Source organism: Sinorhizobium chiapasense (genome assembly GCF_036488675.1).
Lineage (GTDB): Bacteria > Pseudomonadota > Alphaproteobacteria > Rhizobiales > Rhizobiaceae > Sinorhizobium > Sinorhizobium chiapasense.
On record NZ_CP133148.1, the window covers coordinates 2,378,111 to 2,434,435 of the forward strand.

Here is a 56,325-nt window from a genome sequence, read left to right on the forward strand (position 1 = left end):
TCTTGGCGCGAAAGGCGGACAGGGCCGGCATCAACTCGGCGAAGAACTCCGGGCGTTCCTCGACTTCAAGGCCGAGCGCATTGATCGCAACATTGTTGTCCGGATTGGCGAGGAGTTCCACGATCTCGCCGCCCGTGGGCGGTACCAGATTGCTGCCCACGGTCACGGTACCTTCGAGGCCCTCATAATCGCCTTCCGCATCGAAAACGCAGAACTGTGAGCGCCGCTCCTGCAACCGCTCCGAAAGCGCCGTCACCAGCATCGACTTGCCGCTGCCGGAGCTTCCGGCAATCAGCAGCACGTCGCGCGGCCCGATTTCGACCGACCCGTCGGCGTCCTCGCCGATCGGAACCCGGTGCCGCTCGTTGATGCAAAGCGCGTGGTCGCGCTCGATGATCTCGGCGATCAGTTCTTCGACGCCTTCGCCGCGCGCGCCAACGAGCACCAGATCGGCCGTGTCCTTCAGCGCCGGCAGGGCGTTTGCGACCGCGGCACCGCAACCGACCGTCCTCAGCAGCGCGTGATCGTTCTCGGCGTCGCCGACAGCCACGACGTTCAGCAAGGAAAGCTGCATCTCCTCGAGTGCCGACTTGAGCCCGGTCGCCTTGTTGACGCCGGTCGGAAGCACCATCACCGCACCCTTGTTGAAAATGATCTCGAGTTCGAGACCCAGTTCTTTGATTGTTTCGAGCGCGGCAGCTTGATGTGGCTCCCAGGTGGCGACGATGCAGCGCCCGACCGATATGTCGTCGACGCCCTTCCGCCGTAGTAGTTCGACGAAAGCCGGTGGCGGTGCCGGCGCGACCGGCTTTTCTTCTTCGCCGTCGGGCGAATAAAGCAAGGCGCCGTTCTCGACGACGATCTTGTCGAACAGGTCCGTGTGAGGAAAGACACGCTTCAAATCCGGCAGCTCACGCCCGGTGACGAGCAGCAGCCTGCGGCCGGTCTCCTTCAGTCTCTTCAGGGCTTCCAGCGTTTCCTCCCGAACGACGCCGTCCTCCGCCAGCGTGCCGTCGTAATCTGTCGCAAGGGCCATGAGATACATTGGGCGCCGCCTCCGTTGCTGGCGGTGTGCTGGGTTCCTCCGCCGCCGCCATTGTCGTGCTGCTGAGAGGAACGTGCAGGCCCGGCGCTGGTTCCCCGGCCTTATGTCCGATTTGTGGGGAAAACAGGTTGCCTCGGAGCGATCGAACGCTCAGCGTGCCAAGCGGCGGAGTCGGCCGGCCACCGGCCCGCCAGATCGCGTGGCAATCCGCCGCTCACACGTTCCAGCTCGGCCGGCTCCTGACCCGCTCGTTCCAGCGCCTCACATTCCCAAGCGAATCCGGGATTTCCATGCCGAAGACCTCACCTAGCCAGCCGCAGACGCCGGCCGTGATGTCGGCGATCGAGAAGTTGTCGCCGGCGAGGAACGGCCGGCCGTCGGCAAGCTCGCGGTCGAGCCACGCCCATTTCTTCGGAACCGCCAGCCGCTCGGTCTCCGCGAAGGCGGGAAACTGCGTGAGGCGATCCTTGAAGAGCTCATCGGAATGGAGTGGGACATTGCCGATCGTCGCGAAGATCACCAGTTCCGCCCGCCGGTTCCACATCTCGACCTTGGCGCGGCTGACGGCGTCGGTGCCGAAGAGCGGCGGCTCGGGATGCGTCTCCTCGATATACCGGCAGATCGCCACGCTTTCGGTGATGATCGTGCCATCGTCAAGCTCCAGCACCGGGATCTGCCCGAGCGAATTGAGCTTGAGGAAGTCCGGCGCCTTGTGCTCGGCCGTCATCAAGTCGATCTCCTGCATCGGCACATCAATCCCCTTCTCCTTGAGGAAGATGCGGACGCGATAGGAGTTCGGCCCCATGCCCTGGTAGAGCTTCATTGTTTCCTCCTGTGTTTGGCAATGGCTTCCGCCGCCAGTGGCAGGAGTATGCCACACTGATTGCTTTTTTCAACCAGTTTTATTTTTAATCCAGTATGCAGCGAGTGCTGATACCCCCTCTGCCCGGCAGGGCAGAGGGGGGTGCCACGTCCTATAGCCGCCAGCCGGCGCTGATGACGAAGGGGACGAGCGCGCCCTCGCTCAAGGCGACGCTGCTGAAGGCCTTGAGGCGCTGGCCGTCGCCAAGCGAAAGGTCGAGCGCGAAACGCTCGCCTTCGAAGACGCATGCCATGACCCGCATGAGAATACCATCGGTGCCGCGGTGGACGTGTTCCGGCCGCACGAGCACATCGGCAAGGCGCGCGCCGGCCGAGCCAATCGCATCGCGCGACCCGAGCGCCTCGCGCAGCACAGGCCAGCCGAGTTGCCGCTCACCGTTCTCCGCCACCGGCAGCCGCAAGATGCTGCCGCGGCCGATCAGGCCGCCGACGACGCGGCCCTCCGGTTTGGCGTAAATCTCCGCCGGCGGCGCCACCTGCAGGAGCCGGCCCTCCGACATCACCGCGACGTCGGTCGCCAGCGCCATCGCCTCGGCCTGGTCGTGGGTGACGTAGACCATGGTGGCGCCGGAGCGCTCGTGGAAGGCACGAAAGGTCTCCTCCATCGCCTTCCTCAGATGCTGGTCGAGATTGGCGAGCGGTTCGTCGAGCAGCACCACATCCGGCTGGGTGACGAGGCAGCGGGCGAGCGCCACGCGCTGGCGCTGGCCGCCGGACAGTGCCGACGGCCGCCGCTCGGCAAGCTCGGTGAGTTTGACCAGTGCCAGCGCCTCGCCCACGAGCTTCTGCCATGGAACACCGGAAATGCCCCTCACCTTCAAGGGATAGCCGACATTTTCCGCGACCGTCATGTGCGGCCAGAGCGCATAGGACTGGAACACCATCGCCATGTTGCGCTTTTCCGGCGGCAGCGCGCGCTCGGCATCCGAAAGGCGCCGATCGCCGTAAAAGATCGAGCCGTCCGTCGGCTGCTCGAAGCCGGCGATCATCCGGAGCACCGTCGTCTTGCCGCAGCCGGACGGGCCGAGGAGCGCGAGGAAGGCCTGGCGGCGCAGCGCCAGCGAGACGTCGGCCACCGCCGGCCGGCCATTCCCGAAAGACTTGGCGGCTCCAAAATCCTTGGTGAGATGGTTGAGGATCAGTTGCGCCACGGCAGCACGCCCTCCGGCAGGTACTTTGCGAAAAATTCGAGCGCCGCCATCAGCGCGATCACCAGGAGGACGACGAGCACCGAGAGCGCCGAAGCGAGATCGGACGAGCCGCTGTCGTCGAGATTGAAGATCGCAACACCCAGCGTCTGCGTGCCCGCCGACCAGAGCAGCGCCGAGACCGTCAGCTCGTTCGCCGCGATCAGGAAGACGAGGATGACGGAGGCCCCGGCGGCGGGCGCGATCAGCGGCAGGAGCACATCGCGCATGCGGCGCGAGAAGCCGGCGCCGGCAAGCCGCGCCGCCTCCTCGAGCGAGGGGTCCATCTGCATGAATGCGCTCATTACCGGCTTGAGGCTGACGGCGAGGAAGGAGGAGAAATAGGCGGCGAGGATGATCCAGATCGTGCCGTAGAGCGAGACACCGATGAACGGCAGCGGCGCGACGAAGGTGAGGATGAAGGCGACGGCGAGCACGATGCCGGGCAGCGCATAGGGGATCTCGATCAGGATGGCGATGAGGTTGGCGAGCGCGCCCTTCCGCCGCGTCATCAGATAGGCGGCCGGCACGGTGACGGCGAGCAGACCCAGCGCCGCGGTGGAGGCGAGGAACAACGAATTTTTCAGCGCCGTCAGCGTGATCGACTGGCGGAACAGGATCTCGCCATAGGCGCTGAGCGACATGGTCTTGAAATTGAGCGGCACGCCATAGGCCGGCACCAGCGAGCTTGCGATAAGCGCGAGGAGCGGTGCGACCAGCACCAGCGCCAGCACCGCCGAAAGCAGCGTCTCGACAGCGATGCGCCAACGCCCGAGCGAAAAGGCGGCGCGTGCGCCGGAATGGCCGATCAGGCGATAGTCGCGGCCGGAAAGCGCGCGCTGCTGCACAAGAAGCCCGCCGGCGGAGATCACCGCGATCAGCGTCGAGATCAGCGCAATCTCGCCGAAGGTGGCGGCGCCGAAACTTGCCAGCCGGCTGAAGATCAGCGTCGGCAAGGTCTCGATGCCGGCGGGAATGCCGAGGATCCCCGGAATGCCGAAATTGCCGATGCCGGAGACGAAGGCGATCGCCCCGCCGGCGATCAGCCCCGGAGTTGCCAGCGGCAACACGATATCGCGAAAGACCCTGAACGGGCCGGCGCCCGCAAGCCGCGCCGCCTCGATGCCGTCGCGCGGGCTCGCCGCAAGCCCGGCTTTCAGCGCCAGGAAGACGAGCGGCGCATGCTGCACGCCGAGGAGCAACGCGATGCCGGAAAGCGAATAGAGCGGCTGCGGACTGCCGAGCGGCGGCGCAAGCCCGAGCGTCTTTAAAAGCGGGCTCGCCGGCCCCGACATCTCGACCCAGGCAAGCGCCGTCACCTGCGGCGGGATCATCATCGGCAGCATGAAGGCAAAGCTTAAAATCAGCTTGCCGCGAACGTCGGTGAGCGCCACAGCGAAGGCGAAGAGCGAGCCGAGGAGAAGCGAGACGACCATGCCGCCGGTGGCGGTAACAAGCGTGTTGCGAAGCGCGGCAAAGGTTGCCGGCTCGAAAATGAGCCGCGCCGCCTCACCGACGACAAGCCCGCTCAAGCCCGCCCCGGCCAGACGGGCGAGCGGCAGCACGGAAAGCAGCAGCACGGCACCGAGCACGAAGGGCAGAAGCCAGGCCGGCTCGCCAGACGCTGATCGCCGCCTCAGCGAGCGGAGGGCGCGCCCTGCCCGGCCATCGCTTGGCAAGCTGTCCTTAAGGGAACCATCTTCCGTAACGTGAGGCATCGCCGGCAACTCGACGCCGCTCAACGCCCGCGCCAGTACGTTCGGCAGTTTTGCGGAAGCGGTTTGGGGAGGCCGGCTTTCCGCCGCCTCCCCGCCACCGAATAGAAACCGCAATGGGCCGAAACCCGCCCTGGACAAAAAGCGTCGAGGCGACTCCGGGAATCCGGAGCCGCCTTCCGCGTCAGATTCCGCCGGAGCGCTTCGGCGCCGGCTGCGGGCGATCTCGTCCGCTCGCGTCATCAGCCGATCAGTTCGTCTCGAAAATGCCGGAGAAGGTTTTGAGGTCCGCTTCGGAGTTCTTGACCGCCGCGGCGGCATCGACCGGCAGTACCTTGATCGTTTCGCGGGCCGGATAGCCTTCCGGCAGCGCCACGCCGTTGCGGGCCGGGATATAACCCATCTTCACCGCGACCTTCTGGCCTTCCTCGGAGAGGAGGAAGTCGACGAATTTCTTCGCAGCGTCGACGTTCTTCGCGGTCTGCAAAATGCCGACCGGCTCGGTGACGGCGGAAACCCCCTCGGCCGGGAAGACGAATTCCACCGGCGCGCCCTTGGCCTTCTCGCGGATCGCCATGAAATCGACGAGCATGCCATAGGCCTTCTCGCCGGTCGCGACCGCCTTCAACACGCCGCCATTGCCGCCGGCGGCCGTCGCGCCGTTTTCGGCGAGCGCCTTGTAAAAATCCCAGCCGAGGCCGGGAATGGCGGCGAGCGTCTCGGCATGGATCAGCGCCGCGCCGGAGGTAAGCGGGCTCGGCATGGTGACGAGGCCCTTGGCCTCGGGCTTCACAAGATCCTGCCAGCCTTCCGGCTTCATCTCAGCAGAGGTGTTGTAGACGATGCCGGTGGTGATCATCTTGGTCGAGTAATAGGCGCCGTCCGCATCATAGAGCGCGGCATCATAGCCCGCCGCTTCCGGCGACTTGTAAGAGAGCAGATGCCCGCCCTCCTTCAGCCGCTGCATCGTCACCGTATCGGCGATCAAGAGCACGTCCGCCACCGGATTGCCCGCCTCGATCTCGGCCATCAGCTTGGCCATGATCTTCGTCGTCCCCTCGCGCACCCACTCGACCTCGACGCCGGGGTTCGCCGCCTTGAACGCATCCACCGTCGCCTGCGCATCCTCGTTCGGCTGGCTGGTATAAAGCACCAGGCTTTCGGCATAAGCCGCTGTGGAAAGAAGACCGGCGACGAGCGCGGCGGCAACGGCGGAGAGAAGCGTTTTCATGGGATTGCCCTCGGTGGGAGAAAGATGGGGCCGAGGGATAGAGCGGGTGTTTTACAGGGGTGTGACAGGGGGGATGGAGGGGGATTGTTTCACCGTTACTCCAAGGGCGATCGGATTAAAGTCGGGGATAGGCGTTTCACGGAGTTGCTGATCCTTCCACCACATGTACAGGTTGTGTTTTCCGTCCCTTGCTGGTGAAGAAAATGAACCCCGCCGATCCGCCGATTTTGTTTAGCTGTGATGACCGTCTCGGACGGGCGAGTTTTGCGAAGAGTTTGGCCCGTAAGATCGATCGCCTCACCGATTTGGACAGCGGTTTTGTTATTGGGCTCGACGGTGAATGGGGTTCAGGCAAAACCAGCGTGATAAACATGGTCGTCCAAGCTCTACGCCATCTAGAGATGGAGGAAAGCAGCCCTCGGAAACTGCAACATGGTGAGGCGCCGCTGGCTTTATCTCATGACGAACTGGACGCTCTGGCCCCCGTCTATTTTAAAGTTGCGCCGGAATTCGATCATTCAAACAGCGATTTCTCTTACTTGTCGCTAGACCAGTTTAATAGGAGCGTAGCACGGAGGCTGGCAACACCGCCGATACCACCCGAAGCTCTTTATAGATATTTCCGGTTGGATCTAGCGAGGAAAAGAGCTCCACGAAATCTCGTTGTTAATTTCTCGCCTTGGTTAATCCCCAGCGCATCATCGCTCGCGGCAACTTTTATTTCGGATTTGGCGCGAGCAGTCGACGGAATTTTGGGTGAAGATGTTGCAAGCGCTTTCAAAGCCTATGCCGCGCGGATTTCGGAGTTAGCTCCTATAGCAGGTGCTTTCGCCGATTTTGGATCGTCTGGCGTAGGAAACATATTCAGGGTGGGCGGCAGCTGGCTAAAGAACTACGCCGATGAATCAAAGTCCCTAGATGACCTCAAGGGGGCGCTGGAACAGCGGCTGAAAACGATAGCTCCAAGCAAAATCGTTGTCGTGGTGGACGACCTCGATAGGTTAACGCCCAGCGAAGCCGCACAAATGATTTCTTTGGTGAAGGGATTGGGACGCTTACCCAACGTCGTTTATCTCCTAGGCTATCATCTCGACGTGCTCGCCCAACACCTCGAAAAGGTCTACCAGGGAAAATCGGGCGACGGGTCACTCTACCTTGAAAAAATAGTTCAGTATCAGCGTCGCTTACCCATGCTTGCGGTGAACAGTCTGGTAAACTTGCTTGAGCCTCTTATTGAGGACTCATTGACGAATGCCGACGAGAATACACGCAAGAGATTCGGAGATGCTTGGAGGAATTTTGCCGCACATCATATAAAAACGCCGCGCGACGTAGTGCGGATAGGGAATGCATTCAAGATCGCACATAGTGATGTGGGAGAATTCACGGACCCCGCAGATCTGTTTATTCTTGAGGTTTTACTAGCAAAAGACGTTTCTCTCTACAGTTGGATCAGGCAAAATCTTTCAAGCCTTTGCGGTGAAGATTTTGAATTTGCCGGCGCTGATGGTCGTCGTAGGCTGCGAGAGGTTATCGAAAAACAAGGCTACGAGAAAGACGATTTGAGTACGCGCGCTCTGGCATTGCTCTTCCCTCGTGTGGCGGAGGCATTTCAAACATACGGCTCAACCAATGAAGACTCTAGGTCGCGTGCTCAAAAGCGTCTTCATCTCCTCGAGTTTTCCCGGGCGTATTTCGACATAGCACCACCGCTGGGAGCGTGGGAAAAGAGCTTCATGTCCCAGATTATCGCATCTGATAGCCCTGATGAGGCGATTGCAACCATCCTCACACGCGCGGCGGCCACCGGACAATTTCAAGCATCTTTGCGCGCTCAATTCCTAGAAGAACTTGTTTCTGAGTTTGGAGATGGCCGTCCTATTCCTCTGTCATGGTTTCAAGCCCTTATCCGATGCAGCAAAACATTGGCTCAGTTTAAGGATGAGGAGCGCTCCTTCATCAGCCGGCGAGACAACTATCAGCGCATCACGAATGCCATTTTTCGCGGGCTGGACGCTACCGATGAACAGCATCGGGCCAATCTTATTCTCAGCACTCTCAAAGAGGCCGAAGATATCAGTATTCTCTGCCGTATTGTTAGGACAGCCATTGGCGATCAAAATTCGGATCAAGGAAATCGACAACGCTTGAGCTTTGCTGGGCACGAAGATCTGGTCCGCAATCGATTGATCGAAGTCATAAAGCGTCTCGCTGACACAGGGGCCATTTGGGAACAAGTTAGTCCTTCGGACCTCATCTGGTTTTGGAGGGGGGCCTCCCAAGAAGAAGCTGTAACTCAGTACCTGAATGACGAAGCCCGAAATGACGATTCCTTTCCGCACATCGTCGATCTTCTGGTGGGTACAGTTACCTCGTCTGCGGAAGGAGAATATGAACATGTTCCGGAATGGACAGACAAACTAATGGATGTCGCGGCCTTCACAAAGGAGGCTGAGAGACACGCTTCGGACGCAAGCGACCGGCATTTCACACAGGCTAAGCGGTTTCTTGCCGCTTATGAACGCGGCAAAAGCGATCGTTTCGACTAATGAGAAGCATTGCCAACGCAGTTCATGTCGCCTCGCATCCGACGCGTGGCAACGCGCCAGCGGAATAAACGCTACTCAACTACACTTCACTCGTCAGTGGCGTAGAATGCCTGGCGCTAGCTTCTCGCTACCACCCCTTTTTTTGTCTGGCCTCGTCGCAATCACAGGCTCTATTACAACCGACTCCTGCCCACCAACCACGTGGCCTCTAGTTGATAGAAGCGCATTTGGCCTCACTTGCTTTCAACCCTATTGTGCCATCCTCAATCCGGCGCGCAGCAAGGTGAGCAACCTTGACCACAATCCGCATCGCCGCCGCCTTGCTGCTCCGCCCCGACGGCCAAACGCTGCTCGTGCGCAAGCGCGGGGCGAGCGCCTTCATGCAGCCGGGCGGGAAGATCGGCCCCGGTGAAACGCCGGATGCGGCCTTGGCGCGGGAGCTCAGGGAAGAGATCGACCTTGACGTCGAGCCCACGTCCTTCGAGGCCCTGGGTGAGTTCCATGCCGAGGCATCCAATGAACCGGGGCACCGCGTCCATGCGGATGTCTTCCTCGTCAGGACGGAGCAGGTTCACTTCCATCCCGCGGCCGAAATCGAGGAAGTGAAATGGGTTTCGCCCTTTGATACCGGCGGCGTGGCGCTCGCGCCGCTTACCGCAGACTACATCTTTCCGCATTACCGGGAGAAATTCTTCAAAATAATATGACTGTTTCAATGCCGCTTCCGGTTCGTATTTCCGCGCCCGCAAAATCCGCGTCCGCGATTAAATTCCGCCCGTCCATTGCATATTCGGCAATAGGGTCTATATAACAGCCGTCGAACATTGCTTGTGACCTTTGCCTCAGCGCCGACGCGCTCGACAGATTTCCTCTCAAATATCGATCAAATCGGATGAATATTCGTCCGGAAACTCCAGCGATTGAAAGGAAATCGTTATGAATTCAGGTACCGTAAAGTGGTTCAACAGCACCAAGGGTTTTGGTTTCATCCAGCCCGACGATGGCACGACGGATGTGTTCGTGCATATCTCCGCCGTTGAACGCGCCGGCATGCGCTCGCTCGTCGAAGGCCAGAAGGTCAGCTACGACATCGTGCGCGACAACAGGTCCGGCAAGAGCTCGGCCGACAATCTGCGCGCCGCGTAATTTGTCATTCGCCGCCGCTGACCACGGATGTACTGGCAGCGGCTTGTGCGGATGACAGGAAGAGGTCGGGGTAATGCCCGGCCTTTTTGTTTTGCCTCGGGAAGCTCCCGACACCGGAAGTTTCCGCAAAGGAGATGGCGATGAGCCGGAACAGCTACAGGATTGGCGATACCGTGGTCCTCAAGCCCGACCTCACCCGGACGGCGAGCGCCGACAGAAAATGCCGCATCGTCGGGACCCTGCCGGCGGCCGAATACGGCGAGCCGCAGTATCGCGTTCGCTTTGGAACCGAGAACTTCGACCGGCGCATCTTCGAAGGCGATATCGATGCCTCCGAAACGGACTTGCCGGTTCGGCAGGACGACGCGGCGGCGATGATCAGTGGCAAGCCATGGCTCAAACCGTTGAGCACCAAGACGACCAAGTGAAGCTGTCGCCGTCGGCGACGCGAAGCGGTTCGCCGGCCGTAATCTGAAGCCGGGAGTCCCCGCTTCAAATCAAGACGAAAACCGCTTTCGACCAACGCGTAAACACGGAACCAGCCGTTGAAAGGAAGGATAGACTTTGCAAGTACTCGTCAGGGATAACAATATCGAGCAGGCCCTTCGCGTTCTGAAGAAGAAGATGCAGCGCGAGGGCATTTTCCGCGAAATGAAGGCGCGCAGCGCCTACGAAAAGCCGTCCGAAAAGCGTGCGCGCGAAAAGGCGGAAGCCGTTCGCCGCACCCGCAAGCTCGCCCGCAAGAAGCTCCAGCGCGAAGGCCTGCTGCCCGGACCGAAGAAGGTCGCCCGCTCCCGCTAGCGGAAAACCGGTGCCGGCGAAAGGATCTTCATCCTTGCGCCGGACATGCCCGAATTGATGCAGAAATTCACTGATGGAATGAGCGCTGCGCGCGTCAGTACAGCGCCCGCGCGTATTATTAGACGCCACACTACACGACAGCAGCGTAATTGGGTCTGGCGGTTGCTTTTTTCGCCGTCATCCCTGTGCTCGTCACAGGGATCCAGCAGCGTCGCGTCTGCGGCGCGGAAGAGTCTTTTCAGCCCAAGGACTTGGGCTGACTGGATTCCTGTGACAAGCACAGGAATGTGGGGGCGGATGAGGTGCCTTACGATACCGCAGCCTACTGTCTGTAGTGTGATCAGACTGTAGTGTAATCAGACGTCCAAAGGCGGCTTTCGCACTTTGACTTGCTATGCCGCATCCCGCGACAATTGAAAGCTCGCCTTGCCGACGGCACGCGCCGGGCATCTTCCCGTCGCCTCACCCCCGCTGTACACTCCGCTTGCCGCCTGATCCTGTCCTCGCCCGGACTTGACGATCGTGCGGCCATGCCAGCCGTCGCGGGGGCAAACGGCGGCAGGCGGTCCTCGCCCCTACAGCGCCGCGCGTCTTATCAGACGCGCAAAGACGTTGGCTTTGAATCGGCTACGATTTAAGGAAACATGCAGTAGGGGGAGCCACCATGGATGATGTTCAAACTCCGGTGAAAACGGAGGCCGGTGCAAGCAGTCCGGCCAGCCCGCCGTCGATCGAGCCGCGCGTCACCGAGTTCCTGCGGCTCGGCGTGCTGGCGCTTTTCGCCTATTGGTCGCTGACCCTTGTCGCCCCCTTCGCGATCATCGCCATCTGGGCGGGCATCCTCGCCGTCGCGCTCTATCCGGCATTCAAGGCGCTCACTGCCCTCCTCGGCGGTCGGCCCCGGCTTGCGGCGGCGACGATCACGCTCCTTGCGCTGGCCGTCATCGCCGGCCCGCTGGCGGCAATCGCGCTGAGCTTTGCCGAAGCGGTGCAGGCGCTGCTTGGAAAACTGGCGGCCGGCACGTTCGCCGTGCCGGCGCCGCCGGATGCCGTGCGCGACTGGCCACTGATCGGCGACTGGCTGCATACCGCCTGGACCCAGGCCTCCGGCAATCTCGAAGCGACGCTGCAGCGCCTCGCGCCGTCGCTCCTGCAGGCGGGCGGCACCGTGCTCGGCAAGATCGCCGGCATCGGCCTCGACCTCATCGGCTTCATCGTTTCGGTCATCATCGCCGGCTTCCTCTTCCGTCCCGGCCCGCGGCTTGGCGAGGGCCTGAAGCTCTTCGCCCGCCGGGTCGCCGGCGAGCGCGGCGCCGGCTTCGTCGATCTCGCCGCCGCGACGATCCGCAATGTCGCCCGCGGCGTGATCGGCGTGGCACTCCTGCAGGCGCTGCTTGCCGGGCTCGCCTTCTCGCTTTTCGCCATTCCCGCGGCAAGCGTGCTCGCCTTCGCCGTGCTGATCTTCTGCATCGTTCAGATCGGTCCGGCCCCGGTGCTGCTGCCGGTCGCCATCTGGGCGTGGATGTCCATGGAGACCCGCGCCGCCCTCGGCCTGACGCTGATCCTGGTTTTCATCGGCCTGATCGACAACGTGCTGAAGCCGATGCTGGTCGCCCGCGGGCTGAAGACACCGATGCTCGTCATCCTCGCCGGCGTGATCGGCGGCACGCTCTCCTATGGGCTGATCGGCCTCTTCCTCGGGCCGATCGTGCTCGGCGTCTTCTATGATCTCGTCGTCGCCTGGATGGGCTCGACGCGGCGGGAGGACGAGGCGTAGCCGGTCTGAAGCTATCCGAGGAGGCTCGGCACCCTAACTTCCGCCCTGCACAACTAAAGCGCCGTGCGGATACCACGGTATAAGACAGCAGCCTACTGCTGCCTCGTCGGTTGCGATGCAGCAAGGCTTCTTCTCCGCCCTCATTCCTGTGCTCGTCACAGGAATCCAGTCAGCCCAAGTCCTTGGGCTGAAAAGACTCTTCCGCGCCGCAGACGCGGCGCTGCTGGATCCCTGTGACGAGCACAGGGATGAGGGCGAAAAAAGCTTCCGCCAACCCACTACGCTACTTTCATGCCCTGTGGTTTCCGACGCACGACGCTATAGCACCTTGATTTGCTGCATGTTTTCACCCTCAAATCGGTTTCGGTTTAAGAGAGATGCAACTATCTTGTCGATAATCGATCAATCTCCAGTTGCGTGACTTGCAACAGTGGAAGTGCTCTGATTTCAATACTCCAGCGGAGATAAGGGCCGCCTCAAGCTGTTTCGTTCATAGGGAGGACGTTGCATGCGTGGTTCGAGGATCCTGGCTGCCGCCCTTTTATCGGGCTTGCTCGTCGCAATTCCATCGCAAACGGCCCTCGCCCAGCAGGCACCGGCGCCCGGCGTGATCGTGGCGCCGGCCGCGATCATGGATCTGCGCGAAAGCGCCGATTTCACCGGCAAGGTCGTGGCGATCCAGAAGGTCGGCATTCGCGCCCGCGTCTCCGGCTTCCTGGAGGCGGTGAATTTCAAGGAGGGCGACAAGGTCCCGGCCGGCGCGCTCCTCTATCAGGTGGAAGATGGCGCCTATCGCGCCGCGGTGCAGGAGATCGAGGGACAAATCAAGGCGGCCGAAGCTGCGCGTCAGCTTGCCGTACTCGAGCGCGACCGCGCGCAGCAGCTGATCTCCAGCAACACGATCTCGCAGGCGAGAGTCGACACCGCGAATGCGGAGCTCGCCAAGGCCGAGGCCGAGATCGTGCGCCTCAACGGCAGCAAGCAGGGCGCCGATCTCAACCTCTCCTATACGAAGATCATCGCACCCTTCGAGGGCATAACCGGCCTCACGAGCGTCGACGTCGGCGCCCTTGTCGGACCGGACTCGGACGCGCTGGTGACGCTGACGCGGCTCGACCCGATCTATGTCGAGTTCCCGGTCGCCACTGCCATTTTCCTCGAATATCGCCAGCGGGCGCTGAGGGGCGAAGTCGGCCGCGACGCCAATGTCGAGCTTCTGCTGCCGGACGGCACCACCTATCCGAAGAAAGGCACCATCAACTTCGTCTCCAGCAATGTTGCGCAGGGAACCGATACCGTCACCGTCCGGGCCGAGTTCGAGAACCCCGACTACCTCCTGCTCGACGGCACGCTGGTGAGGGTCACGCTCGAGGCAACCGACAAGCAGGAGGTGCTCGCGGTTCCCCAGCAGGCGATCCAGCGCGACCAGCAGGGCGCCTTCGTGATGGTGGTCGGGGCGGGTGAGAAAGTCGAGCTTCGCCGCGTCGACGTCCAACGCACCGCCCGCGGCCAGGCGGTCATCGCCAAGGGCCTCAAGGAGGGCGAGCGGGTGATCACCGACGGTGTCGGCAAGGTCAGGCCGGGCATCGTCGTCGATGCGGCACTGGCAACGGGCGGCTGAGCCATGATCTCCGAGATCTTCATCGATCGTCCCCGCTTCGCCGCGGTCATCTCCATCGTCTTGACCCTCGCGGGCCTGATTGCGCTGACCGCGCTGCCGGTCGCGCAGTTCCCCGATATCGTGCCGCCGCAGGTGAGCGTGACCGCCAGCTATCCGGGCGCCGGCGCCGAGGTGGTCGAGTCGACCGTGGCGCAACCGATCGAAAGCCAGATCGTCGGCGTCGACGACATGCTCTACATGAAGTCGACGAGCGGCGCCGACGGCTCCTACACGCTGACGGTGACCTTTGCTGTCGGCACCGATCCGGACATCGCCACCGTCAACGTGCAGAACCGCGTCTCACTCGCCGAGGCGAGGCTGCCGTCCGAAGTCAAGCAGACCGGCGTCAGCGTGCGCAAGAAATCCTCCGCGCTGATGCAGGTGATCGCGATCTATGGCGAGGGCGAGGACAACAGCTTCGACAACCTGTTCCTGTCGAACTACGCCACCATCAACGTGATGGACACGATCAAGCGCGTGCCGGGCGTCGGCGACGCCTCGCTCTTCGGCGCGCAGGATTATTCGATGCGGGTCGTGCTCGACATCGACCGGCTGACGAGCCTCGGCATGACGCCGACGGACGTGATCAATGCTCTGAAGGCCCAGAACATCCAGGCGGCGATCGGCCGCATCGGCGCCCAGCCGATGACCAACGATCCGCTCTTCCAGCTGAATCTCCAGACCCAGGGGCGGCTCACCGATCCGGCGCAGTTCGAGAACGTCGTGCTGCGCGCGGAAGCCGACGGCTCGTTCGTGCGCGTCCGCGACGTCGCCAGGGTGGAGCTCGGCGCGGCGAGTTCGGATTCGAGCTCCCGCTTCAACGGCAAGCCGGTCGCGATGATCGGCACCTATCTAGCGCCGGGCGCGAACGCGCTCCAGGCCGCAGACGGCGTCAGGGCCGCGATGGAGCGCCTGTCGCAAGCCTTCCCGGAGGGACTCACCTACAAAGTTTCCTATGACACCTCCGAATTCGTCGAGGCGAGCGTCGAGAATGTCGTGGAAACGCTGATCGAGGCCTTCGTGCTGGTGATCATCGTCGTCTTCCTCTTCCTCGGCAATTGGCGCGCAACGCTGGTTCCGCTCGTCGCCGTGCCCGTGGCCCTCGTCGGCACTTTCGCGGTGATCCTCGCCATGGGCTTCTCGCTCAACACCGTGTCGCTGCTGGCGCTGGTGCTCGCGATCGGCATCGTCGTCGACGACGCGATCGTCGTCGTCGAAAACATCGAACGTGTGATGGAGGAAAACCCCGGCATGCAGGCGCCGGAGGCCGCGCGCCTTGCGATGGGCGAAATCACCGGCGCGATCGTCGCCATCACCCTCGTGCTCTTATCGGTCTTCGTGCCGGTTGCCTTCATCCCGGGCCTGAGCGGCCAGCTCTTCCAGCAGTTCGCGGTCGCCGTCTCGGTGTCGATGGTGATCTCCGCCATCAACGCGCTGACCTTGAGCCCCGCGCTCTGCTCGATCCTGCTGAAGCCGCATCACGGCGAGAAGCGCGGCATTCTCGGCTGGCTGTCGCGCCGCATCGACAATGGCCGCGACGGCTATGTCTATGTCGCCGAAAAGATCGCGCGGCGCGCCGTCATCGGCCTCGTTCTGATCGCCGTCGCAATCGGCGCCACGGGCTGGCTGTTCCGCATCGTGCCAACCGGCTTCCTGCCGAGCGAAGACCAGGGCATGTTCTTCACCGAAGTGCGCCTCCCCGAAGGCGCCTCCTACAACCGCACCAATGTCGCGTTGCGCCAGGTCGAAACCTTCCTCCGCGGCATCGAAGGCGTGCAGGACGTGACGAGCGTCTCCGGCTACAGCTTCCTCGACGGTATTTCGAAGTCGAACAGCGCCTTCGCGGTCGTCACTATGAAGCCCTTCGCCGAGCGCGAGGCGGCGTCGGCTTCGGTCAACAGCGCGGTCGCCACCGCCATGGCCAAGGGCGTGACGATCCGCGAGGCACAGGTCTTCGCCTTCAACCTGCCGCCGATCCTCGGGCTCGGCACCGGCTCCGGCTTCGAATTCCAGTTGCTCGACCTGCAGGGCCGCTCGGCGGCCGACCTTTCCGCCACTGCCGGCGGGCTGATTATCGCCGCCAACCAGAACCCGAAGCTCGGGCCGACCTACACCACCTATTCGGCAAGCGCGCCGCAGCTCTATCTCGATATCGATCGCGACCGCGTGCAGGCGCTCGGCGTCTCGATCAGCGATCTTTTCGCGACGCTGCAAGGCACGCTCGGCTCCTACTATGTAAACGACTTCAACCTTTTCGGCCGAAGCTGGAAGGTGAACCTGCAGGCGTCCGAGGCCGACCGCGATTCCGTCAACGATATCCAGCGTCTGCATGTGCGCAATGCGTCGGGCGGCATGGTGCCGGTCGCGGCGGTCGCGCGCGTCGACTATATCGTCGGCCCGCAGACGATGGTGCGCTACAACAACAACCGCTCGATCACGCTGAACGGCCAGCCCGCCCCCGGCGTCTCCTCGGGCGAGGCGCTTGAGGCAATGGCCGCGCTTTCCGCCACTACGCTGCCGCCCGGCTACAGCTACGCCTGGACCGGCACCGCGTTGCAGGAGCTCGAGGCTGCCGGCCAGACCACGGTGATCCTGGCGCTCGCCGTGCTGTTTGCCTATCTCTTCCTGGTCGCGCTCTATGAGAGCTGGACGATCCCGGTTCCGGTGCTGTTGTCGGTGACCTTTGGCGTCGCGGGCGCCCTGGTCTCGGTGCTGATCGCCGGCCTCTCCTTCGACATCTACGCCCAGATCGGCCTCGTCGTCCTGATCGCGCTCGCCTCGAAGAACGCGATCCTGATCGTCGAATTCGCCAAGTTCCAGCGCGAGAAAGGCGCGGGCATCGTCGAAGCGGCGGTCGAAGGCGCGCGCACCCGCTTCCGCGCGGTGATGATGACGAGCTTCGCCTTCATCGTCGGGCTGATCCCGCTGGTGACGGCTGAAGGCGCCGGCATGCTCAGCCGCCGGGCCGTCGGCACCGGTGTCGCCGGCGGCATGCTCGCCGCCTCCCTCCTCGGCATCTTCGTCATCCCCGCCCTCTACGTCGCCTTCCAGTGGCTCCGCGAACGCGGCCACAAGCTCGCCGGGCTGAGAGAGCACGGGACACACGCACCACCGGCGCCAGCCGAAGCGACCGAGACGCGGGAAGAGCGTGGGGAGACTGGCGAGACAGAGCGTGCCCCTGCGTCGGTTGGACAGGATTGAGGCGGCGAGTACTCCTCGCACCTGCCCGGAGCGGACCTAACCGTCTTTTCGCTCAGCCTTTGCGGCGCGCAACAGGTCCGGCATCCCATCGTGCGGACCCAGGTCATGCGTCGGATGACCGTCCCACCAATCGGGGTGCAGCGTTTTCCGGTCCGGATGGAGCGGATAGAAGACACGATTCTCGCGCTTCGTCCGTTCGCCCACCACCAACAAGCAGACCTCGGCCTCCGTGTTGTTGAGGAAGCAATGCGCGATCCCGGTGCCGGCCTCAAATCCGACGGCATCGCCCGGCCTCAATCGATAGAGGTGCCCGTCAAGCCAAACATCAGGTTCGCCTTCGAGGACATAAACGAACTCTTCGTCCGCGCTTTCGGCGTGCGGGAAAGAGGTGCGCCGGCCGGGCGGCAATCTCTCGTGGTGGATGCCCAGCTTCGTCAGGCCGAAATGCCTGCCGAACGGCGCGCCGACGCTCATCAGTTCGTCATCTTCGTCATAGTGGACGTCGTCTGGCTGCTCGATCTCGCTCCAATGGGCGATGAAGGACGGGCGCTCTGGCGTTGCCATGGGGATCCTCCGGTGTGGACGTGCAGATTACCGAAGAGAGGGTCCGCTTTCCATCCACTGCGGACACTATGCCTATCGACGCGGGGCTCTGCTCAACCAAAATCCCCTGACCCCAAACATTCTCCCTATTCCCTTCACCCGCCCTTAACGCGAGTCCGCTTACTCTCGGCCGTTCGATCGGATGCATCAGGCATCGTTCCGTCCGCATCATGCGGGGTCGAAGAAAAATCCTTGCCGCCGTTTTTCCGATCCGAGGTTTCCGCTTCATGCGTTCCCTCCCCGTCCCGCATCAGACGCTTTTCCTGAAAGGTGCCGCACCATGGCTGTCGTGAGCCCTTCCCCGAAACATATTGCGCAGCAGATCCGCCGGGACCTCTATTACAATGCCTTCGCCACGCTGGAGCGGCTGCAGATCGATGCCTCGCCGGTCAATTACGAGCTGATGTGCGAAATCATCAGCGGCAACAATCCGGAACTGCGCGAGAGATTCGCCCGCCTCGGCCGCGACGTGACCGAGGAGGATCTGGATGTGCTGGCGCGTATGTACCTGCCGCACCATTTCGGCCAGTCGAAGGTCGAGGAGTCCGCCACCCGCATCCAGAGCGAACTCTCGACCTTGAAGGAGTCGCTTCAATCGGGCCAGCATTCGCTTTCGAGTTATTCGACCATGCTTGGCCAGGCGAGCGGCAATTTCTCCTCGATCGATCCGGGCGACACTCAGAGGATCCAGTCCGAGCTGCAGGCGATCCGGGCGGCGACCGACGTCCAGCGCTCGAAGAGCGATGAAATGCTGGAAAGCGTTTCGACCCATATCTCCGCGGTCACTGCGATCACCGGCGATCTCGACGAATTCGAGCGGGCGAAATTCACCCATGCCGCCACCAATCTCGCCAACCGGCGCGGCTTCAACCGCAAGCTCGCCGAACTTTACGGCGGCGATCGCTATCCGGACGGCGCAGCACTCATTCTGTGCAACCTGCTGGCGCTCGAACCCTTCGAGAAAAAAGAGCTGATCAAGCTCAAGGAAGCGATCCTGCAGCGGCTCGGTTCGGTCATCTCGCAGACCATTCACGCCAGCGATTTCGCCGCCTGGCTCGACCGGCCGCAAATCGGCATTCTCGTGGCGACCACCAGCGAAGCGGAAATCCAGCGGGTCGCCGAGCACATCCGCATGAGCTGCCTGCGCGCCTTCAGCGGCCAGCGGCCGGGCATGCCCGCCGTCGCAGCGCATTTCGGATGCAGCACGACCTATGACGCCGATACGGCGGCGAGCCTTTTCGTCCATGCCGAAACGGCGCTCGAAACCGCCACCGAACAGGCCGGCGAAGCCGTCGTCTTCTTCTCCGACAGCAAAGCCGGCAGCCAGCGCAAGGACTGGTCGCTCTACAAGCGGTGACTTTCCAGCCGAGACGTTCGCCGCTCTCGTACTACTGCCTTCCTTTTTGATTGCACCTTCCCTGATCGGATCGGTTCAGGGAGCGCGCACTCATTTTCACGGCCACGGCCGTTCTCTCCGCACTGCTTCGTCGTTTCCGATCGATCGCAATTGCTAATTCACCAGTCGTTAATGGACGGTCGCTTACTCTAGGTTGTTCGACCGGACGCAGTCGCGTCAATCAGGCCGCATGAATGGCGGAGTCGGACGCGATACCCTTCGCTGCTGCATATCGATACGAGGCCCGGCCTCACGCGTACCTGTCCGACCATCGTCCCAGGTGCATTTGCCTGTGACGCCTCTGTGTGAAAGGCGCTGCTCCATGGCGACTGCGAATGCATACCCGAAACAGCTTGCGGAGCAGAACCGCAAGGAACTCTGCTACACCGTCTTTGCCACGCTGAACCGGCTGGAGATCCATGCCTCGCCGGTCAATTACGAGCTCATGTACGAGATCATCAGCGGCAGCAATCCGGAGCTGCGGGAGAAGTTTGCCCGCCTCGCCAAGCCGATCGCGGAGGAAGAGATCGACGCACTCGCACGCGCCTATCTGCCGCATCATTTCGGTAAATCGCTCGTCGACGAATCCACCAACCGGATCCAGAGCGAGCTTTCGACCCTGAAGGAATCGCTGCAATCGGGCCAAAATTCCCTCTCGAGCTATTCAAGCCTGCTCGGCCAGGCGACCGGCAAGATCTCCTCGATGGACCCGAGGGACACGAAGTCGATCCAGTCCCACCTGCAGGCAATCCGGCAGCTGACGGAGGTCCAGCAGTCGAAGAGCACGCAGATGCTCGAAAGCGTTTCAACGCAAATCACGGCCGTCGCGGCCATTGCGAGCGACGTCGAGGAGTTCGAGCGCACGAAATTCACCCACCTCGCTACCAACCTCGCCAACCGCCGGGGCTTCAACAAGAAACTCGCCGAACTCTATGGCGGCGAGCGTTACCCCGAAGGCGCATCGCTCATCCTCTGCAATCTGCTGGCGCTCGAACCCTTCGAGGCCAAGGAACTCGTCAAGCTCAAGGAAGCGATTTTGGAGCGGCTCGGCCTAGTCGTGTCGCAGATCGTGCAGACGACCGACTTCGCCGCATGGCTTGACCGGCCGCAGATCGGCATCCTCGTCTGGACGAGCGCCGAAGCGGAAATCCAGAAGGTGGCGGACCAGTTGAAGAAAAGTTGCCAGAGCGCATTCGACAGCCGACAGCGCCGGATGCCGGTGGTTCTCGCCCGCTTCGGATGCAGCACGACCTTCGATGCCGGCACCGCCTCCGAACTGGTCGGCCACGCGGAAAAGGCCCTGCAAACCGCCACCGAAACCGCGAGCGACAGGGTCGTCTTCTTCGCCGGCAGCGAAGCCGGCGGCACGCGCAAGGACTGGATGCTCTATCGGAAGTAACGCGTGCGGCAGTCTCGTGAACCAAGCGGCGGCACCAATCTGGATCCTCGGGTTAAGCCGCGTGACCTACAGCGCCGCGCGTCCAATCGGACGCGCAAAGGACGCTGTAGCACTTTGAATTGCTGCATGTCTTTGTCCTTAAATCGGCTACGATTTAAGGAAGCATGCAGTAGCGTGACCCGAGGATCCAAATACGAACAGAAAAAGCCGGTTGCTCGAGTGAATCCGTAGGAGACCATCACAACCCGCTGATCCAAAACCCTAACTACGCGCTACCCCCATCACCGCTGACCCCGCACATAACTGATATAGCCGCGAACATCCGCTGCCGGCTCGCTATAGGCGCTGCCGAGCGCGTTCTCCATCGACGCCATATAGGCCTTCGCCCAGTCCGGCAGCGGATAGTCGATCACCGCGAGGAACTCCAGCGTCGCGGCTAGCCTGATGTCAGCGATCGAGGGCTTCGCGCCGCCGATGAAGGACCTTTGGCCGATAAAGAACTTGTGGAACACCTCGAGCGGTTCGGCCAGCGCCTCGGTCGCGGCCATGCGCGCATGCTCCTTCGTCACCGGGTCGGCATCGCTGTAGCCGACCTCGCCCGGATATTGCGGGAAATTGAGCGCCGGATAGGTGGCGCGAGCGAGATAGGGATAGAAAGTGCCGATCAGATAGAACATGGCGCTGTCGATCATCGCGCGCGCCTCGGGGTCTTTCGGATAGAGGTCATCGAGGCCGTTTTTGTTGCACAGATACTGCATGATCGCGCAACTTTCCCAGAGCGCCCCCTGCGGCAGGTCGCCCATTTCGATCATCGGCGTCAGGTGCGACGGCGCCTTCGCCAGATATTCGGGCGTGCGCGTCCGGCCGAAGACGTCGTTCTCGTCGAAATCGAGGCCGGCCGCACGCATGAAGACACGCGCCGTCATGTTGTTGACGCTAGGCTTGATCACGTTGAGCTTGATTTCAGGCATGGTTGGTCCTCCCTTTTATTCCCACTCTTAATAGGGGTTCTTCGGCGTCCGGTCGTCCGACAGCGACCCCCGCGTCCGTTCGATCAGCGCCTCGATCGCATCGGCAAGGTGCACTTCGGCGATGTTGTAGTCGCCGCGCGCCACCCGCACTTTGTGCGCCTCCATGAGCACCTCGGCATGGGTGTGGCCGGCCGGCGGCTCGAAGCGATAGGAGGCGAGCTCGACGAGCAGCCCGAGCGGATCCTCGAAATAGATCGAATCCATGAAGCCGCGGTCCTTGACCCCGCTGTGCCGTATTTCCCGCTCGTTCAGGCGCTCGACAGCCTGCTGGAACGTCGCGCGCGAGACGGCGAAGGCGATATGGTGCACGCAGCCGATGTCGGTCGAGGTCCGCTTCGGATCGGGCTTGCGGTTCTCGTCGGTGAAGACTGTGATCAGCCGGCCGTCGCCCGGATCGAAATAGAGATGGCTTTCCGTCGCCCGGTCGAGGTTCGGCTGCTCGAAGATGAAGGGCATGCCGAGCAGGCCTTCCCAGAAATCAATCGATGTCTGCCGGTCCGCGCCGACCAGCGTGATGTGATGGACCCCTTGCGCTTGCAACTTTCGCATCGTCGTCCTCCCCTTTTTGTCCTTTTGGCAGCGCGCAGGCGGAAACCGCAACGCGCCCGCTCTGATTTTACTCCAGCCTCACTGCTGCACCAGTTTCGACTTGTATTCGCTGCGGTGAAGTGACCCCCAGGGCACCATGTCCACCCGCGTCGAGACGACAAGCACCTCGCGAATGCGCTTTTCGATGCTCGCCGCGAGTCCCGGGCCACCTTCGCTGTCCTTGCCGAGTTCCACCGAAACCGGCAAAGGCGGCTCCTGCCGTGCGCCCGTCGCTACCGGCCTCACCAGGATCATGCCGCTAACCGCCGGCGCAAATTCGCTGACCACGTCGCGGATCGCCGAGGGAAAGACGTTGACGCCGCGCACGATCAGCAGGTCGTCGGTGCGACCGATGCAGCGCACCCGCGGCGCTGTCCGCCCACAGCGGCAGGCGGATGTCCACATCTCCACATGGTCGCGCGTGCGAAACCTGAGCATCGGCGCCGCCCGGTGGCGAAGATGCGTCAGCACCAGTTCGCCCTTTGCTCCGTCTTCGATGGCGATGGGCGCAGCGCTTTCCGGGTCGATCAGTTCGGCATGCACGAAGCCGCGGCCGCCGAGATGCATGCCGCATTGCTCCTCGCATTCGCCCCAGAGCGACACGCCGATATCGCCGATGCCCATTGCCTCGGTCACCTTCGCGCCCCACGCATCTTCGAGCCGCACCCGGAATTTTGGCTCGCCGCCGCCGGGCTCGCCAGCGACCAGCACCCGCCTGACGCTGGAGCCCTTCAGATCGAAGTCGCGCTCGGCCGCCCACTCGCCAAGATAGGCCGCATAGGAGGGCGTCGTCACCACGGCCGCAGGCTTCAGGAGGCGGATCGCCGCCATCAACCGCTCGGTGTTGCCGGTGCCGACGGGAATATGACACAGGCCGATCCGGTCGAAGGCCGCAAGCGCCGCGCCGGCCACGAACGGCCCGGCATTGTAGGTCGAAACGATCGCCTCGCCCGGCCGGATGCCGGAGGCCGAATAGCTGCGCGCCGAGGTCGTCACCCAGTTGTCGAGGTCGCCCGCCGTCAGCGGAATAAAGCTCGGCGTCCCGGTCGTCCCGCTGGTCGAATAGATCCGCACGATTTCGTCCATTGGCGCGGCCACATGCGTTCCCATCGGATCGGCTGCGCTGCAGCTTGCGCGGATTTCGCTCTTTTCGGTGAGGGGTAGCTCGGCGATGGCGGCAAGGCCGCCGATCTCGTCGGCGGTGGCGAAGCCGGCGGCCTCCAGCTTTCTCCGGTAGAAACGCGAGCGGGCAAGCAGGTACTTGATCTGCTGTCGATAGAACTGATCGTCGAGCCGGGCCTGCTCGCGCCAGGGCAGCGTTTCGATCTCGGGATCAAGCATGATCAGCGCCGCCCTCCTCGTCGTCGTTCCGGTAGATGACCGCCGCCTCCGCTGCCGACGCCAGGGCGAAGCCGATCGGGTTTTCCCGCTCTTCAGTCAGATGCGCCAGAATACCGGCCGACCGGGCGAGCAGCGGCACCGCCTTGATCATCGTCACCGGGAAGCCGAGGTCGAGAAGCACGGCGGCGATCGGCATGGACACGTTCATCACCAGCGGCTTGCCCCAGAGCTCGGCCGCGATCGTGCGGATGGCCCGCGCGAGTTTCACATGGCTGCCGCTCACGCCGCGCTCATCGGCAAGCTCGAGAATGCGCTCGGCGCGCGGATCGACGGGCCGGTGCAGCGGATGGCCGAAGCCCGGAAGCCTGCCGCCCGCCTCGCGAATATCCTTGACCAGCGCGCGCACCACCGCATCGGCATCCTCGCCGCCCGCTATGCGCGCCTCGGCCTTGGCCAAGAGCGCGCCGCAGGGCTCGGCGGTTCCGACCAGCACCGGCCCGCAGCCGAGAAGACCGGCGGCGAGAGCGCCCTGCAGAGAACCCGGGTCGGCGGCAAGCGTCATCCGCGCCGCCTGCACTGTCGGCATCATGCCGTGCTCGGCGATCGCGATCAGCAGCAGGTCGAGAAAATAGCGCTGGTCCTTCGTCGGTTCCCGGCCGGTCGCCAGCAGGTGGAAGTATTCCGTAAACGTCAGCCGTCCCATCAGGTCGCGGCAGAGATCGCGGCCGCGCACCTCGACCCGATCCGCGCTCGCCGTTGAGATCCGGCTCGTCGCCGCACGCTGTTTGCCGATATGCATGTCTTCCTCCGGCGATGCATCAAGACTAGAGCGCCGTGCGTTCAAGTGAACGCACAAAGGACGGTCTAGCACTTTGATTCTAGAGCATCTTATCCGCTTTCAGTGATTCCACTTGAAAGCGGGATGCTCTAGCGGCTGGCGCTCACGACATGGGCCCTCATCCGCCCCTTGATCGCCCCCTCGCCGAACCGTTGTCTAACGGCATTTGCGGCCGCCTGCGTCGCCGCGCCGAGGCCTGAAGGATCGCGGGCCTCTATTTCGTTTCGGAATGGCGAACCTTGGCAGAAACCGGTGGCGATCTCCTCAGCCGAAAGCGCCCCGCTCGTCTTTTCCAGCGTCTCCAGCGTGATGTTGCGGAAACCGGCCGCCTCGAGGTCGGCGCGGATCATGGCCGGGTCGGCATAGCCGTGCGGTGTCCTCACCATGAACCGCGGCGGGTCGTCGGGAAAATGAGCGGCCACCGCCTCGGTCACGGTCAGCGGCAGTTCGTTCGCCTCGATCGCGTCCCAGACATTGAAGAGAAAATAGCCGCCCGGCTTCAGCACGCGATGGGCTTCGCGGTAGGCCTGCACCCGGTCGGGGAAGAACATCACGCCGAACTGGCAGAGCACGACGTCGAAGCTCCAGGCCTGGAACGGCAGCGCCAGCGCGTCCGCCTGCCGCCAGGTGATGCGCGGATCGTCGCCCTGCCTTTGTGCCGCGAGATCGAGCATCGGCTGGTTGAGGTCGCTCGCGACGAGCCGCGCATTCGCATCCATCTCAGGGGCGAGCGCACGGGTAACGACGCCGGTTCCGGCCGCGATCTCCAGAAGATCGTGGGGCTTCAGCCGCGCCACACGCGCAGCAAGGTCGCGCGCATAATCCGAGAAGATGAGCGGCACCAGCAGTCGGTCGTAAAGATCCGGTATCGCCCCCGCAAACACCTTGTCCATTTCCGCCATCGTGCCCGCCTCCCGTCAAACAGATGCCGAAGGCGCGATCATACGCCGGTCGGGGGAAGCGCGGAAGGTGGGTGCGAACTCCTCGAACGCTTACCGGTAACCCGTCGCGTCCGCCGGCCTGCCGGGATCCATCACCTCGTCCATGTAGCGCCAGCAATCCGGACGGGAGCCGTCGAGATCGGTGAAGCCGTAGACCTTGGCAAGGCCGCCGCTTGAAAGTGACGTGCCGTTCCAGCGGGCCTTGTCCGGGTCGGCAGCAAGTGCTGCGACCGCGCGGCCGATGAAATGCGGCGTCTCGGAGATGACGAAGTGCGGCTGCTTCTCAGCCGCGTCGCGCCAGTTGGGCTCCGTCACGCCGAAGGCTTCCAGCATCATTTCCGAGCGCAGCCAGCCGGGTGTGAGCGAAACCGCGGTCGCGCCGTGGGGCGCGAGGTCCTTGGCATGCGCCCAGGCCATGCGGTTCGCCGAAACCTTGGCAAGGTCGTAGAAGGGCGAGAGCCGATAGTGCTCGGCATTGTATTCCGCCGTGCCATCGGTCACCTCGACGAGAAGCCCGCCCGGCCGCTCGATCATCAGCGGCAGCGCGTAATGCGCGGTGATCAGATGCGTGTCGATCGCAAGCCTCAATATCCTGAGGCCGTTTTCGAGATTGTGGTCCCAGACCGGCTTGTCCCATTCGAACAGCCGCTCGCCGCCCCAGATGTCGTTGACGAGAATGTCGAGCCGGCCCCGCTCCTGGCGGATACGGTCGACGAGCGCCTTCACCTGGTCCGGCCGGAGGTGATCGACCTGGACGGCGATCCCGACGCCGCCTGCCGCCGTCACCCGCTCCGCCGTTTCCTCGATTGTCTCCGGCCGTTGATACTCCGATTGCTCCGTGCGCGTCGTCCGACCGGTGACATAGACGGTCGCGCCCGCCGCGCCCAGTTCGACTGCGATGCCGCGCCCTGCGCCGCGCGTTCCGCCGGCGACCAGCGCCACCTTTCCCGTGAGCGACATCCCTTTTCCTCCATCGAAAATCGTTGGCATTTATCGTGACCGGCATATATAAACGCTTATTCGGTTATAAATAAAGGTCCGAAATGCCTCGTCCCAAAACCTTGCCCGACGAAAACGTGCTCGACATGGCGCTCGCGATCATGCGCAAGGACGGACCGGACGCCCTGACCTTCGCAGCGCTTTCGGCCGGCTGCGGACTTTCCGCCTCGACGCTGGTGCAGCGCTTCGAAGGCAAGGCCCGCCTCGTCCAGGCTGCCCTCATGCAGGCATGGGACCGGCTCGACCGCCTGACGCTCGAACTGGCTAAGAGCACACCGAAGACACCTGAAGGCGCGGTGGCGCTGCTCGTCGGGCTTTCGGGCGATTATGGCGGCATCGAATCCTATGCCGACGATCTCATGATCCTGCGCGAGGATCTGCGCGATCCGGACCTACGCGCCCGCGGCACCCACTGGCGGAACGTGCTGTCTGAAGCGATCGAGGCGCGCTTCTCCGGCGTGCCGGCCGCTCCCGCCGGCATCGGCCTGATGATGGCCTCTCAATGGCAAGGCGCCCTCCTCTGGTGGAGTTTTGACCCACGCATGCCGGTGCAGGACTACGTCCGCCAAAGCCTCGACCGCTTCGTTGCCAGCTTCGTGCATGCGTCACCGATCACCGTCGAGTGATGGCTTTGGCGCGCTGCACCCACGGCAGGCAGGACGGCCGTTCATGCCACGCCGCCGATCTGCATTGGAACACTCCCCTTTTTCGCGCCGCGATCACGCCCTATAGTCATGGCGCGACGGCATCGGCCCGAAGACAAGGGATTTCGACATGGCGCTTACCCTCTACCTCCATCCGCTCGCTTCCTTCTGCCACAAGGTGCTGATCGCGCTCTATGAGACCGGCACGCCCTTCGAAAGCCGTGTGGTAGACCTGGCGGATGCGGACGAGCACGCCCGCTTCCTCGATCTGTGGCCGGTCGGCAAGATACCGGTGCTGCGCGACGACGCCCGGGACCAGACGGTGCCGGAAACCTCGATCATCATCGAATATCTTGAACGGCACTATCCCGGCAGAAAGCCGCTTATTCCGCTCGACGCCGCGCAGGCCCTCGAAGCGCGGCTCTGGGATCGCTTCTTCGATCTCTATGTCCAGGTGCCGATGCAGAAGATCGTCACGGACAAGCTGCGGGCGACCGGCGAGAATGACCGGCGCGGCGTCCTCGATGCGCGCGCGGCACTGGCTGTCGCCTATGACATGCTCGAACGGCAGGTGGCCGACAGGACTTTCGCAATCAGCGAGGGCTTCACGATTGCCGACTGCGCCGCCGCACCCGCGCTCTTTTATGCCGGCATCGTCGTGCCTTTCGACGGCACGCATCCCAATCTGGCCGCCTATTTCGAGCGGCTGCTCGAGCGCCCCTCTTTTCAGCGCACGCTCGCCGAGGCGCGACCTTATTTCCCGCTGTTTCCCTACCACGACGCGATTCCGGCGCGCTTCCTTTGACGTCGCGGGCGCCACCGCCGCCGGCAATATGCGGTAGAATGCACGCGACGCTGTCGAAAACCACGGAAGGATCGGGAAATGGAATACCGTCTGCTCGGCCGCTCGGGCCTGAAAGTCTCGACGATCACCATGGGCACCATGACCATCGGCGGCGAAGGCAAGTTCGCCCAGGTCGGCAGTGTCGGCCTCGACGAAGCGCGCCGCTATGTCGATCTCTGCCTCGATGCCGGCGTCAACCTGATCGATACCGCCAATATCTATTCCGCCGGCGCATCGGAGGAGATCATCGGTGAGGTGCTCGGCGGCAAACGCAAGAACGGCGTGCTGATTGCCACCAAGGCGCGCTTTTCCATGGGGCCAGGGCCGAACGACGGCGGCCTCTCGCGCCATCACCTGATCAGCGAATGCGAGGCGAGCCTGAAGCGGCTGAAGACGGACGTCATCGACCTCTACCAGGTGCATCAATGGGACGGCCAGACGCCGCTCGAAGAAACGATTGCGGCGCTGGACACGCTCGTCAACCAGGGCAAGGTGCGCTACATCGGCTGCTCCAACTATTCCGGCTGGCACATCATGAAGGCGCTCGGCATCAGCGCCAGCGAGCATCGCCACCGTTTTGTCAGCCAGCAGATCCACTACACGCTCGAGGCCCGCGAGGCCGAATACGAGCTGATCCCGATCGCGATCGACCAGGGCTTGGGCGTGCTCGTCTGGAGCCCGCTCGCCGGCGGTCTGCTTTCCGGCAAGCACCGGCGCGGCCAGACGCCGGATGGCACCCGCCAGCTCGCCGGCTGGAACGAACCGCCGATCCGCGACGAGGAGCGGCTGTGGAAGATCGTCGACATGCTGGTGGCGATCGCCGGCGAGCGCGGCGTCTCGCCCGCGCAGGTGGCGCTCGCCTGGACGATCGGCCGCAAGGGCGTCACCTCCGTCATCATCGGTGGACGCAAGGAGGAACAGTTCCGCGACAATCTTGCCGCCGCCAGCCTCAAGCTCACCGACGAGGAGCGTGAGTTGCTCGACGCTGTCAGCCTGCCGCCGGTCATCTATCCCTATTGGCACCAGCTATGGACGGCGAAGGATCGCCTCGGCGAGGCCGACCTGTCGTTGCTCGGGCCGCATGTTTGACGCTAATCGTGGCGCATCAATCCTGAAGCACTTCTCAGTTTACCTCCAAGTTGGTAGCTAGAAGCCCAAATGTTCAGTTCGACAACAAAGCAAATTGGGGGAAAGGTTTACGCTTCGCGTATGTGGAGGACAGGAGATGACCCCGGTCGCTCGTCGAACTGCCGACATAGCTTCCGATTGGAAGTCGAACAGTTACTATGCGTTCGCCGAGCAACAGGCTTGGACGGACGTGTTTTGGAATCCGACATCTCAGTTCCGACGACTTTTCGAGCAACTCGACTCGAGCAAGATCGTTGATCTGGCATGCGGACATGGGCGCCACACGGCTCGCCTGCTCGATGTCAGGAGTGGAAGCGACGCGCCTGAGACGGTCTATCTGCTAGATGTAAATCAGGAAAACATCGACGCCTGCAGGGCCCGGTTCAACCACGACCCACGAATAGAGATGTATTGCAACGGCGGTTATGACTTTCATCCCATTCCGGATGAGTCAGTCACCGCAGTCTTCTGCTATGACGCGATGGTGCACTTCGAGTTTGATGCCGTCTTTTCATACATCAGGGATGCCGCTCGTATCCTCCGACCCGGTGGACGAGCCTTGTTTCATCACTCTAACTTCGCTTCGGCACCCGGAGCCGATTACAAAGAAAATCCCCATTGGCGCAACTACATGAGCAGGTCGCTTTTCGCCCACGCAGCTAACAGAGCCGGATTGAGCATTCTGGACCAGGTAACGATCAATTGGGACGAGGAAACTCATCTTGACTGCCTGTCGCTCGTAGAAAGACCGGTAGATGCAAACCTGATTCTAGTGGCTAGGCAGGAGCGGAAGTTTGACTTCTATCGAAGGATGCGTCGAAAGCTGAAGTCACTCGTCAAAGGATGAAAGCATCCCGCAATTCAAGTGCTGCGTCGACCTTGGCGCGTAACATGAGACGCGCGTCGCTGTAGAAGCGCTCCTATTTCGTCGCCTTCAGGAGCTCTTGGAAACGCGGGTGGGAGCGAACCGCATCAAGATCGGAATCGTTGCGGATCCAGGCGTGAAGCTCCGGCGAAACGAGCGGAAGGGAGTGTTCCAGCAACTCCATCGCCTGCTCCTGTTCCCCTAGCAGGGCGTAGGCGCAGGCGTTGTTGTAGCATGCCCGCGCGTCCTCCGGATCGATGGCGTTGACCCGCGCGATCAAATCCAGCGCGCGGTCGCGTTCTCCCAAGGCTGCGCACGTGCACGCGCCAAGTTGAGCGGCATCGGAGCTTTCCGGGTGAAGCACCATGTTCCGCTCGACGCGCTCCAGGCCGATTCTCATCAGGTGTTCCTTCTTCTCCGGCTGGCCAAGACGGTCCAGCGCGTTTCCGGCAAGGACCGGCGAGCGGTAATCGTCGGGGCGGATCTCGGCCGCGCGCTCGTAGTGCTCGACGGCCTTCTCGTAATCGCACCGGACGAAACAGTGGCGCGCATAGAAATAATGGGCTTCATGGGAGTTCGGATCGAGTGCGAGCGCTCGCTCGAAAGCGCCGGCCGCCTCCTCATAGCGTCCGACCGTCGAGAGCGCGTAGCCGTGCGATGCATGCACCTCCGGCAGGTCGGGATCGAGTTCCAGCGCCCTGGCACACGTCTCGAGCAGGGATTCTGGCGGGATATTCACGCCGTGGAATCCGCAGAGGAAGGAATCGCAGTCAGCAATACCGGCATAGGCACGGGCAAAATGGGGATCGAGTTCCGCCGCGTAGATGAACATTCGGCGGGCGTGTTGCAGCGAGGCCTTCGTCATCGTGTGGAACAGCTCTCGCCCCCTGAGGCAATAGTTGTAAGCCTCGACACTCGCCGTGGCAGGCTGTTCGATCGCCTTCCTCTCCCTCGGCAGCAGCCTGATCTTCAGTTGCGTGACGATTGCTTGCGTGATCTCGTCCTGGATGTCGAAGATATCCGTGAGGTTGCGGTCATAGCGCTCGGCCCAGATGTGCCGCCCATCCGTGCCGTCGATCAACTGTCCGGTAATGCGGAGGCGCTGGCCCGCCTTGCGCACACTTCCCTCCAGCAGGAAGCTGACACCGAGCTCGGCGGCGACCCGCTGCGCGGTCACCCGCGTACCCTTGTAGGCGAAGACGGTGTGTCGGGCGACGACGGAAAGGCCGGAGATCTTCGAGAGGTCCGTGATGATGTCCTCGGTAATGCCGTCGGAAAAATACTCCTGCGCGGGATCATCGCTCATATTGTTGAACGGCAGGACGGCAATGGACGGCTTGTGCGCCGTTGCCGGTACCCGATCGGATCGATCGCGTGCCGCTTGCGGAGCGTCAAGAACGACGTTGTACACTCTGACGGGCCGTTCGATGTTCTTCAGCAGCTGCTCGCCGGCATCCTCGAAGATGAGATCGAGGCGGTTGCCGACATGCTCGCGCACAGCGGCCGACACCGCCACGCCGCCCGGTCTCGCAAAACTCTCGATTCGCGCGGCGATATTGACGCCGTCGCCGAAGATGTCGTCGTTCTCGACGATCACGTCGCCGATGTTGACGCCGATTCGAAACTCGATCCGCCGGTCCGCCGGCACGGCCGAATTGCGCGCACGCATCCCCTTCTGGATCTTGGCGGCGCAGTCGACGGCGTTGACCACGCTCTCGAACTCGACCAGCATGCCGTCGCCGATCAGCTTGACGATGCGCCCTTCGTGGTCGGCGACCATGAGATCCACCAGTTCCGCGCGATGCGCCGTCAGCGCCGCGAGCGTTTCAGCCTCGTTCGCGCCCATGAGGCGACTGTAGCCGGCCACGTCGGCCGAAAGGATCGTAGTGAGGCGACGCTTCATTGCAAAAGCCCTCGTTCCGAGATGAAACTTATCAGGTTTGGCCTCCGAACGGCACCAGAATTAGGATTACGTTCTTGCCCACGAGGCACTCCCGTCAAGTCAGTTGGGCTGGCAGGCGCATCTCCACTCACCTCATTCCTGTGCTTGTCACAGGCACGAGGAAGTGGGTAGCGTCACAGCCAAACTGCCGTGACGCGGAATTCGCTGCCCCTTGAAATGCAAGATTTATATCATATGATATAACCAAGCAAATCAGAGGAGACGATCATGTCCAGTCCGCAGCCCGCAATAGTCCCGGATCGGGGCGCGGCGAAACAGGAAGAAGCCGTCATCGTCAAGGCGGTGGTGCGCGCCTGCGAGTTCTGGAAGCTGACCAACAGGGAGTCGGCCGAGCTCTTCGACGTGCCGATCGCCACCTGGAACCGCATGAAGGCCGGCGACTTCCGGGGCAAGCTCGACCAGGACAAGCGCACGCGCGCGAGCCTGATCGTCGGCATCTTCAAGGGACTGCGCCTCTTCTTCAACGGCCCCCTCACCTATGAGTGGCCGAAGTCGGTCAACACCGGCCCGGTCTTCAACGGCAGGACGCCAGTCGCCACGATGATCGATGGCGGCATCCCTGCGATGCTCCGCGTCCGCCGCTATGTCGACGGCCTGCGCGGTGGCCTATGATCGCCGAGATCGACTTCACCGATCCCGCCACCGTCCGGCTGATCTCGACCGCCTATATCACGGAACCGGCAGTGAGGCCGCTCTGTGACAACGAGGACGAACTGGAAATCCTCAACCGGCTGGAGGCGCAGACCTCGGCGCGGCTAAGCCCCGTCGCGCTGCCGTCCGGGGTGAGCCCTACGGAACTGCTGAATGAATCCTTCGGCTATGGCTGGTCGCTGATCAACGCCGCCTTCTGCCATGCCCGCCCGCCGGGCAATCGCTTCAATGGCGAGGAGCGCGGCGCCTGGTATTGCGCTTTCGGGGCGCTCGCGGGCGAGACCTGCCAGGCGGAAATCATCTTCCACCGCACGCGGGCGCTCCGCGACGCCGGGAATTTCAACGACATCGGCCACTATCGCGAACTGATCGCCGGCTTCCTCTGCCGCTTTCATGACGTGCGCGGCGAAAAGGGCGCCGCCTATCTCGATCCCGATCCAGCGATCGCCTACCCGGCCGGCCAGGCCCTCGCCGGCACAATCCTCGCCAAGGGCGGCAATGGCGTGATCTATCCCTCGGCCCGCCATCCCGAGGGCGAATGCCTTGCGGTGTTCCGCCCCTCGGTCATCCAGAACATCCGCCAGGGCCGCACGATAACGTTCGAATGGACAGGCTCGCCAGTGCCGAGGGTCTTGAGCGATATGCCAGGCTAAAGCGGGATGAGGAAAAGTGTGCGCGGTTTTCCGAACCGCCTTTTTTGTAATTCTGGTCAACTTCCTGGAGGTAACGAATGCTACATCATGTCGAAATCTATGTTTCAAACCTTGATGCTTCGCATGCATTCTGGGCAAGCATACTCGCCAAAATCGGCTACGAAGAATCGGGCCATTGGGACGGCGGATTTACGCTCATCAACGGCGAGGATGCCTACCTAACCTTTGTGCAAGTTGCCAAGAAGTATGAATCGCACCCATACCATCGATGCGGTGTCGGACTTAATCATCTCGCTTTCAAGGTCAAAAGCAGAGATGTCGTTGATGCGTTAAGACAATACTGCATCGAGAATAATATTCGTAGTCTCTATGATGAGAAATATCCGTTTGCGAACGGCGGCAAAGAATATTACGCGCTATTTGTCGAAGATCCGGATCGAATAAAGGTTGAATTCGTCGCGGCCGATTGACCGTGGGTGATTCGAACTTCGAAAATGCGCATCCCGCGACTCAACTCTTCATGATCTAAGCCGCGAGAAACGCCCGGGCAAAGCCCGGTTCCGTGACTTGGATCGATCCTTCCGGGAGCTTCAGAATCCGCTCCACGGCCAGACCATAGCTCTGCATCCAGGCATCGAGCATGGCCGCCGCGCTCTCGACGTCGCCGGCTTCCGCCTGCTGCAGGGCGCGGTGCATGACCTTGACGACGCCGAGCCTGAGATTGAGCAGCATCAGCGCCATCGCTTCGGGATCGGGCGCATCGAGGCTTCCATCCTCCTGGCCCCGCCTCAGGATCTCCGTCATGAACGGCAGGGTGACGTCGGTCAACGCCTCGTCGATGCGATGGTAAAGCACGATGTTTTCCGGTTTGAAGAGCGCATTGAAGGTGTTTTTCAATTGCGGAGCCATGTCCACCTTCATGCGCCGCGAGTTGGCAAAAAGCGCGTTCAGGCGGCCGACGGCGTCGAGCGACGGGTCCTCAAGGAGCGGCTGCATCTCGGTGAGGCTCTGGCGGGCCATTCGCGCCGCAAGCGCCTCCAGGAGCGCTTCCTTGGATGCGAAGTAGTGGTAGAAGGCGCCTTTGGACAGCCCCGCCTCCCGGATGACGTCGTTGACCGTCGTATTCTCGTATCCGTGTTCGAAGAAGAGACGCTGCGCGCAATCGATCAGCTCATTCGTTCGAATATCCGGCGATTTTATAATTCGAGCCATTGGTCGTCCTGGAAACCCCGCAGCGGAAGTTGTGGCTTGATAATAGACCGACGGTCGGTCTATTACTAGAGTGCATCCCGCGTTCAGATGGAATGCTCCAGATCAAAGCCTCGTGCGCCCTTTGCGCGTTTAATCGAGGTGATCTGAGGCAAGGCCACTGGGTTTGGAGAGATTTCGTGCGGTTGAAGCGTTATGCGATCGGCATTGCAATGTCCGCGGCGGTGGGCGCGGCGGCTTACTGGTATGTCTCCCGCCCGCCGCCCGTGACCGTGGTGACCCCGAAGCGGGGGGATGCCGCCGAGATCGTCTATGCCAACGGCGTCGTGGAACCGCGCGTCTGGGCCAAGGTCACGCCCACTGTGCGCGAGCGGATCGTCGAGCAGTGCAATTGCGAAGGCGAGCGCGTCGAGAAGGGCCATGTGCTCGCGCGCCTTGACGATACCGAGGCTCGCGCCACGCGCGGCGAACTTCAGGCACGACTGTCGCTGGCGCAGGAGGAATATCGCCGCAAGCTCGCTCTTTCGGCACGCAACACGATAAGCGTGCAGGAGGTTGACAGGGCCCGCACCGAAGTGGCGCAATTGGAGGCGTTGACAGCAGCGCAGCAGGCACGGCTCGCGAGTTACGTGTTGCACGCGCCGAGCGCCGGCCAGGTGCTGAGGCAGGATGGCGAGATCGGCGAGGTCGCGGAACTCGGTACCGTGCTCTTCTGGGTCGGCGAACCTAAGCCTCTGATCGTCGAGGCCGAGGTGAACGAGGAAGACATCCCGCGCGTCGAAGTGGGTCAGCGGGCGCTCCTCCGGTCCGATGCCTTTCCGGGCCGTGAACTGGAGGCGGTCGTCGACAGCATCACGCCGAAGGGCGATCCGGTGACGAAAACCTACCGCGTCCGCTTCCGCCTTCCCGACGACACGCCACTGAGGATCGGCATGTCCACCGATGTCAACGTGATCGTGCGGCAGTCGCCGAACACGTTGATCCTTCCCTCGGCTGCCGTCAGCGGCAAGCGGGTCGCCGTGGTCGAGGGTGGTGACGTGCGCTTGCGCGAGATCGAGACCGGCATACGCGGAACGAGCGGCGTCGAGGTTCTTTCAGGACTTGAGGAAGCGGCACAGGTCATCTCCCCCTTCCCCGCCGACCTTGCCGAAGGCACGCGCGTGACCATTGCGGGAGGCGGCAGCAACTGAGGCCATCATGCATCTTATCCTCGATATCGCCTGGACGCATATCGCCGGTCGCGGCCGCCAGACCGTGGTCGCGATAGTCGGCGTGGCTGTCGGCGTCGGCTTCTCCATTGCGATGGCGGCGCTGATGCAGGGCGGGCAGGACGATTTCGTCCGCCAGCTCGTCGATACCATGCCCCATGTCGAGGTGACCGACGACCAGCGCACGGCGCGCCGGCAGCCGGCCGAGGACGTCTTCGAGGTCGCCGCCCTATCGGGCCTCAGGCCGCGCGACGACCGCCGCGGCATCATCAACCCGACCGCCGCCGAGTCCTGGCTCGAGGAGTGGATACCGGGACGGTTTGCCGCGACGCTCAACACCGACGCGGTCATCCGCTATTCAGGCCGCGAGGTCGGCGCCGTGGTCATCGGCATCGATCCGGAGAGGGAAGCGAGCGTCTCGCCGATCGTCGAGGATTTCCGCGAGGGAAGCTTCGACGCGCTCACCGCCGGCGGCAACAATGTCGTGATCGGCGATACGATGGCCTCGAGACTGGGCGCCGGGCTTGGCGATACGATCACCGCGGTATCGTCCGAGGGGCTCACCCGCAACTTCAAGATCGTCGGATTGTTTCACACCGGAACCACCGCGCGCGACGAAGGCGAGGCCTATGTGCTGCAGAAGAATGCGCAAATTCTTTCCAACCGGCCGAACGCGATCAACCGGATCAGCATCAAGCTCGACGATCCGAATGCCGCCCCCACGATTGCGCGGCGCGTCGAGGCGGAGCTCGGCTACAAGGCGGTTGCCTGGCAGGAGGCGAACGAATCCATTCTGGAGGCGCTCGTGGTGCGCAACATCATCATGTACACGGTCGTGGCCGCCATCATGCTTGTCGCCGGCTTCGGCATCTTCAACATCATCTCGACCATCACCCACGAGAAGGCGCGCGACATCGCCATCATGAAATCGCTCGGCTTCTCGGAGGCCGACATGCGGCGCCTCTTCGTGCTCGAAGGCCTGGCAATCGGCGGCGCGGGTTCGCTCCTCGGCTGGGTGCTCGGATTTTCCATCACCTATGCGCTTTCCCTCGTGCGCTTTGAAATCGCTGCAACCGGCCAGGAGATGACGCAGCTGCCGATCGCCTGGAGCACGCTCCATTACCTCATCGCGACGGCCTCCGCGGTCGGCTCCGCAGCCGTCGCCGGCTACCTGCCCGCCCGGCGCGCGGCCCATCTCAATCCCGTCGACATCATAAGGGGCGCGACATGACGACCCTGATCGAGACGAGCGACCTCACGCGCATTCTGCATGAGACGGTGCCGGTCACGCTGGTGAGGGACGTCACGCTCAGCATCGGCGAGCGGGAGTTCGTCGCGGTGACCGGCCCGTCGGGATCGGGAAAATCGTCGCTGCTCTATCTCCTGGGGCTGCTCGACCGGCCGAGCGCGGGGACACTCAAGATCCGTGGCCGCGATGCCGAGCCGATGAGCGAGAGGGAGCGCGCCGCGACGCGCCTCGCCAATATCGGTTTTGTGTTCCAGTTCCATTTCCTGCTGCCGGAGTTCACCGCCCGCCAAAACGTCGAGATCCCGATGCGCAAGCTCGCCCACCTCACGCGCGGCGAGATGCGCGAGCGGGCGACGGCGCTGCTCTCCTCACTCGGCTTGGAAGATCACCTCGACAAGCGGCCCGACCAGCTTTCCGGCGGCCAGCGCCAGCGAGTGGCGGTCGCCAGAGCGCTCGCCAACGATCCGCCGCTCATCCTCGCTGACGAGCCGACCGGCAGCCTCGACAGCAAGAGTTCGGAGCAGGTGTTTGCAATCCTGGAAGCGCTCGTCAACGAGCGCGGCAAGACGGTCGTCGCCGTCACCCACGACCTCGACATGGCCGCCCGCATGCACCGGCGCATCCATCTCGTGGATGGCCGGATCAGCGGGGAAGAGAGTAGCGCGGCGGCAACTTACTAGGACATCAGCATCCGAAGACAGTGCGTTAACGCGATTGGCGAAGTTTGGTCGGCTCGGCAACGTTCTGTGGCCGATTGTTTCAATTAGAAGCGGCGGCCGCCAGTAGACCCGCAATGGCTCAGAGGAGGCTCGAATGCGACGGGTCGGTATTGTAGGCTCCGGCAGGAGCCTGCTCATCGAGACCTGCGGCAAGGGCGAGAGCGGTGCTCAGTGCGAAACCGGTACAGAATGCGGCGATGCGAAGCATGGATGTTTCATTGAATCCATAGTGTTGAAGGGGTGTCACCTGTTCAGGCCGCCTTATCGCGGCCAATCGCCTGGATCTTGTCCCAGACCTGTCCGGGCCGCGGAATGTCGAGGCCGAAAACAGTTTCAAACGTGTCCGCGAGATGGTCCGCGCTTGTGATGCGGTGTTCGCTAACGCTGATGGGCGTCACGGTGCGCAAGCGATCGTTCTGCAGGGCGACATAACCGTCGGCGGTATGACGCAGGACTGCCAGCGCGTTTGTGAACGGCGACCCGGGATCCCGCATCAACCAGGCATGCGTGGCGGCCATGGCGGCCTCGTCGCTGTGATCGGGCCGGAAATCGAAGCTGTGTGCGATGCCATGCACATGGTTGTTGAAGCGCAGCCAGCCGTCGTCCGTCGGCATGATCGAAAAGTCGAAACCGCGCTGGCTGATCGGTCCGACGGTAAGAGGCACGGGTTCGACGATGGCGTCCGCCACGCCGACCTCGGCGAGATAGGGGCGGTCGAGATCGACACGCAGGGTCAGGTGGTTGCCGATGGCGATGTCGCCCAGTTTTTCGCGGTCGACACCGCCGCAAAGACGGGTCACCCGGAAACCGAGCGCATCAAGCGCCGCGCCGAAGAGACCGTTCATCTCGTAACACCAGCCGCCGCGCCTACCCTCCACCATTTTTGCGAAGGCGGATGCCGGCGTGATCGAGGACGGCCATCCCATGAAGGTGTCCAGCGCCTCCCACGTGAAGGTCACGAGATGAGCGCGGTGAAGCCTCGACAGGCCGTGGAAGTCGAGAGAAACCGGCCGGTCGACGCCGATCCTTGCGAGATAGGCGTCCAGCTGACCGGCTGTCAGGTCATTCCGTTTTCGTTTGAAGGCAGGTGTGTCATCCTTCGGTCTCCTTTCCGATGGAGCGTTGTTGAGGTATCCGGTGCTGTAGTTCAGGACGGCGTGTCGCCGGATCAGGCGACCTTGCGGTCATCGTCGGGCAGGAAGGTCAGGCCGAAATCCATTGCGACGGAGGCGATTTGCTCGGGCGTTTCGGGCTTGCAGAGCTCGATGATCGGAAAGAAGGCTTCGAACCCGCCCGGCGTAACGACGGCCATCAGACGGCCTTCCGTCTCTCCAATGTTCCGGAATCGATGCGGCACGCCGCGTGGCAGCGCGATGCAGCCACCCTCCGCCAGTTCGACATAGTCGCCGGCACACCAGAAACCGAAGCAGCCGGACAGGACGCGGAAGAACTCGTCCTCGCGCGCATGCACATGAAGCGGCGGACCTTCTCCGGGCGGTACGATGGCCTCAAGCATCCCGAACGAGCCGCCTGTATTGGCCGCCATCATGCGTACGATGTGTTTGCCGAACGCCATTGCCGGCGTTCCATGGTCCGGCGGTGATACCGCCGCGTAGGTGAATGTCTTCATGTCGGGTCTCCGTGTGTTTGAGGACACCCATCGATTACTTTGTGCTGCGCGTCATGATAAGACCGATGTATTGACATCATTGGATGGATAATCGACCTCATGAAAACGCTCGATCCGCTTGACGGGATTGCCGCCTTTCTAACGGTTTCCACACTTCTCAGCTTCACGAAGGCCGCAGAAGAACTCGGCATGTCGCGCGCGACGGTGGGGGCGCAGGTGAGGCAGCTCGAGGATCGCCTCGGCATCCGCCTCTTCCAGAGATCGACGCGCAAGGTCGTCCTTACCGAGGCGGGCGCTGCCTATCGGGAAGCGCTTTCGGGAATCCTGCCGCAGATAAGGGAAGCGGAAAGGGCGGCAACCTCGTTCCAGAAGGAAGCCGTCGGGCGATTGCGGGTGTCCGCGCCGCCCGATCTCGGGCATCTGGTGATCGTGCCGGCGGTTTCGGAGTTCCTCAAGCTCAACCCGGCTGTGTCCATCGATCTGGACCTGTCGCATCGGGCCGTGAACCTGATCGAGGATGGCTTCGACCTTGCCATTCGAGGCCGCCTGTCGGTCGATATCAATCTCATCACCCGGCAACTGGCGACATCGCAAATCGTGATTTGCGCCTCGCCCACCTATATTGCCGAACAGGGTGCACCGGAGACGCCACACGACCTCGTACACCACTCCTGTCTCCACTTTGCCGAGCTAAGATGGGGGCGGGTCTGGCCGTTCAGCAGGAACGGTGAGGAGTTTCGCATTCCGATCATGCCCCGGCTGGAACTCAATCACAGCCTTGGCCTGCGCGACGCCGCCTTGCTGGGGGTCGGTATCGTCCTCCTGCCCGACTTTATCGTCGGGGAAGACCTCAGGCAGGGCCGGTTGGTACGTCTTCTCCCCGACTGGGATATCACCACCATACAGTTGCAAGCGGTCTATCCGGCCAATCGCCATATCGCGGTGAAGGTCCGACGCTTCGTCTCGTTCCTGGCGGGAATACTGGGGCCGTAGCGATGATATATGTCTAGACTTGAAGCGCGTCGTGTTCAACCGGCTCACGCGACGTAACCTGCTTTTCGGCGATGATTGATAAAACTTCTCACTGCGGCGCGGCGTGCCCATCCTTGCTGGCCGCAGGCCGATCCTGTAGCGCACCCACGATCGTCTCTCCGAAAATCGCGCGTTGAAGGGGAGCCGCGAGCGATTCTGCGTAGGGCGTGGCGATGTGATGACGATCGCGGAAGGTCAGTTTGCCGTCGATGACCGCGGGGCAAGTGGTTTTGTTGCAGAAAAGATCGACGACGTCGACATAGGACGCATGGCCCACCTCCGAAACGACCTTCCGTTCCGCTGCCGGGATCGTCTCCTCCACCGCCTCGTTGCGCGGTGTGTCGCAAACGCTGGGGCTCTCGTCCTGCCACAGGGCGCGCGCGACACATTTGTCGAGATAGGATTTGTGCAGCGGTCCGTCCCGAAGCACGACCACTTCGCTGGCCGTGTCTTTCAATGTCTCGACCGTGCGCTTGATGCCCTTGGCCCACTCGCTGACGTCGATCTGGTAGCTGGATATGTAATTGATATCGTTTTGCACATAGCTCGATGAATATTCCGAGAGGATCACGACATCCGGCTTCAGCGAGGCAATCTGACCAAACACCAGCTTCCTCCATTCGTCGCACTCGCTGTAGTTCCGCGCCAACACCGTATTCCAGGTCGTCACACTTGCCGCCGGACATGACGACTTCAGATAGGTGACGAGCCGCCAGCCGTTGTTCTCGGCAATTCGCTTGAGTGGCGTCGACCAGTGGTCGGCATGGGAATCGCCGAAGAGAACGATGGTCTTTTTCGGATTCTTGGCGCCGAATTCGCAGGCCCTTGGCGCAATCTCGTCCCTTTCGAGCACGCAGGCGGAATCGAATTCCCGCGCCGCCGATTTCCGCTCGGCGCTTGTGAGGACCTGCCGTTGCTCGGAATCGAGGTTGAAGCTTGCAAGGGCTGCGCTTCCGTAGGCGACTGTCGCGCCCGTCGCTGTCAGCATCGCCGCGAGACCCAGCGACCGGCTGGTCTTTGCCGCCAGCCAACCGCTGTGGCGCACCGGATTTTCGATGAAATGGTAACTGAAAAGCGAGAGGACGAGTGTGAGCGCCAGACACAGGAGCCGATGGGCGATGGTCAGGTCCGGCTCGAGGATCCCGGCGTAGACGATCACCGGCCAGTGCCAGAGATAGAGGGAATAAGAGAGCTTCCCGATCTCCTGGAACGGCTGCAGGCCGAGAATGGACCTCGGCCCGATACGGCTCTCATGCGCACCACTGAGAAGCACCATCACCGTGCCCAGCACCGGCACCAGGGCAATCGAGCCCGGAAAGGGAATATCCTCCGTGACGGTCAGATAGGCCGCCGCGATCAGCGCGAGCCCAAGCCAGCCGAGCGCGGGCGAAAAGCGGAACCGCCTTGCCCACTCCTGCGAGACCGCCATCGAGGCCAGGCCACCGGCGGCGAATTCCCAAGCTCTCAGCGGTGAGAAATAGAACGCCCAGGGCTGGGAAATCGCAGTCAGCCGCCAGCAAAGCGCAAGGGAAACCGCGGCCACGGCAGCAAGCAGGAGGAACGGGTCTCGCTTCGCCGGCCGAAACCGTGCAAGGACCAACAGGAGCGCGGGCCAGACGAGATAGAACTGCTCCTCGACCGAGAGCGACCAGTAATGGATGAACGGGTTGTTCGACGCGTCCGACGCAAAATAATCGACGGTCCAGCGGATGAGCCACAGATTGATCATGTAGGACGAGGCAAACAGCGATCCCTTCGAATAAAACTGCTGCTCCGACGGCGAGAGAATGAAGTAACCGAAGATGAGCGTCACCAGGATGACGAACAATGACGCCGGAAGTAGGCGGCGGGCGCGCCGGGCGTAGAAGCGCCAGAGATTGACCGTGCCGCTCCTGGCGATCTCCTGCTGCAGATGTCTCGTGATCAGGTACCCGGATATGACGAAGAAGATATCGACGCCGATGAAGCCGCCGGGCAGACCGGTCATGCCGAAATGAAAGGCAACGACACCGGAAACCGCCAAGGCGCGCAGTCCCTCGATGTCCGGGCGAAAGGTTCCTGGGGCCGCTTGCATACTCATACCGCTGATTGCATTTCTCTCAGGCGCCCCAGTCATTCATGACACGAACAGATCTGGAGGCAAGGCGTAATTTGACGCGGCGCAACATTCTCCGCCGCAACGCAACACGTCTTCGCGACGTGATCCTGACCGAAAATGAGGCGGCAATATGGGGCTTTTTTCAATTTTTTCTGAAGTTTGCGCGACGGCCCGTTCGCTGGTGGCTCTCACGCCGCTCAGAATTGCGGCGCATGCGGCCTTAATCGCCACGCTGCCGGAGCACAACCATTGATTGACTTCGCCAATTGCCACGCCCCCTCAAAAACAAAGGGTGGGCACTCCAAAAACGTAAGAAACTCAGCGGTCCGGCACGCCCTCCCGCAGAAGCGCAATCCTCTTTCAACGGCGCCCGGTCAACCCCGCTGACGGCGACAGTTAGAGTGCCATCAGCCCCTTGCGGCGCCGGCAGGTCGCCGGCGCCTTCTTGGGGCGTTCGGGAGACATTTGTTCTACAGCGCCGTGCGTCTTATCAGATGCGTAAAAGACGCTGCAGCACTTTGAATTGCTGCAGCAGGCAGCGACGCGCCACGCGGGATCTGGTATTGGCGATTCGGTGGCGACGCGACGGCCGTCGCCGTGCTACACGCCCGCCTCTTCTGTCACCACGATGCCCGCAAGCGGCATCGTGGTGTCCATCGGGGTCGCGACCTCCATCAGCTGCAGCGTGTCGACAAACTCCATGATCTCCACCATCAGCCCGTCCCTGAAGGTGACCTTGTCGATAAATTCGGTTTCGAAGCGGGCATCGCTCGGGACGAACCGGACCTCGCCGGCGCGATGGGCCAAAACCGTCTCGCCATCGATATGAAGAGCGAGCGTCCCCACCTTGGAAAGATCCCAGACGTCCATCAATTCCTTGAAGTTGAGGCGCACGGCTCCCGCGCCTTCGACCTTCTGGCTCATGGGCCCCAGCCGGTCGCTCGCGGCGATGCGGAAGCTGCAGGCGGGGTGTACATAGGCCATCAATGCGTCGAGGTCGTTCTCGGCCCGCGCCTGGTAGATCGCCTGCATGATGTTTTCGAGTTCGCTTCGATCGGTCATGGCAGTCCTCCCCCTTTTCGGTTACTGCACAACTCTTATGAATCGGAAACGATGACAGCCGGCTCCGCTCGTCATGCGAGAGGCCGGGTTGGCTCGCAAGTTTGCCGTCAATCGCCACTGCTGGCAACAGCGAAAGAGACCGCGACTCCTGTCACGACGAACGCGGAGCAGGCCTGCCGATAAACGGAAAGGCCCGGCGTCTCCGCCAGGCCTCCTCGAAATGCGCGCCCGCGTCTTTCCAGTTCAGGCCGCCTCGGCGACCTCGCCGTGGATCAAGTCGCCGAGCCGGCGGATGCCCTCTTCGATCATCTTGTCGTTGGCGCACGAGAAGCTCAGGCGCAGCGTGTTTTCGCCGGACCCGTCGGCGAAGAAGGCGCGGCCGGGGACGAAGGCGACCTTCGCCGTCTGGATCGATTTGGCCAGAAGCGCGGCCCCGTCCGTGCCCTTCGGCAACGTCACCCAGACGAACATGCCGCCTTCCGGCTTGGTCCAGGTCACGCCCGCCGGCATGTATTTTTCGAGTGCCGCCAGCATGGCGCTGCGGCGATGCTTGTAGACCTTGTGGATCTTCGCCACCTGCTCGTCGAAGCCGCGCTCGGCAACGGTGCAGATCGCCATCTGGTTGATCGTCGAGGAATGCAGGTCGGCCGCCTGCTTCAGCAATACCAGCTTGCGGATCACCGCTTCGGAGGCGCAGACCCAGCCGACGCGAAGCCCCGGTGCCAGCGTCTTGGAGAAACTGCCGCAATAGATCGTCCGGGCGCTGTTGATGTCGCCCTTGCGGGCGATTTCCAGCGCCAGGATCGGCGGGATCGCTTCGCCGTCGTAGCGCAGCGACTGATAGGCCGCATCTTCGATGACGGCGACATCGAGTTCTTCCGCGAGGTCGAGGACGCGCTCGCGGCCGGCGCGGTCCACCGTCTCGCCGGTCGGGTTGGCGAAATCGGCGGAGAGATAGGCGAACTTCACCCGGCCGCCGGCTTCAGCCGCCTGTTGGCGGTAGGCCTCGGGCGTGCGGTTGCCGCCGGGGTTCAACTGATCGTAGGCGGGCTCATAGGCATTGAAGGCCTGCAGCGCGCCGAGATAGGTCGGCCAGGTGACGAGCGCGGTATCCTTCGGCGACAGGAACAGCTTGCCGAGATAGTCGAGCGCCTGCTGCGAACCGGAGGTAATGAAGATGTTATCGACCGTAGCCGGAATGCCGAGAGCCGCCATCTGCTTGGCCAGCCACTCGCGCAGCGGCCGGTAACCCTCGCTTACCGAATATTGCAGTGCCGCGCTGACCGCCGGGCCGCCGAAGATTTCGGCGTAGGCCGCCTTGAATTCCGCGTCGGGGAAGAGTTCGGGATCGGGAATGCCGCCGGCAAAGGAAATGATATCGGGACGATCGAGCAGTTTCAGAAGCTCACGGATTTCGGAGGCGCGCATCCGGCTCGAACGCGTCGCGAAGATATGGTCCCAATGCAGCATGGGCGGTTTCCTCGAGATCTTTGCAACGGGACCGCGGAAAGAAACGGATTTCCGACGTCCCGCATTTTTCTTTGTCGATTGTCCGGCGACAGGATCACGTCCGCTAATTTATGTCAACGTTATTGACCTAAATCAGTTCTTTTTTCGTGGTTTCGGGCTTACGAAACCAGTCTCTGCCGCATGGTTACTTGCATGACGTAACGTGAGACATTGGCGCCCCGCGTAGCGCTCGCAGCTATCGCGCGCTATGCTGGATTTCAGAACTCGTGCAATGTCTTTCGATCCGCAGTACCGCTTTGGGGAGGTTTGCGTGAACGACACGTCATCAGCATCCGCTTCGCTCAGGATTCCGACATTCGAGGACGTTCAGACGGCGCGGCAGCGCATTTTGGGCGCTGCGCACCGCACCCCCGTTTTGACATCGCGAACGGCAGATGGAATGGCTGGGGCGTCTCTCTTCTTCAAGGCGGAGAATCTGCAACGCGCCGGCGCCTTCAAGTTTCGCGGCGCCTGCAATGCCGTTGCCGCGCTCGACGAATCTTCCCGACGAAACGGTGTCGTCGCCTTCTCCTCCGGCAACCATGCCCAGGCGCTGGCCTATGCGGCGAAGCTGCAAGGCGTTCCGGCGACGATCGTGATGCCGACGGACGCGCCGGAGATAAAGGTCGCGGCGACGAAGGCCTATGGCGCCGAGATCCATTTCTATGACCGGTACACCGAGGATCGCGAGGAAATCAGCAGGCGCCTCGCCGCCGAGCGCGGCGCAACGCTGGTCCCGCCCTTTGATCATCCGGATGTGATTGCGGGACAGGGTACCGCCGCGCTGGAACTGATCGAGGAGGTCGGAGAGCTCGATCTGCTTGTCGTGCCGCTCGGCGGAGGCGGTCTGCTCGCCGGCAGCGCGCTCAGCGCCCGCGCGCTTTCGCCCGCCTGCAGGATTATCGGCGTCGAGCCGGAGACGGGCAATGACGGCCAGCAGTCGCTCAAGAAGGGCGAGATCGTGCGTATCCCGGCGCCAAAATCCATCGCCGACGGCGCGATTGTCACCCACGTCGGCAAGCACAACTTCGCCATCCTGAAACGCTTGGTCCACGACATCGTGACCGTTAGCGATGCCCAACTGGTCGAGACCATGCGGTTCTTCGCCGAACGCATGAAGATCATCGTGGAGCCGACCGGCTGCCTGGCCGCGGCAGCCATATTGCAGGGTGTGCTGCCCTGCCCGGGCGCGAGAGCAGGCATTCTCCTGAGCGGCGGAAACGTCGATCTGAAAACGTTCAATACACTGTTGAGCGCTCGCTAGATCCCCTCACCCACGCCTCCCGTCGGCGCTTGTCCTACGTAACGGCGCGCCTTATCAGGCACGCATCACTTCTATGAAGGAAATGAGATGCCGCCAGTCAGCGACCAGGCGAATGCCTTCTACCGCGACAACGCGGCAGCCTATGCAAATCGGGAACGCAAGGCGCCGACAGCGCGCCTTGATCGCTTCCTCGCAAGGCTTACGTCCGGTGCCAGGATTCTCGAACTCGGCTGCGGCGGCGGCCAGGACAGCGCCTACATGCTCTCCAGGGGTTTCGATGTGACGCCAACCGACGGCTCGCCGGAGCTTGCGGCCGAGGCAGAGCGTCTTCTCGGGCGGCAGGTCGAGGTCGTCCGGTTTGAAGAGATCGGATGGCACGACGCATTCGACGCGGTCTGGGCGGAAGCGTGCCTCCTGCATGTGCCGCGTGCAGAACTTGCCGGCGTGCTCGCCCGCATCCTGCGCGCCCTGAGAGGCGGCGGGATACTTCATGCCAGTTTCAAGGCAGGAAACGGCGAAGGCCGCGATCGCTTCGGGCGCTATTACAACTATCCTTCGCGGGACTGGTTGATGCCACTGTTCGAGAAGAACGGTTGGGCGAACGTGGATATCCTCGAAGCAGATGGGGGCGGCTATGACAGCGAGCCGACCCGGTGGCTGCATGTGTCGGCCGCAAAACCGATTTCAGTAGAACAACAGTGAAGACGGCCGGATCACGTCCGGTCTGCAAGGCTTTGCAGCCTGGATGCCGCTCTCAGGCCTCCCCTTCGTCCCAGTAGCTGCAGATCAGCAGGAAACAGATCGCAACAAGGATGAAGAAATCGAAGAGAGCGAAGTGCTGCAGAATCGTCGTCATTACGCTTCCTCCTGCCGACCAACACATCAGAACATGGATTGGTTTCCAGAGGAAGAAGAAGTGCAGAATATTATTGCGAGATACCCGTAAGATATGATTGATACTCTTGCATCGCACAACAATATTCTGCAATGCACAATGATCTTTTCCAAAATTGCATGACGAGAAAGCCGGGACGTGTGGCGTCCGGCCACTAACTTAAATGTCCCAAGCCTCAATACTATCACCCAAAGAATAGAGCGTCGGCGCATGAGTCGAGCCCGGCAGAAGATGCATCTGCCCTTTCCACATCGAGCCATCAAGCGGGAGCGCATGCAAAAGAAGTAGCTCCAGCCTATCGTTGCTCGTGGACGCGGCTTCACCCGCATCTCGATTTTTTGCGACCATCGCCTTAAGCGACTCTAGGCCGGCTGGACCGATCTGACGCTGCCGCTGCTGTCGACGACGCAGTTGAACTTGCGCCCGCCGGCATCGACATCGACGGCGTAGGTCGTCGCATCGAGCTGGCGCGAACTCATCGGCAGAACCCTGGCGCCGCTGGCTTGCGCAACGACGGCATTGGCGCAGATGAGTTGCAGGTCGGCGGGCGCGGTCTGCAGGCTCGTGCGGGCCATGTTCTGGGGCTCAGGCGTCGATGATTGGCATCCGCCGAAAAGCGAGACGCCCGCGACAACAAATGCGCAGCGCGCGATCGAATATGCGTTCAACTTGGTCGTCGACAATTCACGCCCTCCAGATGTCGCCTTCGCTGGCCCTCGTTCACACGCCCTATTCACACGCCCTTGTAGAGCGCCGCCCCCTGCATCAGCACAATGACCTTCGCACCGATTTTCACGCGGGAATGCAGATCGACGATGTCGTCATTGTTCATCCGGATGCAGCCGGAGGAAACGTCGAGACCGATCGTCCAGGGCTCCACCGTGCCATGGATGCGATAGATCGTGTCGTTCTCGCCCTCGTAGAGATAGAGCGCCCTCGCCCCGAGCGGATTGTCCGGTCCTCCCGGCATGCCGGCCGCCCATTTCGCCGCGTTCGGGTCGCGCGCCACCATCTCGGGCGGCGGCGTCCAGGTCGGCCACTCGGCCGTGCGCCCGACGCGAACGATGCCGGCCCAGCCGAAGCCCTCGCGTCCGACGCCGATGCCGTACCGGATTGCCTGGCCGCCGGGCTGGACGAGATAGAGAAAATGCTGGTTGCCGTCGATGATGATCGTGCCGGGCGGCTCGGCCGTGCGGAACGGCACAAGCTGCCGGCGAAAGGCCTCCGGCACCTGCTTGTTGCGCGCGAAATACTGCCGCGCCTTGCGCTTGTCGTAGTCGACCCATTTCTTCGTGCGGGCGTCGTAGATCTGCGTCGCGGCGAGCGCCGCCAGCGGTCCCAGGCAGAGGCCGGCGGCAAGCACGATCAGGCCGATTTTCCGCATCCTCCCGCCACGTTTTACCTCGGCCTCAACGTCCCGGATCATCGTCATTGCCTTGCCCACCCGTCTACGCGTGCTGCGTTGCCGTCGACCCATTTCTTCGCGTAGTCGGGGGGCGCCTGCCGCTCCACCTCCAGCGCGTAGCTCATCGCCGTCACTTCCTCCGGTGAGAAATCCACCTGTTCCAGGAACTTCGCGATATCGGGATGCTTCTTGCCGAAGGCTGTCGCATAGGCAATGTGGAAATGCGCCGTATCCCAGGCAGTGGCCGCGCTCGACTTGGTGATCCACAGCGGATCGTCCGCCGGCACGATCTTCCATTTCGCCGGGTCATGCGCCGGCTCCTCGATGCGCGTGAGCTTGTGCAACTCGAAGACGTGATGCGGCGCATAACAGTAGAACACCATCGGCCGGGCGGTCGCGACCGCCGCATCGACCGCCGCCATCGCCACCTCCTCCTCCGCCTCGACGAGCGTCAGGTTCGCAGCATAGCCGTAGCTGTTCGCCCTCACCCGTTCTATCCCCGTCGAAAGCCAGGTCGGCGCGCCGATCCACACTTCGCCGCGTCCGTCCCCGTCGGTGTCGAGCACCGCGGTCTTTGCCGGGTCGCTGAGGTCGGCGACGGTCTTGAGGCCGGCAGCGGCTGCCTCGGGCGTGGCGCAAAGGCCCTGCCAGGCCGGTACCGCGCGCCCGCTCAGGACGACGGCACCCTTGTCGGTCACGTATTTCTTGATGAGATCCTCGAAATTCGGCCGCCACACTTCGGGCTGAATATCGACCTCGCCCTTGTCGAGCCCGACAAAGGCGTTGATCGTCCCGAGTTCGCGCACCTCGGCCTCGAGCCCGAATTTCTTGGCGATGCTCAGTTTGAGGATATTGGCCGTTGCCTGTCCGGACGGCCAATTGGGCATGGCGATCACCAGGTCGGCTGCCTTGGCCGGCAGGGCAACAGTTGCGGCAAGGATGGCTGCGAGGGCGGCCACGCGGAATTTCGTGCTTCTCTTCACAGTGCCCTCCGAACAGATTCCCCGAATACTGCGGCTGATGTCTTGTGAATGGATGCTATGTCGAAATCTGCCGCGCCATGCCGGACGCGACGTACGCAATGTGCACGCACTTGATCTGTCTGCGGGTCGGCAGGACCCGGAATACTATGCAGGCATGTCCTGACGGCCGGCAGGATGCACCAGCTTCTTCCCCTCCGTCAACTTGCCGTTGATCGGTCGCGCGGATTCAGGCTTAAATACGCACCAAAGGGTTCGACGAAGGCCCGCTCTTCGATCCACCTAGCTCCCCTGCGGATCGACTGCGAGCCTGTCGACATAGCTTTCGACACCGTGGACATTCTCCATCAGCACCTTGATGGCGCGACGCTCCAGCTCGCTCTTCACCTTGCCTTCAAGCACGGCGTGGCAGGCTTCCACGGTGACCCTGATTTTCTCCGGGTCGAGGCCGAGGTCGGCCCGCAGGCGCGCGCGGATTGCGACGGCGAGCGCCTCGTCTCCCCTGACCGTGCCCTCACCCGGAACGTCGACGATCGCGCGCAGAAGGTCGACGCGGCTGATGATGCCGACCAGCGCGCCATTTTCCACGATCGGCACGCGCTTGATCTTGTGGTTGAACATGAGCTCGGCAACGGCGCCGATCGGCGCGTCGCGGTCGACCGTGACAACCTTGGTCGACATCAGATCACTGATACGCCAGCTGTTGCTGCGGATATAGCGGTCGAGATCGATGAGGGCGCTCTCGGCCGCAGCAGTACCGCGGCCCTTCCCGAGCTCGATGCGGCGCAATAGGTCGCCTTCCGTCAGCATGCCCACGACCGCACCATCGTCATCGATGACGGGGAGACCGCTCAGCCCCCTCGTTACCATGGTTTCGATCGCGTGACGAACGCTGCTTGCCGTACTGATCGTGGCCACGCTTGTCGTCATGATTTCTTCGGCGCGCATTTGGGCCTCCACCTGTTGCGGGAGAAACGAAAGCACTACAGCCATTCTGCCTGGCGGATTTGTCCGAGAGGAGGAAAGATGCCGGAAATGCCGAGCATTTTCAAATATTCCCGAAAGGCCGAAGCGCAAAATCGGTCGCCTTGCCTCGCACCGGCTACGGCGCAACGGCGATACCCGCCTCCCTCGATGCATCCAGAAATGTGATCCGCGCGACGTAAGCCGGCAGATGACCGCTTAACACCTCCTTGCATGCGGCAACAGCAGCGTAATAGGCGGGTCCCCTCCGCTGCGGCCAAGCCTCCTGCAGCAGCGAGAGGGCGTCTTCCGCGGTCGACACGAATGCCAAACCGCCGTCGGCGGACCTCACAACGACACACTCGTTCCAGGGACCGGCACTCATCGTTCGTCTCCGCGTCGGGCAACGCTGCTAGAGCGGGATGAGGGAAAGTGTGCGCGGTTTTCCGCCCGCATCCCGCTCTAACTCATTAGAATCGATCACGTTTATGATTGTAGGTCGGTTCGACCTAAAATCATCGCGATCTAGAGCGCCGTGCGTTCAAGTGAGCGCACAAAGGACGCTCTAGCACTTTGATTCTAGAGCATCTTATCCGCTTTCAGTGATTCCACTTGAAAGCGGGATGCTCTAGACGAATAGGTAACGTAGCAACAGCCCTTTTGAAGCATCTTCGGGACCGGGAAGGATGAAAAATCTCCGTGATCCGCCGGTCGTCCCGGGACCGCCAGTGCCCGTCGGACGAGGAGCCCGGCAGCACAACCGCAAGCGGCGTCATTTGCCGGCATCGCCAAGCCTGGTCCGCTGCGTATCGTCACCCCAATTGCAGGCCTGCCGCCCGGGCGGCGTCGCGCAGGAACGGCAAGCCGACCTCGATAACGTCGCGGGGGTCTTCGGCGACCGGCCGCCAGATTGCCAGCCCGCCCGCGATGTCATGGTCGACATGGTTCATGCTCTCGAGCGTGATCGGCCCGTCGTAGCCGACGTCGGCGATCGCCTTCATGCAGGCCTGCCAGTTCAGCATGCCGCGTCCGGGCACGCCACGGTTGGCCTCGGAGACATGCACATAGCCGAGATGGGGCGCCGCCGCTTCGAACCCGGCGGCAAAACTCTCCTCCTCGATGTGCATGTGATAGGTATCGAGATGGATGAAAAGATTGTCGGCACCGATCCGCTCGATGATCCGCGCGGCGTCGATTCCGCGGTTGATGAGATGGGTCTCGTAGCGGTTGCAGGGCTCGATGCCGAGCTTCAGGCCGCGCGACCTTGCCGTCCTCGCAGCCCGCTCGAGAAACCGGCACATTCCGTCGATCTCCCTGGTCGTCGCAGCGCGGCCCGTGGTCCTGCCGATCGAGCCATAGGTGACGCCGGCGAGCCCGAAGCTTCCGACCTCCGCGCAGACCCGGAAGGCCGGCTCCAGGAAGTCGAGCCCGTCCTGCGGATCAGCGACGATATCGAGCGCCCGGGGCAGCCCGAGCGACGGTATCAGCTCGATGCCATAGTGGCTGGCGAAGGCCCGCGTCCGCCGGGTGTCGATTTCCCTCGGCCTCAGCAGTGGAATTTCCAGGAGCCCGATGCCGAGCTCCTTGAGGCGGTCCATTTGCGGCTCGATGCGCGACAGGTCCCAGACGGGAGCGATCGCAAAAGTATGCAGTCCGAAGATGTTCATGAAGTCAGCCCCGTTGTTCGTGCATGGCCGCAGCCGAAAGGTCGCCGCCGCCGACGATGCGGCTGACGACCTCGCTCATATTGGTTCTGGCGGTGGCAAGATTTGCGTCGGCCCGCCCGTGACGCAGGACGACGATGCGGTCGGTGACGGCAAGCACGTCATTCAAGCGGTGGGAGATCAGGATCACGGCAATGCCTTCCGATTTCAGCCGGCGGATGAGATCGAGCACGCCCTGAACCTCGCGCACCGCAAGCGCGGCGGTCGGCTCGTCCATGATGACGAGCTTCGGATTGAAGGTGAGCGCCCGGGCGATCGCCACGGTCTGCTGCTGGCCACCCGAAAAGGAGCCGACCGAGCGGTTTATCGACGGCAGGTGGGCGCCGAGTCGCGCGATCATGCTTGCCGCCTCGCGGTCCATCCGTGCCTTGTCGATGAAGCCGGGAAACAGCCCGAACAGCTTTCGTGTCGGCTCGCGTCCGAGGAAGATATTGCTCGCCACGTCCTGCTGCTTTGCCAGCGACAGGTCCTGATAGATCATCTCGATACCGAGTTCGCGCCGCGCGCCGGGATCGAGCGGCAGCACGTCCTTGCCGTCGAACTCGATCGAACCGGCGTCGGCCCGGTAGATGCCGGTGATCGTCTTCATCAGCGTCGACTTGCCGGCGCCGTTGTCGCCGACGAGGCCGACCACCTCGCCCTTCTCGACGGAGAGATCGACGCCATGCAGCACGTCGACCGCGCCGAAGCTTTTACGGATGCCGGAGAGGGTAAGAAGCGTCATACGCGGCTCTCCTTGCGCACCTGATACTGGTCGATGAAGACCGCGAGGATCAGCACCGCGCCGATCGCCATCTGCTGATAGTAGGATTGCACCGCGAGCAGGTTGAGCCCGTTCTGCAGCACGCCCATGATCAGCGCGCCGATCATGGTACCGAGAATGGAGCCGCGGCCGCCGAAGAGATTGGTGCCGCCGATGATGGCCGCGGTGATCGCGGTCAGTTCGTAGTTGAGGCCTGCCGTCGGATCGCCGGAGTTGATGCGCGCCATGAACAGCATGCCGGCAAGCCCGGCGAGCGCGCCGGAAAGCGTGTAGAGGACGCGCCTGTGCCGCTCGACGCGGATGCCGGCGGCGCGCGCAGCGCTTTCGGAATCCCCGAGCGCCATGGTGTGCCGGCCGAACTTCGAATAGGCGAGCACGCAGTGGGCGACAATTGCGGTAACGACGAAGATGATGACCGGCATCGGAATGCCAAGCGGCCGCCCCTGGCCGACATAGACCATCACGGCCGGCAGGCCATAGATCACCCGGCCGTCGGATATGACGAGCGCAAGCCCGCGCGCAAGCCCCAGCATGCCGAGCGTCACGATGAAGGCGGGGACGAAGGCCCGCGTGATCAGCTGGCCGTTAACATAACCGGCGGCCGCCCCCGCGAGGATGCAGGCGGCAAGGCCGATGGGCGAAGGCGCGCCGAGATTGACGGCGACATAGGCGCCCGCCACACCGGAAAGCCCCATCACCGAGCCGAGCGACAGGTCAAGCCCGCCGGACCCGATGACATAGGTCGCGGCGATCGCCAGTACGCCGATCGTCGAGGTGGCAAGCAGGATGTTCAGGAAATTGCTCAGCGACAGGAAGAATGGCGAGAGCACGGCCATGACGGTGCTGAGCACGATCAGGACGATGAAGGATTCCAGCCGTATGTGCAGTTGCTCGACCGATGTTCGTTGCGCCCACGCCCAAAGCCCGGGCTGCGCCGTTTCATGTGTCATGGTTCTCAGTTCTCACCCAAGAAAGGAAGAAGACGGCCGGCGCAGTATGGCGCGCCAGCCGGGTTCGGCAAAACTCACTTGACGTATTGAAGCATCGGCTCCTTGCCGGCGTCGAGCACGTCCTTGGTCAGCACCAGCGTCGGCACGGCGATGTCCGCCGTGATGCTTTCGCCGGCGATCGCCTTCTTGACGTTCTCGACCGCCTGTTTCCCGACCAGATAAGGAAGCTGGGCGACCGAGGCGTTGAGCCTGCCGTCCTTGATCGATTTCACCGCATCGGAATTGCCGTCGACGCCGATGATCGTCACCTGATCGCCCTTGCCGGCGGCATAGACCGCCTCGACGGCGCCCAGCGCCATTCCGTCATTGGCGGCGAAGATGCCGACGAGGTCGGGGTTGCGGGTCAGGATATCGTTGGTGATCGACGCTGCCTTGCCGCGGTCCCAGTCGCCGGGAAGCGAGGCGACGACTTCGAGGCCGGGCGCCAGTTCTTTCAGCCGTGCCGCAAAGCCTTGAGCGCGCCGCTGCCCAGTCACGTTGCCCGATAGCCCCTCGATCACCAGCACCGGGCCCTTGGCGTCCTTGCCGAGCTTCTCGACGAGATAATCGGCGCCCTGGCCACCCGCCGCGACATTGTCGGAGCCGATCCGGAAGGTGATCTTTATGCCCTCCTTGTCGAGCACGGCCTGGTCGAGGTTGCCGTCGAGATCGACGACCTTGATGCCGGCGTCCTGCGCCGCCTTGAGGCATGGCAAGAGGTTGGTCGAGTTGATGGCGGCGGTGATCATCGCTACCGGCTTGCGTTCCAGCATCGTGTTGCAGAGGTTGAGCTGCGGCTCGGCCGCCTGGTCGCTTTCGGCGGCTTGCAGGAAATATTTCACGCCCGCTTCCTTGGCGCCGTCCTCGACCCCCTGGCTCATGGCGCCCCAGAACGGATTGGCGAGCGTTTTCATCAGGACGCCGTATTCGCCGTCTTCGGCGATAGCGGGCGCGGCGAAGGCCATTGCAACGCCCAACGTCAAGGTAAATCGATTTATCTTTGCGACAAATGGTTGCATCATTTCCTCCAGTTGATGTCACGCACCGTGAGTCCCAGCCAGATCCGGCGCTTGCCTTCCGTCTTCGACAATCGGGGTCATTGTCGTTTTCCTCCCCCGGAATGCGGTCCGCTACCTGGCGACCCAACGGATTCCCGCATCAAGACCTTGCATGGTTCGAGCCGCGCCATGGGCGGCCCCTCTTCCCCCTCGATCCGGCGAAACAGCACGTCCATCGCCTCGATGGCGATCTGCCGGACGGGCTGCACGACCGCCGCGATCGCCGGCCATGTCACCTGCATCCACTCGGCATCGTCGAAGCCGACGAGGGAAATGTCGTTCGGGCAGTGCCAGCCGCGTCGCCGGAATTCGCTGAGCGCGACCAGCGTTCCCCTCAGGAACAGCGAATAGACGGCGGTCGGCCGCTCGCCCTTGGCGAAATAATCCCGCAGCGAGGATCGCAGCGGCTCGACATCGCTTTCCGAAAGGATCACGTCGACGCGGGCATCCGGGGCGAGTGCCAACGCGCGCTCGCGAAAACTGTCCAGCCGGGCGCGGACCGTTGCCGCCTGCTCGCCGAGACCTAGCACGAGGATATGACGGTGGCCTCTCTCGACGAGCTCGCGCGCCACTTCGGCGCTCGCGGAAACACTGTCGGCCGAAACCGTGTCGAAGGAATCGTCCGCAAGCACCCGGTCGATCAGCACGCCGGTCATGCCGTTCTTCTTCATGAAGCCCGCCGCCGGCCCGTGCTCGTTGCGCACCGGCGCCAGCACCACGCCGGAGACGCGCCAGTCATGCATGCGGGCGAGGATTTCCTTTTCGCGCGCCTCCGACTCCCGGCTCGACGCCGCGACAAGCGCATAGCCGCGCTGTTCGGCCAGCCGTTCCAGCTGCGTGATCACGGAGCCGAAGAACTCGCTTTCGAATTCCGGAACGATCGCGCCGATGATGCGGCGCTTGGCGCGCCTCAGGTCCGAGGCAAGCGGATCGACGCGATAGCCGAGCAACTCCACCGCGTCGAAGACGCGCTGGACGTTCTCGGGCTTTACCGTCGAAACACCTTGCAGGACTTTCGACACCGTCGCGGCAGAGACTCCGGCGCTATTCGCCACGTCGTGGATCGACGGCCGCCGCGCATGCGCTTCCCGATGAACCATCCTCTCCTCCCGAGAGCAAGCAGTCTGCCGAGTGTCGCACAACAAGCGATAAATCGATTTTTCCGTATTGTAAATCGTTTCATTCGGCGTACAACCTGTGCGTCAGCGGTACATGTACCGAATGCATCGGAAGGAGCCGACCGGGAGGAAGAAGCCATGTCCGACAATTCGCTGCCGCTGGTGATCAGCGCGCCGGAACCGCGTACGCTCGAGCTCATTTTCACCCCGCCTTCGCTCGCCCGGCTTCGTGCCGGCCACCGGATCGTCGAGACGACCGACCGGGACATTGCCGCGCTACCGGCCGACATTCTGGCTGCGGCCCGCTACATCATCGGCCAGCCGCCGATTTCGGGCGAATTGCTCGCCCGTATGCAGTCGCTGCGCTGCGTC

The 56,325-nt window shown here is 62.6% G+C and carries 54 protein-coding genes (2 of these 54 only partly in view); 24 read left to right on the top strand and 30 right to left on the bottom strand.

Annotated elements, in window-relative coordinates; all coding sequences use genetic code 11:
* The 5 genes from RB548_RS11560 to RB548_RS11580 form a co-directional block, all read right to left on the bottom strand.
* Positions 1 to 1,045 carry the 5' portion of an HAD family hydrolase gene (locus RB548_RS11560; RefSeq protein ID WP_331371458.1) on the bottom strand. The gene continues 662 nt to the left of window position 1, outside the view, so only the first 1,045 of its 1,707 coding nucleotides appear in the window; it begins with the start codon at positions 1,043 to 1,045; its stop codon lies off the left edge, out of view.
* Between the two features lie 214 nt (positions 1,046 to 1,259).
* Complete coding sequence (locus RB548_RS11565; protein WP_331371459.1) at positions 1,260 to 1,868, bottom strand: glutathione S-transferase family protein; 609 nt, start codon at positions 1,866 to 1,868, stop codon at positions 1,260 to 1,262.
* 151 nt (positions 1,869 to 2,019) lie between these two features.
* Positions 2,020 to 3,078, bottom strand: a complete 1,059-nt coding sequence (locus tag RB548_RS11570) for an ABC transporter ATP-binding protein (protein WP_331371460.1) — start codon at positions 3,076 to 3,078, stop codon at positions 2,020 to 2,022.
* Complete coding sequence (locus tag RB548_RS11575) at positions 3,066 to 5,072, bottom strand: ABC transporter permease (protein ID WP_331371461.1); 2,007 nt, start codon at positions 5,070 to 5,072, stop codon at positions 3,066 to 3,068. The genes RB548_RS11570 and RB548_RS11575 overlap by 13 nt, the downstream gene beginning before the upstream one ends.
* Positions 5,073 to 5,079: 7 nt before the next feature.
* On the bottom strand, positions 5,080 to 6,060 hold the full coding sequence (locus tag RB548_RS11580; RefSeq protein ID WP_331371462.1) for an ABC transporter substrate-binding protein: 981 nt from the start codon (positions 6,058 to 6,060) through the stop codon (positions 5,080 to 5,082).
* A 203-nt stretch (positions 6,061 to 6,263) separates the two neighbouring features.
* Between RB548_RS11580 and RB548_RS11585 the strand changes: the two genes are divergently transcribed.
* The 8 genes from RB548_RS11585 to RB548_RS11620 all read left to right on the top strand — a co-directional run bounded on the left by RB548_RS11585 (position 6,264) and on the right by RB548_RS11620 (position 17,194).
* Positions 6,264 to 8,609 (top strand): KAP family P-loop NTPase fold protein, encoded by a 2,346-nt coding sequence (locus RB548_RS11585; RefSeq protein ID WP_331371463.1) that lies wholly within the window; start codon positions 6,264 to 6,266, stop codon positions 8,607 to 8,609.
* Positions 8,610 to 8,902: 293 nt separating this feature from the next.
* On the top strand, positions 8,903 to 9,316 hold the full coding sequence (locus RB548_RS11590) for an NUDIX hydrolase (RefSeq protein ID WP_331371464.1): 414 nt from the start codon (positions 8,903 to 8,905) through the stop codon (positions 9,314 to 9,316).
* A gap of 229 nt (positions 9,317 to 9,545) precedes the next feature.
* Positions 9,546 to 9,755, top strand: coding sequence for a cold-shock protein (locus RB548_RS11595; RefSeq protein ID WP_331371465.1), 210 nt, complete (start codon positions 9,546 to 9,548; stop codon positions 9,753 to 9,755).
* A 140-nt stretch (positions 9,756 to 9,895) separates the two neighbouring features.
* Positions 9,896 to 10,183, top strand: coding sequence for a cold-shock protein (locus RB548_RS11600; RefSeq protein WP_331371466.1), 288 nt, complete (start codon positions 9,896 to 9,898; stop codon positions 10,181 to 10,183).
* 136 nt (positions 10,184 to 10,319) lie between these two features.
* Positions 10,320 to 10,556, top strand: coding sequence for a 30S ribosomal protein S21 (gene rpsU, locus RB548_RS11605; protein WP_180938254.1), 237 nt, complete (start codon positions 10,320 to 10,322; stop codon positions 10,554 to 10,556).
* A 664-nt stretch (positions 10,557 to 11,220) separates the two neighbouring features.
* Positions 11,221 to 12,333, top strand: a complete 1,113-nt coding sequence (locus tag RB548_RS11610) for an AI-2E family transporter (protein WP_331371467.1) — start codon at positions 11,221 to 11,223, stop codon at positions 12,331 to 12,333.
* Between the two features lie 508 nt (positions 12,334 to 12,841).
* On the top strand, positions 12,842 to 13,954 hold the full coding sequence (locus RB548_RS11615) for an efflux RND transporter periplasmic adaptor subunit (RefSeq protein ID WP_331371468.1): 1,113 nt from the start codon (positions 12,842 to 12,844) through the stop codon (positions 13,952 to 13,954).
* A 3-nt stretch (positions 13,955 to 13,957) separates the two neighbouring features.
* Positions 13,958 to 17,194: an efflux RND transporter permease subunit gene (locus RB548_RS11620; protein WP_331371469.1), complete on the top strand. Its 3,237-nt coding sequence runs from the start codon at positions 13,958 to 13,960 to the stop codon at positions 17,192 to 17,194.
* A 36-nt stretch (positions 17,195 to 17,230) separates the two neighbouring features.
* On the opposite strand, the gene RB548_RS11625 is transcribed toward RB548_RS11620, so the two are convergent.
* A complete protein-coding gene (locus RB548_RS11625) occupies positions 17,231 to 17,758 on the bottom strand; it encodes a cupin domain-containing protein (RefSeq protein WP_331371470.1) in 528 nt (175 codons plus the stop codon).
* Between the two features lie 319 nt (positions 17,759 to 18,077).
* On the opposite strand from RB548_RS11625, the gene RB548_RS11630 reads away from it, so the two are divergent.
* Entirely contained in the window at positions 18,078 to 19,154 is a 1,077-nt protein-coding gene (locus tag RB548_RS11630; RefSeq protein WP_331371471.1) for a diguanylate cyclase domain-containing protein, read from the top strand.
* Positions 19,155 to 19,515: 361 nt separating this feature from the next.
* Positions 19,516 to 20,592: a diguanylate cyclase domain-containing protein gene (locus tag RB548_RS11635; protein ID WP_331371472.1), complete on the top strand. Its 1,077-nt coding sequence runs from the start codon at positions 19,516 to 19,518 to the stop codon at positions 20,590 to 20,592.
* Positions 20,593 to 20,873: 281 nt separating this feature from the next.
* On the opposite strand, the gene RB548_RS11640 is transcribed toward RB548_RS11635, so the two are convergent.
* From RB548_RS11640 to RB548_RS11665, 6 genes are all read right to left on the bottom strand, one after another.
* Positions 20,874 to 21,563: a glutathione S-transferase family protein gene (locus RB548_RS11640; protein ID WP_331371473.1), complete on the bottom strand. Its 690-nt coding sequence runs from the start codon at positions 21,561 to 21,563 to the stop codon at positions 20,874 to 20,876.
* A 27-nt stretch (positions 21,564 to 21,590) separates the two neighbouring features.
* A complete protein-coding gene (locus tag RB548_RS11645) occupies positions 21,591 to 22,172 on the bottom strand; it encodes a VOC family protein (protein ID WP_331371474.1) in 582 nt (193 codons plus the stop codon).
* Between the two features lie 78 nt (positions 22,173 to 22,250).
* Entirely contained in the window at positions 22,251 to 23,552 is a 1,302-nt protein-coding gene (locus RB548_RS11650) for a phenylacetate--CoA ligase family protein (RefSeq protein ID WP_331371475.1), read from the bottom strand.
* A complete protein-coding gene (locus RB548_RS11655; RefSeq protein WP_331371476.1) occupies positions 23,545 to 24,351 on the bottom strand; it encodes a citryl-CoA lyase in 807 nt (268 codons plus the stop codon). The genes RB548_RS11650 and RB548_RS11655 overlap by 8 nt, the downstream gene beginning before the upstream one ends.
* A 128-nt stretch (positions 24,352 to 24,479) precedes the next feature.
* Positions 24,480 to 25,292: a class I SAM-dependent methyltransferase gene (locus tag RB548_RS11660; RefSeq protein ID WP_331371477.1), complete on the bottom strand. Its 813-nt coding sequence runs from the start codon at positions 25,290 to 25,292 to the stop codon at positions 24,480 to 24,482.
* A gap of 90 nt (positions 25,293 to 25,382) precedes the next feature.
* Positions 25,383 to 26,291 carry an SDR family oxidoreductase gene (locus RB548_RS11665; protein WP_331371478.1) on the bottom strand — a complete coding sequence of 303 codons (909 nt, stop codon included), beginning with the start codon at positions 26,289 to 26,291 and terminating at the stop codon, positions 25,383 to 25,385.
* 83 nt (positions 26,292 to 26,374) lie between these two features.
* Between RB548_RS11665 and RB548_RS11670 the strand changes: the two genes are divergently transcribed.
* From RB548_RS11670 to RB548_RS11685, 4 genes are all read left to right on the top strand, one after another.
* Positions 26,375 to 26,956: a TetR family transcriptional regulator gene (locus tag RB548_RS11670; RefSeq protein WP_331371479.1), complete on the top strand. Its 582-nt coding sequence runs from the start codon at positions 26,375 to 26,377 to the stop codon at positions 26,954 to 26,956.
* Positions 26,957 to 27,104: 148 nt separating this feature from the next.
* Positions 27,105 to 27,779 (top strand): glutathione S-transferase family protein, encoded by a 675-nt coding sequence (locus tag RB548_RS11675; RefSeq protein ID WP_331371480.1) that lies wholly within the window; start codon positions 27,105 to 27,107, stop codon positions 27,777 to 27,779.
* Between the two features lie 78 nt (positions 27,780 to 27,857).
* Positions 27,858 to 28,907: an aldo/keto reductase gene (locus tag RB548_RS11680; protein WP_331371481.1), complete on the top strand. Its 1,050-nt coding sequence runs from the start codon at positions 27,858 to 27,860 to the stop codon at positions 28,905 to 28,907.
* Between the two features lie 136 nt (positions 28,908 to 29,043).
* Positions 29,044 to 29,793, top strand: coding sequence for a class I SAM-dependent methyltransferase (locus tag RB548_RS11685; protein WP_331371482.1), 750 nt, complete (start codon positions 29,044 to 29,046; stop codon positions 29,791 to 29,793).
* A 73-nt stretch (positions 29,794 to 29,866) separates the two neighbouring features.
* On the opposite strand, the gene RB548_RS11690 is transcribed toward RB548_RS11685, so the two are convergent.
* Positions 29,867 to 31,714 carry a TPR end-of-group domain-containing protein gene (locus tag RB548_RS11690; protein ID WP_331371483.1) on the bottom strand — a complete coding sequence of 616 codons (1,848 nt, stop codon included), beginning with the start codon at positions 31,712 to 31,714 and terminating at the stop codon, positions 29,867 to 29,869.
* A 267-nt stretch (positions 31,715 to 31,981) separates the two neighbouring features.
* Between RB548_RS11690 and RB548_RS11695 the strand changes: the two genes are divergently transcribed.
* From RB548_RS11695 to RB548_RS11705, 3 genes are all read left to right on the top strand, one after another.
* Positions 31,982 to 32,386: an antitoxin Xre-like helix-turn-helix domain-containing protein gene (locus RB548_RS11695; RefSeq protein WP_331371484.1), complete on the top strand. Its 405-nt coding sequence runs from the start codon at positions 31,982 to 31,984 to the stop codon at positions 32,384 to 32,386.
* Positions 32,383 to 33,078, top strand: a complete 696-nt coding sequence (locus tag RB548_RS11700) for an RES family NAD+ phosphorylase (RefSeq protein ID WP_331371485.1) — start codon at positions 32,383 to 32,385, stop codon at positions 33,076 to 33,078. Before RB548_RS11695 ends, RB548_RS11700 begins: the two co-directional genes overlap by 4 nt.
* Positions 33,079 to 33,155: 77 nt before the next feature.
* The gene (locus tag RB548_RS11705) at positions 33,156 to 33,548 is read left to right on the top strand and encodes a VOC family protein (RefSeq protein ID WP_331371486.1); all 393 of its coding nucleotides are present in this window, start codon (positions 33,156 to 33,158) and stop codon (positions 33,546 to 33,548) included.
* A gap of 55 nt (positions 33,549 to 33,603) precedes the next feature.
* Here the strand turns inward: RB548_RS11705 and RB548_RS11710 are convergent, their stop codons facing one another.
* On the bottom strand, positions 33,604 to 34,290 hold the full coding sequence (locus RB548_RS11710) for a TetR/AcrR family transcriptional regulator (RefSeq protein ID WP_331371487.1): 687 nt from the start codon (positions 34,288 to 34,290) through the stop codon (positions 33,604 to 33,606).
* Between the two features lie 209 nt (positions 34,291 to 34,499).
* Here RB548_RS11710 and RB548_RS11715 point away from each other — a divergent pair, with 209 nt between their 5' ends.
* Genes RB548_RS11715 through RB548_RS11725 form a run of 3 tightly spaced genes read left to right on the top strand, consistent with a single transcriptional unit; the run spans position 34,500 to position 37,424 of the window.
* Positions 34,500 to 35,477: an efflux RND transporter periplasmic adaptor subunit gene (locus tag RB548_RS11715; RefSeq protein ID WP_331374943.1), complete on the top strand. Its 978-nt coding sequence runs from the start codon at positions 34,500 to 34,502 to the stop codon at positions 35,475 to 35,477.
* A 7-nt stretch (positions 35,478 to 35,484) separates the two neighbouring features.
* Complete coding sequence (locus RB548_RS11720) at positions 35,485 to 36,726, top strand: ABC transporter permease (protein WP_331371488.1); 1,242 nt, start codon at positions 35,485 to 35,487, stop codon at positions 36,724 to 36,726.
* The gene (locus RB548_RS11725; protein WP_331371489.1) at positions 36,723 to 37,424 is read left to right on the top strand and encodes an ABC transporter ATP-binding protein; all 702 of its coding nucleotides are present in this window, start codon (positions 36,723 to 36,725) and stop codon (positions 37,422 to 37,424) included. Before RB548_RS11720 ends, RB548_RS11725 begins: the two co-directional genes overlap by 4 nt.
* Positions 37,425 to 37,542: 118 nt before the next feature.
* Here RB548_RS11725 and RB548_RS11730 read toward each other — a convergent pair whose 3' ends face one another.
* From RB548_RS11730 to RB548_RS11740, 3 genes are all read right to left on the bottom strand, one after another.
* Positions 37,543 to 37,671 (bottom strand): hypothetical protein, encoded by a 129-nt coding sequence (locus RB548_RS11730; protein ID WP_331371490.1) that lies wholly within the window; start codon positions 37,669 to 37,671, stop codon positions 37,543 to 37,545.
* Between the two features lie 43 nt (positions 37,672 to 37,714).
* Positions 37,715 to 38,422 carry an arylamine N-acetyltransferase family protein gene (locus RB548_RS11735; RefSeq protein WP_331371491.1) on the bottom strand — a complete coding sequence of 236 codons (708 nt, stop codon included), beginning with the start codon at positions 38,420 to 38,422 and terminating at the stop codon, positions 37,715 to 37,717.
* Positions 38,423 to 38,631: 209 nt separating this feature from the next.
* Positions 38,632 to 39,093: a cupin domain-containing protein gene (locus RB548_RS11740; protein ID WP_331371492.1), complete on the bottom strand. Its 462-nt coding sequence runs from the start codon at positions 39,091 to 39,093 to the stop codon at positions 38,632 to 38,634.
* A 99-nt stretch (positions 39,094 to 39,192) separates the two neighbouring features.
* On the opposite strand from RB548_RS11740, the gene RB548_RS11745 reads away from it, so the two are divergent.
* The gene (locus RB548_RS11745) at positions 39,193 to 40,086 is read left to right on the top strand and encodes a LysR family transcriptional regulator (RefSeq protein WP_331371493.1); all 894 of its coding nucleotides are present in this window, start codon (positions 39,193 to 39,195) and stop codon (positions 40,084 to 40,086) included.
* Between the two features lie 88 nt (positions 40,087 to 40,174).
* On the opposite strand, the gene RB548_RS11750 is transcribed toward RB548_RS11745, so the two are convergent.
* The 3 genes from RB548_RS11750 to RB548_RS11760 all read right to left on the bottom strand — a co-directional run bounded on the left by RB548_RS11750 (position 40,175) and on the right by RB548_RS11760 (position 44,755).
* On the bottom strand, positions 40,175 to 42,205 hold the full coding sequence (locus RB548_RS11750) for an acyltransferase family protein (RefSeq protein WP_331371494.1): 2,031 nt from the start codon (positions 42,203 to 42,205) through the stop codon (positions 40,175 to 40,177).
* A 618-nt stretch (positions 42,206 to 42,823) separates the two neighbouring features.
* A complete protein-coding gene (locus RB548_RS11755) occupies positions 42,824 to 43,285 on the bottom strand; it encodes a nuclear transport factor 2 family protein (protein WP_331371495.1) in 462 nt (153 codons plus the stop codon).
* A 243-nt stretch (positions 43,286 to 43,528) separates the two neighbouring features.
* Complete coding sequence (locus RB548_RS11760; protein WP_331371496.1) at positions 43,529 to 44,755, bottom strand: aminotransferase-like domain-containing protein; 1,227 nt, start codon at positions 44,753 to 44,755, stop codon at positions 43,529 to 43,531.
* Positions 44,756 to 45,026: 271 nt separating this feature from the next.
* Here RB548_RS11760 and RB548_RS11765 point away from each other — a divergent pair, with 271 nt between their 5' ends.
* Positions 45,027 to 46,058: a threo-3-hydroxy-L-aspartate ammonia-lyase gene (locus RB548_RS11765; RefSeq protein ID WP_331371497.1), complete on the top strand. Its 1,032-nt coding sequence runs from the start codon at positions 45,027 to 45,029 to the stop codon at positions 46,056 to 46,058.
* An 87-nt stretch (positions 46,059 to 46,145) separates the two neighbouring features.
* Entirely contained in the window at positions 46,146 to 46,760 is a 615-nt protein-coding gene (locus RB548_RS11770) for a class I SAM-dependent methyltransferase (RefSeq protein WP_331371498.1), read from the top strand.
* Between the two features lie 555 nt (positions 46,761 to 47,315).
* On the opposite strand, the gene RB548_RS11775 is transcribed toward RB548_RS11770, so the two are convergent.
* The 10 genes from RB548_RS11775 to RB548_RS11820 all read right to left on the bottom strand — a co-directional run bounded on the left by RB548_RS11775 (position 47,316) and on the right by RB548_RS11820 (position 55,935).
* A complete protein-coding gene (locus RB548_RS11775; RefSeq protein ID WP_408642371.1) occupies positions 47,316 to 47,636 on the bottom strand; it encodes a hypothetical protein in 321 nt (106 codons plus the stop codon).
* A 50-nt stretch (positions 47,637 to 47,686) separates the two neighbouring features.
* Positions 47,687 to 48,337, bottom strand: coding sequence for a L,D-transpeptidase (locus RB548_RS11780; RefSeq protein ID WP_331374945.1), 651 nt, complete (start codon positions 48,335 to 48,337; stop codon positions 47,687 to 47,689).
* A 44-nt stretch (positions 48,338 to 48,381) separates the two neighbouring features.
* Complete coding sequence (locus RB548_RS11785) at positions 48,382 to 49,245, bottom strand: ABC transporter substrate-binding protein (RefSeq protein WP_331374946.1); 864 nt, start codon at positions 49,243 to 49,245, stop codon at positions 48,382 to 48,384.
* A gap of 375 nt (positions 49,246 to 49,620) precedes the next feature.
* Entirely contained in the window at positions 49,621 to 50,286 is a 666-nt protein-coding gene (locus RB548_RS11790) for a CBS domain-containing protein (protein ID WP_331371499.1), read from the bottom strand.
* A 154-nt stretch (positions 50,287 to 50,440) separates the two neighbouring features.
* Positions 50,441 to 50,686: a DUF982 domain-containing protein gene (locus RB548_RS11795; protein ID WP_331371500.1), complete on the bottom strand. Its 246-nt coding sequence runs from the start codon at positions 50,684 to 50,686 to the stop codon at positions 50,441 to 50,443.
* A 427-nt stretch (positions 50,687 to 51,113) separates the two neighbouring features.
* Entirely contained in the window at positions 51,114 to 51,968 is an 855-nt protein-coding gene (locus tag RB548_RS11800) for a sugar phosphate isomerase/epimerase family protein (RefSeq protein WP_331371501.1), read from the bottom strand.
* Positions 51,969 to 51,972: 4 nt separating this feature from the next.
* Positions 51,973 to 52,749: an ATP-binding cassette domain-containing protein gene (locus tag RB548_RS11805; RefSeq protein ID WP_331371502.1), complete on the bottom strand. Its 777-nt coding sequence runs from the start codon at positions 52,747 to 52,749 to the stop codon at positions 51,973 to 51,975.
* On the bottom strand, positions 52,746 to 53,738 hold the full coding sequence (locus tag RB548_RS11810; protein WP_331371503.1) for an ABC transporter permease: 993 nt from the start codon (positions 53,736 to 53,738) through the stop codon (positions 52,746 to 52,748). Before RB548_RS11810 ends, RB548_RS11805 begins: the two co-directional genes overlap by 4 nt.
* Positions 53,739 to 53,812: 74 nt before the next feature.
* Entirely contained in the window at positions 53,813 to 54,796 is a 984-nt protein-coding gene (locus RB548_RS11815; protein ID WP_331371504.1) for a sugar ABC transporter substrate-binding protein, read from the bottom strand.
* 77 nt (positions 54,797 to 54,873) lie between these two features.
* Positions 54,874 to 55,935, bottom strand: a complete 1,062-nt coding sequence (locus tag RB548_RS11820) for a LacI family DNA-binding transcriptional regulator (RefSeq protein ID WP_331371505.1) — start codon at positions 55,933 to 55,935, stop codon at positions 54,874 to 54,876.
* A 156-nt stretch (positions 55,936 to 56,091) separates the two neighbouring features.
* On the opposite strand from RB548_RS11820, the gene RB548_RS11825 reads away from it, so the two are divergent.
* Positions 56,092 to 56,325, top strand: the 5' portion of a protein-coding gene (locus RB548_RS11825; protein WP_331371506.1) for a hydroxyacid dehydrogenase. Its footprint extends 798 nt past the window's final position; the window shows 234 of its 1,032 coding nt (coding positions 1-234); its start codon is at positions 56,092 to 56,094; the stop codon falls past the right edge of the window.

Excerpts from the sequence above, each read along its gene's own strand:
- RB548_RS11615 (WP_331371468.1), top strand. The coding sequence starts at position 12,842 with ATGCGTGGTTCGAGGATCCTGGCTGCCGCCCTTTTATCGGGCTTGCTC.
- RB548_RS11805 (WP_331371502.1), bottom strand. The coding sequence starts at position 52,749 with ATGACGCTTCTTACCCTCTCCGGCATCCGTAAAAGCTTCGGCGCGGTC.
- RB548_RS11670 (WP_331371479.1), top strand. The coding sequence starts at position 26,375 with ATGCCTCGTCCCAAAACCTTGCCCGACGAAAACGTGCTCGACATGGCG.
- RB548_RS11645 (WP_331371474.1), bottom strand. The coding sequence starts at position 22,172 with ATGCGAAAGTTGCAAGCGCAAGGGGTCCATCACATCACGCTGGTCGGC.
- RB548_RS11625 (WP_331371470.1), bottom strand. The coding sequence starts at position 17,758 with ATGGCAACGCCAGAGCGCCCGTCCTTCATCGCCCATTGGAGCGAGATC.
- RB548_RS11660 (WP_331371477.1), bottom strand. The coding sequence starts at position 25,292 with ATGGCGGAAATGGACAAGGTGTTTGCGGGGGCGATACCGGATCTTTAC.
- RB548_RS11630 (WP_331371471.1), top strand. The coding sequence starts at position 18,078 with ATGGCTGTCGTGAGCCCTTCCCCGAAACATATTGCGCAGCAGATCCGC.
- RB548_RS11795 (WP_331371500.1), bottom strand. The coding sequence starts at position 50,686 with ATGAGTGCCGGTCCCTGGAACGAGTGTGTCGTTGTGAGGTCCGCCGAC.
- RB548_RS11720 (WP_331371488.1), top strand. The coding sequence starts at position 35,485 with ATGCATCTTATCCTCGATATCGCCTGGACGCATATCGCCGGTCGCGGC.
- RB548_RS11710 (WP_331371487.1), bottom strand. The coding sequence starts at position 34,290 with ATGGCTCGAATTATAAAATCGCCGGATATTCGAACGAATGAGCTGATC.
- RB548_RS11640 (WP_331371473.1), bottom strand. The coding sequence starts at position 21,563 with ATGCCTGAAATCAAGCTCAACGTGATCAAGCCTAGCGTCAACAACATG.
- RB548_RS11815 (WP_331371504.1), bottom strand. The coding sequence starts at position 54,796 with ATGCAACCATTTGTCGCAAAGATAAATCGATTTACCTTGACGTTGGGC.
- RB548_RS11655 (WP_331371476.1), bottom strand. The coding sequence starts at position 24,351 with ATGCATATCGGCAAACAGCGTGCGGCGACGAGCCGGATCTCAACGGCG.
- RB548_RS11790 (WP_331371499.1), bottom strand. The coding sequence starts at position 50,286 with ATGCGCGCCGAAGAAATCATGACGACAAGCGTGGCCACGATCAGTACG.
- RB548_RS11650 (WP_331371475.1), bottom strand. The coding sequence starts at position 23,552 with ATGCTTGATCCCGAGATCGAAACGCTGCCCTGGCGCGAGCAGGCCCGG.
- RB548_RS11700 (WP_331371485.1), top strand. The coding sequence starts at position 32,383 with ATGATCGCCGAGATCGACTTCACCGATCCCGCCACCGTCCGGCTGATC.
- RB548_RS11575 (WP_331371461.1), bottom strand. The coding sequence starts at position 5,072 with ATGACGCGAGCGGACGAGATCGCCCGCAGCCGGCGCCGAAGCGCTCCG.
- RB548_RS11785 (WP_331374946.1), bottom strand. The coding sequence starts at position 49,245 with ATGCCCAATTGGCCGTCCGGACAGGCAACGGCCAATATCCTCAAACTG.
- RB548_RS11810 (WP_331371503.1), bottom strand. The coding sequence starts at position 53,738 with ATGACACATGAAACGGCGCAGCCCGGGCTTTGGGCGTGGGCGCAACGA.
- RB548_RS11725 (WP_331371489.1), top strand. The coding sequence starts at position 36,723 with ATGACGACCCTGATCGAGACGAGCGACCTCACGCGCATTCTGCATGAG.
- RB548_RS11745 (WP_331371493.1), top strand. The coding sequence starts at position 39,193 with ATGAAAACGCTCGATCCGCTTGACGGGATTGCCGCCTTTCTAACGGTT.
- RB548_RS11695 (WP_331371484.1), top strand. The coding sequence starts at position 31,982 with ATGTCCAGTCCGCAGCCCGCAATAGTCCCGGATCGGGGCGCGGCGAAA.
- RB548_RS11580 (WP_331371462.1), bottom strand. The coding sequence starts at position 6,060 with ATGAAAACGCTTCTCTCCGCCGTTGCCGCCGCGCTCGTCGCCGGTCTT.
- RB548_RS11600 (WP_331371466.1), top strand. The coding sequence starts at position 9,896 with ATGAGCCGGAACAGCTACAGGATTGGCGATACCGTGGTCCTCAAGCCC.
- RB548_RS11635 (WP_331371472.1), top strand. The coding sequence starts at position 19,516 with ATGGCGACTGCGAATGCATACCCGAAACAGCTTGCGGAGCAGAACCGC.
- RB548_RS11565 (WP_331371459.1), bottom strand. The coding sequence starts at position 1,868 with ATGAAGCTCTACCAGGGCATGGGGCCGAACTCCTATCGCGTCCGCATC.
- RB548_RS11665 (WP_331371478.1), bottom strand. The coding sequence starts at position 26,291 with ATGTCGCTCACGGGAAAGGTGGCGCTGGTCGCCGGCGGAACGCGCGGC.
- RB548_RS11765 (WP_331371497.1), top strand. The coding sequence starts at position 45,027 with ATGTCTTTCGATCCGCAGTACCGCTTTGGGGAGGTTTGCGTGAACGAC.
- RB548_RS11740 (WP_331371492.1), bottom strand. The coding sequence starts at position 39,093 with ATGAAGACATTCACCTACGCGGCGGTATCACCGCCGGACCATGGAACG.
- RB548_RS11730 (WP_331371490.1), bottom strand. The coding sequence starts at position 37,671 with ATGCTTCGCATCGCCGCATTCTGTACCGGTTTCGCACTGAGCACCGCT.
- RB548_RS11675 (WP_331371480.1), top strand. The coding sequence starts at position 27,105 with ATGGCGCTTACCCTCTACCTCCATCCGCTCGCTTCCTTCTGCCACAAG.
- RB548_RS11760 (WP_331371496.1), bottom strand. The coding sequence starts at position 44,755 with ATGCTGCATTGGGACCATATCTTCGCGACGCGTTCGAGCCGGATGCGC.
- RB548_RS11780 (WP_331374945.1), bottom strand. The coding sequence starts at position 48,337 with ATGCGGAAAATCGGCCTGATCGTGCTTGCCGCCGGCCTCTGCCTGGGA.
- RB548_RS11620 (WP_331371469.1), top strand. The coding sequence starts at position 13,958 with ATGATCTCCGAGATCTTCATCGATCGTCCCCGCTTCGCCGCGGTCATC.
- RB548_RS11750 (WP_331371494.1), bottom strand. The coding sequence starts at position 42,205 with ATGAGTATGCAAGCGGCCCCAGGAACCTTTCGCCCGGACATCGAGGGA.
- RB548_RS11690 (WP_331371483.1), bottom strand. The coding sequence starts at position 31,714 with ATGAAGCGTCGCCTCACTACGATCCTTTCGGCCGACGTGGCCGGCTAC.
- RB548_RS11705 (WP_331371486.1), top strand. The coding sequence starts at position 33,156 with ATGCTACATCATGTCGAAATCTATGTTTCAAACCTTGATGCTTCGCAT.
- RB548_RS11585 (WP_331371463.1), top strand. The coding sequence starts at position 6,264 with ATGAACCCCGCCGATCCGCCGATTTTGTTTAGCTGTGATGACCGTCTC.
- RB548_RS11680 (WP_331371481.1), top strand. The coding sequence starts at position 27,858 with ATGGAATACCGTCTGCTCGGCCGCTCGGGCCTGAAAGTCTCGACGATC.
- RB548_RS11820 (WP_331371505.1), bottom strand. The coding sequence starts at position 55,935 with ATGGTTCATCGGGAAGCGCATGCGCGGCGGCCGTCGATCCACGACGTG.
- RB548_RS11595 (WP_331371465.1), top strand. The coding sequence starts at position 9,546 with ATGAATTCAGGTACCGTAAAGTGGTTCAACAGCACCAAGGGTTTTGGT.
- RB548_RS11755 (WP_331371495.1), bottom strand. The coding sequence starts at position 43,285 with ATGACCGATCGAAGCGAACTCGAAAACATCATGCAGGCGATCTACCAG.
- RB548_RS11770 (WP_331371498.1), top strand. The coding sequence starts at position 46,146 with ATGCCGCCAGTCAGCGACCAGGCGAATGCCTTCTACCGCGACAACGCG.
- RB548_RS11715 (WP_331374943.1), top strand. The coding sequence starts at position 34,500 with ATGTCCGCGGCGGTGGGCGCGGCGGCTTACTGGTATGTCTCCCGCCCG.
- RB548_RS11610 (WP_331371467.1), top strand. The coding sequence starts at position 11,221 with ATGGATGATGTTCAAACTCCGGTGAAAACGGAGGCCGGTGCAAGCAGT.
- RB548_RS11800 (WP_331371501.1), bottom strand. The coding sequence starts at position 51,968 with ATGAACATCTTCGGACTGCATACTTTTGCGATCGCTCCCGTCTGGGAC.
- RB548_RS11685 (WP_331371482.1), top strand. The coding sequence starts at position 29,044 with ATGACCCCGGTCGCTCGTCGAACTGCCGACATAGCTTCCGATTGGAAG.